Annotated in this window: 54 protein-coding genes and 2 tRNA genes (1 of these 56 running past the window's edge); 34 read left to right on the forward strand and 22 right to left on the reverse strand. The window is 75.2% G+C overall.

Features of this window, described 5'->3' with window-relative positions; all coding sequences use genetic code 11:
* Positions 1–409 precede the first annotated feature (409 nt).
* On the reverse strand, positions 410–2554 hold the full coding sequence (locus PH191_RS20475) for a bifunctional copper resistance protein CopD/cytochrome c oxidase assembly protein (protein WP_274196486.1): 2145 nt from the start codon (positions 2552–2554) through the stop codon (positions 410–412).
* Between the two features lie 62 nt (positions 2555–2616).
* Between PH191_RS20475 and PH191_RS20480 the strand changes: the two genes are divergently transcribed.
* Positions 2617–2689, forward strand: a tRNA-Arg gene (locus tag PH191_RS20480).
* Between the two features lie 3 nt (positions 2690–2692).
* Here PH191_RS20480 and PH191_RS20485 read toward each other — a convergent pair.
* Entirely contained in the window at positions 2693–3520 is an 828-nt protein-coding gene (locus PH191_RS20485) for an alpha/beta fold hydrolase (protein ID WP_274196487.1), read from the reverse strand.
* Between the two features lie 24 nt (positions 3521–3544).
* Here PH191_RS20485 and PH191_RS20490 point away from each other — a divergent pair, with 24 nt between their 5' ends.
* Positions 3545–4090, forward strand: a complete 546-nt coding sequence (locus PH191_RS20490) for a TetR/AcrR family transcriptional regulator (RefSeq protein WP_274196488.1) — start codon at positions 3545–3547, stop codon at positions 4088–4090.
* Positions 4091–4093: 3 nt separating this feature from the next.
* Here PH191_RS20490 and PH191_RS20495 read toward each other — a convergent pair whose 3' ends face one another.
* A complete protein-coding gene (locus tag PH191_RS20495) occupies positions 4094–5014 on the reverse strand; it encodes an SDR family oxidoreductase (protein ID WP_274196489.1) in 921 nt (306 codons plus the stop codon).
* 86 nt (positions 5015–5100) lie between these two features.
* Here PH191_RS20495 and PH191_RS20500 point away from each other — a divergent pair, with 86 nt between their 5' ends.
* The 4 genes from PH191_RS20500 to PH191_RS20515 all read left to right on the forward strand — a co-directional run bounded on the left by PH191_RS20500 (position 5101) and on the right by PH191_RS20515 (position 8188).
* Entirely contained in the window at positions 5101–5652 is a 552-nt protein-coding gene (locus PH191_RS20500) for a putative glycolipid-binding domain-containing protein (RefSeq protein WP_274196490.1), read from the forward strand.
* A 43-nt stretch (positions 5653–5695) separates the two neighbouring features.
* Complete coding sequence (locus PH191_RS20505) at positions 5696–6070, forward strand: ArsR/SmtB family transcription factor (RefSeq protein ID WP_274196491.1); 375 nt, start codon at positions 5696–5698, stop codon at positions 6068–6070.
* Positions 6070–6681 carry an SRPBCC family protein gene (locus tag PH191_RS20510; protein WP_274196492.1) on the forward strand — a complete coding sequence of 204 codons (612 nt, stop codon included), beginning with the start codon at positions 6070–6072 and terminating at the stop codon, positions 6679–6681. The genes PH191_RS20505 and PH191_RS20510 overlap by 1 nt, the downstream gene beginning before the upstream one ends.
* A gap of 82 nt (positions 6682–6763) precedes the next feature.
* The gene (locus tag PH191_RS20515) at positions 6764–8188 is read left to right on the forward strand and encodes a WS/DGAT/MGAT family O-acyltransferase (protein ID WP_274196493.1); all 1425 of its coding nucleotides are present in this window, start codon (positions 6764–6766) and stop codon (positions 8186–8188) included.
* Here PH191_RS20515 and PH191_RS20520 read toward each other — a convergent pair.
* Positions 8185–9678: a gluconokinase gene (locus tag PH191_RS20520; RefSeq protein WP_274196494.1), complete on the reverse strand. Its 1494-nt coding sequence runs from the start codon at positions 9676–9678 to the stop codon at positions 8185–8187. The genes PH191_RS20515 and PH191_RS20520 overlap by 4 nt on opposite strands.
* Positions 9679–9871: 193 nt before the next feature.
* On the opposite strand from PH191_RS20520, the gene PH191_RS20525 reads away from it, so the two are divergent.
* The 9 genes from PH191_RS20525 (at position 9872) to PH191_RS20565 (ending at position 21204) form a co-directional block, all read left to right on the forward strand.
* A tRNA-Sec gene (locus PH191_RS20525) sits at positions 9872–9967 on the forward strand.
* 79 nt (positions 9968–10046) lie between these two features.
* Positions 10047–13328 carry a formate dehydrogenase gene (fdh, locus tag PH191_RS20530; RefSeq protein WP_274196495.1) on the forward strand — a complete coding sequence of 1094 codons (3282 nt, stop codon included), beginning with the start codon at positions 10047–10049 and terminating at the stop codon, positions 13326–13328.
* Positions 13329–13396: 68 nt separating this feature from the next.
* Entirely contained in the window at positions 13397–14458 is a 1062-nt protein-coding gene (locus tag PH191_RS20535; protein ID WP_274196745.1) for a 4Fe-4S dicluster domain-containing protein, read from the forward strand.
* On the forward strand, positions 14455–15498 hold the full coding sequence (gene nrfD / locus PH191_RS20540) for an NrfD/PsrC family molybdoenzyme membrane anchor subunit (protein WP_274196496.1): 1044 nt from the start codon (positions 14455–14457) through the stop codon (positions 15496–15498). The genes PH191_RS20535 and nrfD overlap by 4 nt, the downstream gene beginning before the upstream one ends.
* 97 nt (positions 15499–15595) lie before the next feature.
* Positions 15596–16243: a permease gene (locus PH191_RS20545; protein ID WP_274196497.1), complete on the forward strand. Its 648-nt coding sequence runs from the start codon at positions 15596–15598 to the stop codon at positions 16241–16243.
* Positions 16244–16303: 60 nt separating this feature from the next.
* On the forward strand, positions 16304–16666 hold the full coding sequence (locus tag PH191_RS20550; RefSeq protein ID WP_274196498.1) for a hypothetical protein: 363 nt from the start codon (positions 16304–16306) through the stop codon (positions 16664–16666).
* Positions 16667–16715: 49 nt separating this feature from the next.
* Complete coding sequence (gene selA, locus PH191_RS20555) at positions 16716–18017, forward strand: L-seryl-tRNA(Sec) selenium transferase (protein ID WP_274196746.1); 1302 nt, start codon at positions 16716–16718, stop codon at positions 18015–18017.
* Complete coding sequence (gene selB / locus PH191_RS20560; RefSeq protein ID WP_274196499.1) at positions 18014–19819, forward strand: selenocysteine-specific translation elongation factor; 1806 nt, start codon at positions 18014–18016, stop codon at positions 19817–19819. The genes selA and selB overlap by 4 nt, the downstream gene beginning before the upstream one ends.
* A gap of 128 nt (positions 19820–19947) precedes the next feature.
* Positions 19948–21204: a cytochrome P450 gene (locus PH191_RS20565; RefSeq protein ID WP_274196500.1), complete on the forward strand. Its 1257-nt coding sequence runs from the start codon at positions 19948–19950 to the stop codon at positions 21202–21204.
* Positions 21205–21266: 62 nt separating this feature from the next.
* Here the strand turns inward: PH191_RS20565 and PH191_RS20570 are convergent, their stop codons facing one another.
* The 3 genes from PH191_RS20570 to PH191_RS20580 form a co-directional block, all read right to left on the reverse strand.
* The gene (locus PH191_RS20570) at positions 21267–22004 is read right to left on the reverse strand and encodes an RNA polymerase sigma factor SigF (RefSeq protein ID WP_274192502.1); all 738 of its coding nucleotides are present in this window, start codon (positions 22002–22004) and stop codon (positions 21267–21269) included.
* Between the two features lie 89 nt (positions 22005–22093).
* Positions 22094–22555 carry an ATP-binding protein gene (locus tag PH191_RS20575; protein WP_274196501.1) on the reverse strand — a complete coding sequence of 154 codons (462 nt, stop codon included), beginning with the start codon at positions 22553–22555 and terminating at the stop codon, positions 22094–22096.
* Positions 22556–22657: 102 nt separating this feature from the next.
* On the reverse strand, positions 22658–23023 hold the full coding sequence (locus tag PH191_RS20580; RefSeq protein ID WP_274192486.1) for an anti-sigma factor antagonist: 366 nt from the start codon (positions 23021–23023) through the stop codon (positions 22658–22660).
* A gap of 298 nt (positions 23024–23321) precedes the next feature.
* Between PH191_RS20580 and PH191_RS20585 the strand changes: the two genes are divergently transcribed.
* Positions 23322–23651 carry a WhiB family transcriptional regulator gene (locus tag PH191_RS20585; RefSeq protein ID WP_274196502.1) on the forward strand — a complete coding sequence of 110 codons (330 nt, stop codon included), beginning with the start codon at positions 23322–23324 and terminating at the stop codon, positions 23649–23651.
* A gap of 19 nt (positions 23652–23670) precedes the next feature.
* On the opposite strand, the gene PH191_RS20590 is transcribed toward PH191_RS20585, so the two are convergent.
* On the reverse strand, positions 23671–24147 hold the full coding sequence (locus PH191_RS20590) for a proteasome activator (protein WP_274196503.1): 477 nt from the start codon (positions 24145–24147) through the stop codon (positions 23671–23673).
* A 118-nt stretch (positions 24148–24265) separates the two neighbouring features.
* Between PH191_RS20590 and PH191_RS20595 the strand changes: the two genes are divergently transcribed.
* Positions 24266–25075: an ATP-binding protein gene (locus PH191_RS20595; RefSeq protein WP_274196504.1), complete on the forward strand. Its 810-nt coding sequence runs from the start codon at positions 24266–24268 to the stop codon at positions 25073–25075.
* A 5-nt stretch (positions 25076–25080) separates the two neighbouring features.
* On the opposite strand, the gene PH191_RS20600 is transcribed toward PH191_RS20595, so the two are convergent.
* The gene (locus PH191_RS20600; RefSeq protein WP_274196505.1) at positions 25081–26163 is read right to left on the reverse strand and encodes a DNA topoisomerase IB; all 1083 of its coding nucleotides are present in this window, start codon (positions 26161–26163) and stop codon (positions 25081–25083) included.
* Positions 26164–26236: 73 nt separating this feature from the next.
* Here PH191_RS20600 and PH191_RS20605 point away from each other — a divergent pair, with 73 nt between their 5' ends.
* The 3 genes from PH191_RS20605 to PH191_RS20615 all read left to right on the forward strand — a co-directional run bounded on the left by PH191_RS20605 (position 26237) and on the right by PH191_RS20615 (position 30302).
* Entirely contained in the window at positions 26237–27931 is a 1695-nt protein-coding gene (locus PH191_RS20605; RefSeq protein ID WP_274196506.1) for a RecQ family ATP-dependent DNA helicase, read from the forward strand.
* 69 nt (positions 27932–28000) lie between these two features.
* Positions 28001–28306 (forward strand): hypothetical protein, encoded by a 306-nt coding sequence (locus PH191_RS20610; protein WP_274196507.1) that lies wholly within the window; start codon positions 28001–28003, stop codon positions 28304–28306.
* A gap of 43 nt (positions 28307–28349) precedes the next feature.
* Positions 28350–30302 (forward strand): 4-alpha-glucanotransferase, encoded by a 1953-nt coding sequence (locus tag PH191_RS20615; RefSeq protein WP_274196508.1) that lies wholly within the window; start codon positions 28350–28352, stop codon positions 30300–30302.
* A 13-nt stretch (positions 30303–30315) separates the two neighbouring features.
* Here PH191_RS20615 and PH191_RS20620 read toward each other — a convergent pair whose 3' ends face one another.
* From PH191_RS20620 to rfaE2, 3 genes are all read right to left on the reverse strand, one after another.
* The gene (locus tag PH191_RS20620) at positions 30316–31212 is read right to left on the reverse strand and encodes a hypothetical protein (protein ID WP_274196509.1); all 897 of its coding nucleotides are present in this window, start codon (positions 31210–31212) and stop codon (positions 30316–30318) included.
* Positions 31213–31350: 138 nt separating this feature from the next.
* On the reverse strand, positions 31351–32175 hold the full coding sequence (locus PH191_RS20625; RefSeq protein WP_274196510.1) for a glycosyltransferase family 2 protein: 825 nt from the start codon (positions 32173–32175) through the stop codon (positions 31351–31353).
* Entirely contained in the window at positions 32172–33728 is a 1557-nt protein-coding gene (gene rfaE2, locus PH191_RS20630) for a D-glycero-beta-D-manno-heptose 1-phosphate adenylyltransferase (protein WP_274196511.1), read from the reverse strand. Before rfaE2 ends, PH191_RS20625 begins: the two co-directional genes overlap by 4 nt.
* A gap of 143 nt (positions 33729–33871) precedes the next feature.
* Here rfaE2 and PH191_RS20635 point away from each other — a divergent pair, with 143 nt between their 5' ends.
* On the forward strand, positions 33872–34270 hold the full coding sequence (locus PH191_RS20635) for an STAS domain-containing protein (RefSeq protein ID WP_274196512.1): 399 nt from the start codon (positions 33872–33874) through the stop codon (positions 34268–34270).
* 47 nt (positions 34271–34317) lie between these two features.
* On the opposite strand, the gene PH191_RS20640 is transcribed toward PH191_RS20635, so the two are convergent.
* The 7 genes from PH191_RS20640 to PH191_RS20670 form a co-directional block, all read right to left on the reverse strand.
* Entirely contained in the window at positions 34318–35004 is a 687-nt protein-coding gene (locus PH191_RS20640; RefSeq protein WP_274196513.1) for an SDR family oxidoreductase, read from the reverse strand.
* Positions 35001–36407: a PfkB family carbohydrate kinase gene (locus tag PH191_RS20645; RefSeq protein WP_274196514.1), complete on the reverse strand. Its 1407-nt coding sequence runs from the start codon at positions 36405–36407 to the stop codon at positions 35001–35003. The genes PH191_RS20640 and PH191_RS20645 overlap by 4 nt, the downstream gene beginning before the upstream one ends.
* Positions 36404–37015, reverse strand: coding sequence for a D-sedoheptulose-7-phosphate isomerase (locus PH191_RS20650; RefSeq protein WP_274196515.1), 612 nt, complete (start codon positions 37013–37015; stop codon positions 36404–36406). The genes PH191_RS20645 and PH191_RS20650 overlap by 4 nt, the downstream gene beginning before the upstream one ends.
* On the reverse strand, positions 37012–38265 hold the full coding sequence (locus PH191_RS20655) for a glycosyltransferase (protein WP_274196516.1): 1254 nt from the start codon (positions 38263–38265) through the stop codon (positions 37012–37014). The genes PH191_RS20650 and PH191_RS20655 overlap by 4 nt, the downstream gene beginning before the upstream one ends.
* A 112-nt stretch (positions 38266–38377) precedes the next feature.
* Positions 38378–39436, reverse strand: coding sequence for a glycosyltransferase (locus tag PH191_RS20660; protein ID WP_274196747.1), 1059 nt, complete (start codon positions 39434–39436; stop codon positions 38378–38380).
* Positions 39437–39497: 61 nt separating this feature from the next.
* A complete protein-coding gene (locus tag PH191_RS20665; RefSeq protein WP_274196517.1) occupies positions 39498–40562 on the reverse strand; it encodes a glycosyltransferase family 9 protein in 1065 nt (354 codons plus the stop codon).
* Positions 40559–41092, reverse strand: coding sequence for a D-glycero-alpha-D-manno-heptose-1,7-bisphosphate 7-phosphatase (locus PH191_RS20670; RefSeq protein WP_274196518.1), 534 nt, complete (start codon positions 41090–41092; stop codon positions 40559–40561). Before PH191_RS20670 ends, PH191_RS20665 begins: the two co-directional genes overlap by 4 nt.
* A gap of 232 nt (positions 41093–41324) precedes the next feature.
* On the opposite strand from PH191_RS20670, the gene PH191_RS20675 reads away from it, so the two are divergent.
* From PH191_RS20675 to PH191_RS20695, 5 genes are all read left to right on the forward strand, one after another.
* Positions 41325–41795, forward strand: coding sequence for an ATP-binding protein (locus tag PH191_RS20675; protein ID WP_274196519.1), 471 nt, complete (start codon positions 41325–41327; stop codon positions 41793–41795).
* A 248-nt stretch (positions 41796–42043) separates the two neighbouring features.
* On the forward strand, positions 42044–42781 hold the full coding sequence (locus PH191_RS20680; RefSeq protein WP_274191699.1) for a SigB/SigF/SigG family RNA polymerase sigma factor: 738 nt from the start codon (positions 42044–42046) through the stop codon (positions 42779–42781).
* Positions 42778–43758, forward strand: a complete 981-nt coding sequence (locus tag PH191_RS20685; RefSeq protein ID WP_274196520.1) for a glycosyltransferase family 9 protein — start codon at positions 42778–42780, stop codon at positions 43756–43758. The genes PH191_RS20680 and PH191_RS20685 overlap by 4 nt, the downstream gene beginning before the upstream one ends.
* 107 nt (positions 43759–43865) lie before the next feature.
* Entirely contained in the window at positions 43866–44675 is an 810-nt protein-coding gene (locus PH191_RS20690) for a DUF2127 domain-containing protein (protein WP_274196521.1), read from the forward strand.
* 52 nt (positions 44676–44727) lie between these two features.
* Positions 44728–45585 carry a DUF1206 domain-containing protein gene (locus PH191_RS20695; RefSeq protein ID WP_274196522.1) on the forward strand — a complete coding sequence of 286 codons (858 nt, stop codon included), beginning with the start codon at positions 44728–44730 and terminating at the stop codon, positions 45583–45585.
* On the opposite strand, the gene PH191_RS20700 is transcribed toward PH191_RS20695, so the two are convergent.
* Entirely contained in the window at positions 45567–46964 is a 1398-nt protein-coding gene (locus PH191_RS20700; protein WP_274196523.1) for an MFS transporter, read from the reverse strand. The two genes, PH191_RS20695 and PH191_RS20700, sit on opposite strands and share 19 nt — an antisense overlap.
* 164 nt (positions 46965–47128) lie before the next feature.
* On the opposite strand from PH191_RS20700, the gene PH191_RS20705 reads away from it, so the two are divergent.
* Genes PH191_RS20705 through PH191_RS20720 form a run of 4 tightly spaced genes read left to right on the forward strand, consistent with a single transcriptional unit; the run spans position 47129 to position 51478 of the window.
* Positions 47129–48016, forward strand: a complete 888-nt coding sequence (locus PH191_RS20705; protein WP_274196524.1) for a YhjD/YihY/BrkB family envelope integrity protein — start codon at positions 47129–47131, stop codon at positions 48014–48016.
* A complete protein-coding gene (locus PH191_RS20710) occupies positions 48013–48831 on the forward strand; it encodes a carotenoid biosynthesis protein (RefSeq protein WP_274196525.1) in 819 nt (272 codons plus the stop codon). Before PH191_RS20705 ends, PH191_RS20710 begins: the two co-directional genes overlap by 4 nt.
* Positions 48828–49982 carry a glycosyltransferase family 2 protein gene (locus PH191_RS20715; RefSeq protein WP_274196526.1) on the forward strand — a complete coding sequence of 385 codons (1155 nt, stop codon included), beginning with the start codon at positions 48828–48830 and terminating at the stop codon, positions 49980–49982. Before PH191_RS20710 ends, PH191_RS20715 begins: the two co-directional genes overlap by 4 nt.
* Complete coding sequence (locus PH191_RS20720) at positions 49979–51478, forward strand: phytoene desaturase family protein (RefSeq protein ID WP_274196527.1); 1500 nt, start codon at positions 49979–49981, stop codon at positions 51476–51478. Before PH191_RS20715 ends, PH191_RS20720 begins: the two co-directional genes overlap by 4 nt.
* A gap of 23 nt (positions 51479–51501) precedes the next feature.
* Here the strand turns inward: PH191_RS20720 and PH191_RS20725 are convergent, their stop codons facing one another.
* Both PH191_RS20725 and ligD read right to left on the reverse strand, forming a co-directional pair.
* Positions 51502–52137 (reverse strand): CDP-alcohol phosphatidyltransferase family protein, encoded by a 636-nt coding sequence (locus tag PH191_RS20725; RefSeq protein WP_274196528.1) that lies wholly within the window; start codon positions 52135–52137, stop codon positions 51502–51504.
* Positions 52134–53147 (reverse strand): non-homologous end-joining DNA ligase, encoded by a 1014-nt coding sequence (gene ligD, locus PH191_RS20730; RefSeq protein ID WP_274196529.1) that lies wholly within the window; start codon positions 53145–53147, stop codon positions 52134–52136. The genes PH191_RS20725 and ligD overlap by 4 nt, the downstream gene beginning before the upstream one ends.
* Before the next feature lie 29 nt (positions 53148–53176).
* Here ligD and PH191_RS20735 point away from each other — a divergent pair, with 29 nt between their 5' ends.
* The 4 genes from PH191_RS20735 to PH191_RS20750 all read left to right on the forward strand — a co-directional run.
* Positions 53177–53365, forward strand: coding sequence for a hypothetical protein (locus PH191_RS20735; RefSeq protein WP_274196530.1), 189 nt, complete (start codon positions 53177–53179; stop codon positions 53363–53365).
* Positions 53366–53435: 70 nt separating this feature from the next.
* Positions 53436–55472: an SDR family oxidoreductase gene (locus tag PH191_RS20740; protein WP_274196531.1), complete on the forward strand. Its 2037-nt coding sequence runs from the start codon at positions 53436–53438 to the stop codon at positions 55470–55472.
* The gene (locus PH191_RS20745) at positions 55469–57094 is read left to right on the forward strand and encodes an AMP-binding protein (protein ID WP_274196532.1); all 1626 of its coding nucleotides are present in this window, start codon (positions 55469–55471) and stop codon (positions 57092–57094) included. The genes PH191_RS20740 and PH191_RS20745 overlap by 4 nt, the downstream gene beginning before the upstream one ends.
* Positions 57095–57238: 144 nt before the next feature.
* Positions 57239–57671, forward strand: partial view of a PH domain-containing protein gene (locus PH191_RS20750; protein ID WP_274196533.1) — the 5' portion only. 74 nt of this gene lie beyond the right edge of the window; the window shows 433 of its 507 coding nt (coding positions 1–433); it begins with the start codon at positions 57239–57241; the stop codon falls past the right edge of the window.

The following is a 57671-nucleotide window of genomic DNA, read 5'->3' on the forward strand; positions in this document are numbered from 1 at the left end:
ACTGGCAAACAAGACCAGGTGCACTCAAAGAAACCCAAACCGACACCCGACAACAAACCCCGGATGCCGACGGGAAAAACCCACCAAACATTCAGCACACTGTTGAGTTCTCAAAGGACAACCACACGCGCTTCTGCGGAGCCGTTTCCGGCCCGGTTCTTCGCGGTGATTCCCACTCTACCCGACCCGATCGAGCGGCTGTTCCGGGGGGTCCCGGTCGGTCCGGCTCGGACTCAGGCGGTGCGATCTCGATCGGCTCTCACGTGGAACGCCGGTCCGGATCGCTGTCTTCGACTGTACCCGAGGCCCGAGGACCTCGGTCGGCTACCGGCCGTCCGCGAGATCGCGTCCGTTCCCCGGTGCGGCATCTACTGTACGCGATCCCGTGGGAGGGGTCTGCGGCCCGGGGTCAGTGTGGGCGTCGTCCCAGGTCGGCGGGCGCGTCCTCGTCCCCCGCGCCCCCGGGGCTCTCCGCCCTCTCCGGAGCCGTCGCCGAGGCCGACTCCGGCGCCGGCTCCGGGGCCGTCCCCGCCGGCGCCGGCCGTCCGGTGGTGGCGAGCGACTTCAGCATCGCGTTGTAGGCGTTGAGGTCGCGGTCGCCGTCGCGGTCGGCACGACGGTCGTCCCGGCGGGCGGTCCGCTCGTCGGCGCGCGACCACTGCACGAGCAGGGCGATCAGCACGATGAGCATCGGGAGCTCGCCCGTGGCCCACGCGAGTCCGCCGCCGGTGGTCTGGTCGGCGAGGCGGTCGACCCACGGCATCTCGAGCTGCTGGTAGAAGCCCGCACCGATGACCGTGGCGGAGCTCATCACCGCGATGCCGAAGAAGGCGTGCAGCGGTATGGCGACGAAGAGCAGGCCGAGGCGCCCGATGGGGGGCAGCTGCCGGGGGCTGGGGTCGATGCCGACGATGGGCCAGAAGAAGATCAGTCCGACGAGCAGGAAGTGGATGTTCATCGCGATGTGGGCCCAGTGGGACTCCAGCGCGACGTCGAACAGCCCCGAGAAGTACAGGGCGTAGAAGCTGCCGACGAAGAGCGCCAGGGCGACCAGCGGCTGGGTGAGCACCCGCGCGACCGGCGAGTGGACCGCGGAGAGCACCCACTCGCGGGGGCCCGGAGGTGCCCCGGCGCCCGCCGGGGGCAGGGCCCGCAGCAGCAACGTCACCGGGCCGCCGAGCACCAGCAGGATCGGGACCAGCATGTTCAGGATCATGTGCTGGCCCATGTGCACGCTGAACGTCACCGGCGCGTAGCGACCGATGCCCGAGGACGTGGCGACCAGCAGGGCGAGGCAGCCGACGAGCCAGGACAGGGTGCGGCCCACCGGCCACGCGTCGCCCCGGGCGCGCAGCCGCCGCACCCCGGTGACGTACAGACCGGCGAGGACGAGCGCGAGCGTGCCGAACAGCAGGTCGAACCGGGACTGGGTGAGCAGGCCCGCGACGGTCAGGGGCTCGTCCACCGCGTAGCCGACGAGCGCCTCGATGCGCGTGGGCTCGGGGGCGGGCGCCGCGGGCGGCGGGGTGCGTCCGAGGGCGACGGCGACGCCCATCGTCGCCGCCATGAGGAGGACCTCGAGCCCGCCGAAGCGGATCATCGCGGCGGTGCTGCCCGCCTCGATGCCGGGGAGCGCGTGGCGCCGGTGCCAGGCACCGAAGGCGCCGAGGGCGACGAGAGCGAGGGCCTTGACCAGGACGAGGACGCCGTACGTGCTCGTCAGGAGGTCGGCGGGCGAGATCCGGACCAGGACGTTCAGCACGCCCGAGAGCGCGAGCACCACCCAGCAGACGAGCGCCACCGCCGAGAACCGGCGGGCCGCGAGGCCCGGGTGCCGGCCCCCCGCCACGAGATGGGTCACGACGGCGGCGAGCCCGCCCACCCACACGGCGGCGGCGAGCACGTGGAGCAAGAGGCTGTTGGTGGCGACGTCGTGGTCGCTGCCGCCGGCCGAGTGCCCGGTGAGGGCGAGCGGGAGGAGCCCGGCGAGCGCGACGCCGAGACCGACCACGGCAGCGCCCCACCCGAGCACGAAGCGGGTGACCCCGAGGGCGACGAGGGCGATCAGCGCGGTCAGCGCCCACGATGTCGTGCCCTCGATGCCGGTGACCGCGACCGAGAGCACCCGGGCGTCGAGCATCTGGGACACCGGGCGGCCGTAGGCGTCGGCCGCACTCAACGGGATCATCAGCAGCGCGGCCGCGGACCAGGCCGCCGCGCTCCACGACGCGACGCGGATCGCGCGGTAGCCGTCGGCCGAGAGCCAGCCCGAGGACGCGGGCGGCGTGAAGAAGGCCGCCAGCATGAGGAAGCCCACGGTGGAGGCGGCCGCCATCTGGCTCACCGCCCGCACGACCGGCAGGGCGTAGACCGTGACGGGGCCGGGGTCGGGGAGCCCGAGGCGGGCGAACGTGGCCGCACCCGAGAGCGTGCTCAGCGCCAGCGCGACCACCGCGGCGACGGCGAGCAGGGGCGCGACCTGCGCGACGAACAACGCCCCGGGGGTGGAGGGGCGTGCCGGCGCGTCGGCGGGCGGCGGGGTCGTCGTGGCCACGTCTCCAGGGTAGGTCGCCGCCGTCGGAGCGCCGTGCGGTCCGGTTAGGCTTCCCCGCGCCGGCCCCCGTAGCTCAACGGACAGAGCATCGGCCTTCTAATCCGACGGTTGCAGGTTCGAGTCCTGCCGGGGGCGCCGTCAGCAGCCCGCCAGGAAGTCGAGCACCTCGCGCGTCACCCGCTCCGGCTCGTCCTCCATGACGAAGTGGCCGGCGTCCGGCACGACGACCAGTCCGGCACCGGGGATGTCAGCGGCGAGGCGCTCGGCGTAGCCGACGGGCTGCCACCGGTCCCGCGCGCCCCACACGATGCGGACGGGCATCGCGATGTCCCCGAGCCGGTCGGTGAGCTCCTCGGTGTACCGGGAGTCGTAGTGCCGCACCTGGTGCTCGAAGAACGAGGTCCGCCCCAGCGGCGTCCGGTGCGGGGCGAGGTAGGCGCGCAGGTCGTCGTCGCCCATCGTCCCCGCGACCGTCATGCGCAGCTGCCGCGTCAGCATCTCCTCGAAGTCCGCCGCCGACATGGCGGCGTAGCTCTCGAGCCGGGTCCTGATGATCTCCCGCCAGGTCTCCGACGGCCACGAGTCGTAGCTGACCGTGTCGATGAGCATGAGCCGGCGGGCCCGCTGCGGGTGCAGGACCGCGATCCGCTGGCCGATCGCGCCGCCGATGTCGTGGGTGATGAGGCTCGGGCGCTCGAGGCCCAGCTCGTCGAGCAGGCCGAGCAGCAGGTCGGTCTGGGCGGCGACGGAGGTGTCGCGGTCGAGGGGCCGCTCGGAGTCGCCGTACCCGAGCAGATCGTAGGTGACGACGCGGTGGCCGGCCGCCTCGACGGCCGGGACGACGTGGCGCCATTCGTGGGACCAGGACGGCGTGCCGTGGACGAAGACGACGGGCTCGCCCTCGCCGCGATCGCGGTAGGCGAGCCGGACGCCGTCGACGAGCAGGTTCCGGTCGAGGAAGGTCATGCTAGGTAGACTAGTCTACCTAGCATGAGCGACAGAATCCCGGCCCGAGCCCGGATCCTCGACGCCGCCTCGGAGCGCTTCTACGCCCGCGGCGTGGCGGCGACCGGGATCGACGTGATCATCGCGGACGCGGGCGTCGCGAAGATGAGCCTCTACAACAACTTCGCCTCGAAGGCCGACCTGGTGTCGGCCTACCTGGAGCGGCGGCACCAGGAGTTCCTCGAGCGGCACCGGCGCCGGGTCGAGGCCCTGCCCGCAGGGGCGGGGCCCGGCGCCCGGGCCGTGACGGTGTTCGACGCCTACCTCGACGGGGTCGACGACCCGTTCCGGGGATGCGGACTGCTCAACGCCGCGGGTGAGCTGCCGACCGGCGACCCCGGCCGGGAGGCGGTGGCGCGTCAGAAGGCCGAGGTCGAGGACCTGCTGCGCGACGCCCTGGGGGACGAAGCGCTCGCCGAGCACCTGTCCCTCCTCCTCGAGGGCGCGATGGTGCGGGCCGGCCTGGAGGGCGATGCGGACCGCCTCCGCCGCGCCCGTCGGACGGCGGCGGAGCTGCTGGACGAGGCCTGAACCTCAGCGGTACCCCGTGGTGTCGGCCGGGCGCCCGGGGTCCTGGACCTCGTCCACGTAGCGCCAGCAGTCGGGCCGGGAGCCGTCGAGGTCGGTGAACCCGTAGAACGCGGCGAGCTCGCCCGACGACGTGGACATCGCGTTCCAGCGGGCGCGACCCGGGTCGGCGGCCAGCGCGGCCACACCCCGACCCACGAACCGGGGCGTCTCCGAGATCGCGAAGTGCGGCTCGCGGGCGAGGGCGTCGCGCCAGGTCTCCTCCGACACCCCGAAGTGCTCGAGCATGATCTCCGACCGCATCGAGCCCGGCGTGACCGCCACCGCCGTGCCCCCGTGGGCCGCGAGCTCGTGCGCCCACGACCGGGCGAGGCGGATCGGCGCGATCTTGGCGAGGTCGTAGTAGACGTTGAGCCTGTAGTGGCGGTCGTTGTGGTCGGCGGTGCCGTCGGTGACCTCGACGACGAGTCCCCCGGGCCGTCGCGCGAGCAGCCCCATGGCGCGGTGGGCCGTCACGAGGTGGGTGTCGATCGCCAGGCGCAGCGTCCGCAGCCCGTTGGCGAGATCGTGCTCCCAGACCGGCACGTCCCACTCGACCATGAGCTCTCCACCCCAGATGTCGTTGACCAGCACGTCCAGCCGGCCCTGCTCGCGCTCGATCCGGGCGACGAGAGCGGCGACGGCCCCGGGATCGAGGTGGTCGGTGGGCACCGCGACACCGCGCCCACCCGCGGCGGCGACCAGGTCGGCGGTGTCCTCGATCGTCTCGGGGCGGTCGTACTCCGAGCGCTGCGCCCGGGTGCTGCGCCCGGTGACGTAGACGGTGGCGCCCGCGGCACCGAGCTCGACGGCGATACCCCGGCCGGCCCCGCGGGTGGCCCCGGCGACCAGGGCGACGGTGCCGTCGAGAGCGAGCTGTGCGGTCACGCCGGTGACCGTCGCACGAACCCCCGACAACCCTCGAGAACCCGCGAGGGTTGCCGCCACCACCGGGGACACGCTTGGCTCGCCGGGTGCTGACCGACCTCCCCGCGTCCGCCGCCTGGCGGTTCGTGGACGCCGTGGACGGCTTCGAGGTCGTCTACATCGCGCCCGGCCGGCTGCGGGGACACACCTCCGCCGTGGAGGACGGGCAGCCGTACGCGGTGCGCTACGAGATCACGCTCGACGACGGGTGGCGCACGCGCTCGGCCCGCGTGTGGTCCGACACGCTCGCCGGGCCGCGCGAGGTGACCGTCGCGTCCGACGGCGAGGGCCGGTGGACGGTCGACGGCGCGCCCGCGCCCCACCTCGACGGCCTCGTCGACGTCGACCTCGAGGCGTCGGCCTGCACGAACACGCTCCCGGTCCACCGCCTGGCGCTGACGACGGAGGACGTCACCCCGTCGCCCGCCGTGTACGTGCGCGCGCTGGACCTCTCGGTCGTCCGTCTCGACCAGACCTACCGCCGCCTCGACGGGCACCGGTTCGCCTACACCTCGGACGGCGACTTCTCCGCCGTCCTCACCTACGACGACGCCGGCCTCGTCGTCGACTACCCGGGAATCGCGCGCCGAGCGTTCTGAGCAGCCTCGACTTATATAAGCTCTCGCTGCTACGTTCGCCGCCGTGCACGCCATGGACGTCCTCGGCGATCCGGTCCGCCGCCGGATCCTCGAGCTCCTCGCCGACGGGGAGCTGGCGTCCGGGGCCGTCGTCGAGCACATCCACGAGGAGTTCGGCATCTCGCAGCCCGGCGTCTCGCAGCACCTGCGGGTGCTGAGGGAGAACGGGCTGGCCTCGGTGCGGGCCGAGGGCACGCGCCGGCTCTACTCGGTCGACGCCGAGGGGCTCCGCGAGGTCGACGCGTGGATCGGGCGCTTCCGGCAGTTCTGGGAGCAGCGCCTCGACGCCCTCGGTACCGAGATCGCCCGCGGCAAGCGCGAGCGCAGGCGTTCCCCCACCCCCGACCCCACCCCCGACCCCACCCCCGAGGACAGCTGATGGACCTCTTCTCCGAGCTCGACGCCATCCACCGCCAGGTCGACCTCGACGCGGTCGACGGCGACACCGTCCGCGTGCTGCTGCGCCGGCGCTACCCGACCGAGCCGGCCGACCTGTGGAGCGCGCTGACCGAGCCCGACCGCATCGTGCGCTGGTTCCTGCCCCTGAACGGCGACCTGCGCGAGGGCGGTTCGTTCCAGTTGGAGGGCAACGCGGGCGGGGACATCCTCACGTGCACCCCGCCGCGGCTGCTGCGGGTGACGTTCGGGCACGAGACCAGCGTCGTCGAAGTGCGCCTGGAGGCCGACGACGAGGACACCGTGCTCGAGCTGGAGCACACCGTGCCGCTGGCGATGGCCGGCAGCGCCGCGGGCGCGCTGTTCGTCGGCCCCGGCTGGGACGGCGCGCTCATGGGGCTCGGCCTGTTCGTCCGCGGCGAGGCCGTCGGCGACCCCGTCGCGGCGGCGGAGTCGCCGGAGGTCGTCGAGTTCAACCGGCACTCGATCGACCGCTGGGTGGCGGCCGCGGAGGCGAGCGGCGCGGCGACCGCCGAGGAGATCGAGGGCGGGAAGCAGGCCGCGCTGGCCCAGTTCGTCCCCGACCCCCGGTGACCACGACACGAACCGGCCGGTAGGTCAGACTGTCGGCGGCGCGCTCGGCCGGGTGGCCGAGCCGTGGTCGAGAGGGGTGTCGATGGCGACGATGTCGTTCCGGGACGCGATGTTCCTGCTGGCGGAGTCGCGCGAGCGGCCCACCCACGTGGGCTCGCTGATGCTCTTCGACCGCCCCGAGGGCGCGGGACCCGACTACCTCGCGAACCTGCACCGGACGCTCGTGTCCGGCGACGTCGACATCGCGCCCCTGTTCCGCCGGCGGGCGACCCGCGGCGTCTCGACGCTGGGCCAGTGGGCCTGGGTGAACGACGACGACATCGACATCGAGTACCACGTGCGCCTCTCGGCCCTGCCGGGTCCGGGCCGCATCCGCGAGCTGCTCGAGCTCGTCTCCCGCCTGCACGGCAGCCTGCTCGACCGGCACCGGCCGCTGTGGGAGTTCCACCTCATCGAGGGCGTGGAGGGGGACCGCTTCGCGGTCTACAGCAAGATCCACCACGCGATGATGGACGGCGTCCGCGCCATGAAGCACCTCGAGAAGTCCCTGAGCACCGACCCGGAGAAGCGGGACATGGCGCCGTTCTGGGCCGTCGATCCCCGACCGGGCCGCGCCAGCCGCCCGGTCGGCGAGCCGGCGCCCGGGCCGTCGGGGTGGCTCGGGTCGGCGCGCGAGTACGTCGGCGGCGCGCTGCGCACGGCCGGCACGCTCGCCGAGGGCGTCGGGCAGTCGCTCAACGTCGGGCCGGCGCTCGTGTCGTCGGCCTACCGCGGGCTCGTCGAGCACGACCTGGCGCTGCCCTTCGAGGCGCCCCCGACGATGCTCAACGTCCCGATCACCGGGGCGCGGCGGTTCGCCGCGCAGTCCTGGCCGCTCAAGCGCATCCAGCGGGTGCGCGAGCGCACGGGCACGACGGTGAACGACGTCATGCTCGCGATGAGCGCCGGGGCGCTGCGGCGCTACCTCGAGGCCCACGACGGGCTGCCCGAGAAGCCGCTCGTCGCCGCGCTGCCCGTCGCGCTCGCGGACTCCGGCTCCGGCAACGCGCTCGGCGCGATCCTGGTGAACCTGGCGACGGACGAGCCCGATCCGTCCGAGCGCCTGCGGAAGATCCGCCAGTCGGGCCTCGCGGCCAAGGAGAACCTGCAGGGCCGCGACCCGATGACGATCGCCGCGCTCTCCGCCGTCGTCGCGGCGCCCATCGGGCTCGGCCTGGTGCCGGGCTCGTCGGCGATCAACCAGGGCTTCAACCTGATCATCTCCAACGTGCCCGGGCCCAAGGACCCGCTGTACTGGGAGGGCGCGCGGCTCGACGGGATCTACCCGATCTCGGTGCCGCTCGACGGGCAGGCCCTCAACATCACCGTGATGTCCTACGCGGACAGCATGGAGATCGGCGTGACCGGCGACCGGCGCGCGGTGCCGCACCTGCAGCACCTGCTGGGCTACCTCGAGGACGCGCTGGTCGAGCTGGAGGCCGTCGCCGACGAGGCCGACCCGACCTAGGTCCCCAGCTCGGCCGTGACGTCGCCGAGCACGTCGTGCACCTGCTCGAAGAAGGGCAGGCGCGCGGCGTACACGGCGGCGTCGGGGCCCGGCCGGAGCGTCTCGCCGAGCGGGATCTGCTCGGCGGCGCCGACGAGCCCGTCGGGACCCGGCGGGAGCAGCCCGACGCCCTGCATCCCGAGCAGCGCGGCCCCGAACGCTGCCCCGAACGCAGGGCCCTGGTCGACGGTCGGGAAGCCGACGGGCAGGTCGAGCGCGTCGGTGAGCAGGCGGCGCCAGAGCGTGCTGCGCGCGAAGCCGCCGGTCGCGCGGACCTCGTCGACGGCGAGGCCCGCTTCGCGCAGCGAGTCGAGCACCAGGCGCAGCTGCAGGCAGACGCCCTCGAGCAGGGCGCGTGCGACGTGGCCTGCGGTGTGTCGGCGGTGCAGGCCGACCAGCGCGCCCGCGCCGCCGATGTCCCAGTGCGGGGCGCGCTCGGGCAGCAGGTGGGGCAGGGCGAGCAGCCCGTCGGCACCCGCGGGTACGGCGTCGGCCGCGGCGAGGAGGTCGTCGACGTCGCGGTGGAGCGTCTCGCGCGCCCAGTCGAGCACGAGGCCGCCGTTCGTGATCGCCCCGCCGACCACCCAGCGCCGGTCGGCCAGGCCGTAGCAGAACACCCGTCCGCGCGGGTCGACGGCGGGCCGTTCGACGGCGACCCGCAGCGCGCCGCTGGTGCCGATCGAGCAGGCCGCGACGCCCGGCCGGACGGCGCCGACGCCCAGGTTGGCCAGGGGCCCGTCTCCTCCCCCGGCGACGACGGGGACGCCGGCCGGGAGGCCCCAGTCGCGGACCCGGAGCTCCCCGACGACGGCTGTCGTCGCGACCGGCTCCCCCAGCGCGTCGGCGGTGATGCCGGCGATCGCCAGGGCCTCGGGGTCCCAGGCGCCGGTCGCGACGTCGAGCAGGCCGGTGCCCGAGGCGCACGAGGTGTCGGCGACCCGGGCGCCGGTGGCCCGCGCGAGGACGAACTCCTTGATGCCGCCCCAGGTGTGCGCCGCGGCGTGCAGGCTCGGGCGCGCGCGGCGCAGCCAGGCGAGCTTGACCAGCGGGCTCATGGGGTGGATCGGGGTGCCGGTGCGCCGGTGCAGGGCCAGGGCGCCCTCGCGGGCCCGGAGCTCGCGGGCGACGTCGGCGGCGCGGCTGTCGGCCCAGGTCAGCAGCGGTCCGACGGGGTCGCCGCGGGCGTCGAGGGCGAGCAGGCCGTGCATGGCGGAGCTGAACGACAGCGCCGCGACCCGCCCGGGGTCGACCTGCGCCACGGCGTCGCGCACCGCGTCGCCGACGGCCTCCCAGATCGCCTCGGGGTCCTGGACGGCGGCGCCGGGCTCGGGCTCGTCGAGGTGGTGCGGGGCCTCGCCGTGCCCGTGGTCGGTGCCGTCGGACGCGAAGGCGACGGCCTTGGTGGCGGTGGTGCCGATGTCGACGCCGAGGACCAGGTCGGGCTCCGGCATCAGACGACGAGGCTCGACAGCAGCACGAGCACGAGACCGACCACCGACACGATCGCGACGGCGGCGGCCGTCACCACCATTCGGGTGTCGCTCGCGGTCCACACGACGGGCTTGTTTCCCCGCCGGCGCGTCCGCCTGAACCTCGGCGTGCCCCGAACTGCGCGGCCCGGGGGGCCCACCTAGGCTGCGGTGCGGAGGCGTCAGGGTGCCTGGTGGCCCCCGCGGTCTTCAACACCGTAGTGGTCGAGCATCTCGGCCAGGCGGGTTCGATTCCCGTCCGCCTCCGCCAGAACCCGGGTCCAGACGACGTGCCCAGGCCGCAACATCCACCACACCGCAACGTCCACCACATCTCAGGGGGTTCCTGCATGGGTGCACGCACCTGGCTGGGCGAGTGGCCGATGTTCCGGCAGGCCACGGGTTCGGATCCCCTCGGTCGCGGGTCCGCCGTGCAGTCCCCGCGGACGCAGGCCCTCGGGCCGCGGACCTCGGACGCCGACGAGGTCGTCAAGTCGGTCTGCCCGTACTGCGCGGTGGGCTGCGGACAGAACGTCTACGTCCGCGACGGGCGCGTCACCCAGATCGAGGGCGACCCCGACTCCCCCGTCTCGCGCGGGCGCCTGTGCCCGAAGGGCTCGGCGTCGACGTCGCTGGTGACCTCGCCGTCGCGGGTGACGACGGTGCGCTACCGGCGTCCGTACGGCACCGAGTGGGAGGACCTCGACCTCGACACGGCGCTCGACATGATCGCCGACCGCGTCATCGACGCCCGCCGCAAGGGCTGGCAGGACACCGATGAGGAAGGCCGCGTCCTGCGGCGCACGCTGGGCTTCTCGAGCCTGGGCGGCGCGACGCTGGACAACGAGGAGAACTACCTCATCAAGAAGCTGTTCATGGCGCTCGGCGCGATCCAGGTGGAGAACCAGGCGCGTATTTGACACAGCGCCACCGTCCCCGGTCTGGGGACCAGCTTCGGTCGTGGCGGTGCCTCGAACTTCCAGCAGGACCTGCAGCACTCGGACTGCATCGTCATCGAGGGCTCGAACATGGCGGAGGCCCACCCCGTGGGCTTCCAGTGGGTCATGGAGGCGAAGGCGCGCGGCGCCAAGATCATCCATGTCGACCCGCGGTTCACGCGCACCAGCGCCGTGGCCGACCTGCACGTGCCGTTCCGTGCGGGCGCGGACATCGCCTTCCTCGGCGGACTGATCAACTACGTGCTCACCGAGGGCGAGGACTTCCGCGAGTACGTCACGACGTTCACGAACGCCGCGGACCTCGTCGGTGAGGACTTCGTCGACACCGAGGACATGGCCGGGATCTTCTCCGGCTACAACGCCGACACCGGGCGCTACGACCCGATCAGCTGGCAGCTCGAGGGTGTCGAGTACGAGGCCCCGGCCGCCGGGATGCGCGACCACTGGGAGGCCGACCTCCGCGAGCAGGCCGACGGGTCGGGCCAGAGCGACGAGGGCCGGCAGCGCGAGCACCACGCCGCGATGGCGTCGGACACCGGGGGCGGAGCCGGCGACGCCGCCCACGCCACCAGCACCCCGCAGCGCGACGAGACCCTGCAGCACCCGCGCTGCGTCTACCAGGTGCTCAAGCGGCACTACTCCCGCTACACGCCCGAGGCCGTCTCCCGCGTGTGCGGCATGGGCGTCGAGGAGTTCCTGCAGGTCGCTCGGGCGATCACGGAGAACTCGGGCCGCGAGCGCACCACGGCGTGGGTCTATTCGGTGGGCTGGACGCACCACAGCGTCGGGGCGCAGTACATCCGCGGAGCCGCGATCCTGCAGACGCTGCTGGGCAACATGGGGCGTCCGGGCGGCGGCATCCTCGCGCTGCGCGGGCACGCCAGCATCCAGGGCTCGACGGACATCCCCACGCTCTACGACCTGCTGCCCGGCTACATCCCGATGCCGAACGCGCACCTGCACGACGACCTGCGGAGCTTCCTCGACGCCGACGCCGCGAAGACAGGCTTCTGGGGCAACATGGACACCTACATGGTGAGCCTGCTCAAGGCCTGGTGGGGCGACGCGGCGACCCCCGAGAACGACTTCGCGTTCGACTACCTGCCCCGTCTCACCGGCGACCACGGCACCTACGGGATCGTGCGCGACCAGATCGACCGGAAGACCTACGGGTACTTCGTCGTCGGCGAGAACCCGGCGGTCGGGCACGCCAACGGGAAGATGCAGCGCCTCGGCCTGGCCAACCTCGAGTGGCTCGTGGTCCGCGACATGCAGATGATCGAGACGGCCACGTTCTGGAAGGACGGGCCCGAGATCGAGACCGAGGAGCTGCGGACCGAGGACATCGGGACCGAGGTCTTCTTCCTGCCGTGCGCGAACCACACCGAGAAGGCCGGCACCTTCACCAACACCCAGCGGCTGCTGCAGTGGCGCCGCGAGGCCGCGCACCCGCCGGGTGATGCGCGCTCGGAGCTGCACTTCTACTTCCACCTCGGCAAGAAGATCCGGGAGAAGCTCGCCGGGTCGACCGACGAGCGCGACCGGCCCCTGCTCGACCTCACCTGGGACTACCCGACGTTCGGTGTCCACGAGGAGCCCGATCCCGAGTCGGTGCTCGGCGAGATCAACGGCTACGACGCCGACGGGAACCCGCTCTCGAGCTACACCCAGCTGAAGGCGGACGGCTCCACGACGGCGGGCTGCTGGATCTACACCGGCGTCTACAAGGACGGCGTCAACCAGGCCGACCGTCGCAAGCCCGGCTCCGAGCAGGACTGGGTGGCCGCCGAGTGGGGCTGGGCGTGGCCGGCGAACCGGCGCACGCTCTACAACCGTGCGTCGGCCGACGCCGAGGGCCGCCCGTGGAGCGAGCGCAAGGCCCTCGTCTGGTGGGACGCCGAGAACGACACGTGGACGGGCCACGACATCCCGGACTTCGAGGCGACCAAGCCGCCGTCGTACGTCCCCGCCGAGGGCGCCACGCGCCAGGACGCCCTGGCCGGCACCGACGCGTTCATCATGCAGACCGACGGGAAGGCGTGGCTCTACGCGCCCGCCGGGCTCGCGGACGGGCCGATGCCGACGCACTACGAGCCGGTGGAGTCGCCGGTGGCAAACCTGCTGCACGAGCAGCAGGACAACCCCGCCCTCGAGCGCATCGACCGGGCCTGGAACCGGATCAACCCCTCGCAGAGCGAGGTGTATCCGTACGCGTTCCTGACCTACCGGCTCACCGAGCACCACACCGCGGGCGGGATGAGCCGGTTCCTCGGCTACCTCTCCGAGCTCCAACCGGAGTTCTTCTGCGAGGTCTCCCCCGCGCTGGCCGCGGAGCGGAACCTCGAGCACCTGGGCTGGGCGACGCTGATCTCGGCCCGCACGGCGATCGAGGCCCGGGTCCTCGTGACCGAGCGCATGAAACCGCTGCGGATCGGGGACCAGACGGTCCACCAGATCGGGTTGCCGTACCACTGGGGGTCGAACGGGCTCTCGACCGGCGACCCGGCCAACGATCTGCTCGGCGTCGTGATGGACCCGAACGTCCACATCCAGGAGTCCAAGGTGGCCACCTGCGACATCCAGCCGGGACGCCGTCCCCGCGGGCCGGCGCTGCTCGACTTCGTCGAGTCCTACCGGCGCAAGGCCGGGGTGGAGCCGGGAGGCAACACGTGACGAACCTCTTCGGGGCGAGCGGAGCGACGGGAAAGCTCTTCGACGCCTTCTCCGGCGCGGCGACGTCGCTGTCCGGGCCGCTGCCCGACCCCAGCACCGACGCGGGGTGGTCGACCGAACACCCGAAGCGGGTCGGCTTCTTCACCGACACCTCGGTGTGCATCGGCTGCAAGGCCTGCGAGGTGGCGTGCAAGGAGTGGAACCTGGTGCCCGACGACGGCACCGACGCCTCCGACCTCTACCGGCTCACCGGGATGTCCTACGACAACACCGGTGACCTCGGCGCCTCGACGTGGCGGCACGTCGCGTTCATCGAGGACGTCCGGCCGCACGGCAGCGCGACCGCGGCGCACGGCGGGCCGCCCAGCGGCGTGCCCGTCGACGCGGCCACCGGGTTCCTGCCGACCGGGCTGCCCGCGGTGACCGACGGCGCGCCGTCGTCCCCGACGCTGCGCGCCCCCCGCGACGCCGCCACCGCCCCCGCCCCGGGCGAGACCGTCGACCTGCTCGCACTGCTGCCCGACTCCGGCGCGCACGGCCAGCAGACCCCCGACGACGAGCGGGACGTGCGCTGGCTGATGTCGTCGGACGTCTGCAAGCACTGCACGCACGCCGGCTGCCTCGACGTGTGCCCGACGGGAGCGCTGTTCCGCACCGAGTTCGGCACGGTCGTCGTGCAGGACGACATCTGCAACGGCTGCGGCTACTGCGTGCCGTCCTGCCCGTACGGCGTGATCGACGTCCGCGAGGACGACGGCGGCGCCCACAAGTGCACGCTGTGCTACGACCGCCTCGGCGCGGGCATGGAGCCGGCCTGCGCGAAGGCGTGCCCGACGAACTCGATCCAGTTCGGCGACCTCGACGAGCTCCAGGCCGCCGCCGATGCCCGGCTGGCGGAGCTGCACGGGCGCGGCGTGACCGAGGCACGGCTCTACGGTCGCGACCCCGACGACGGTGTCGGCGGCGACGGCGCGTTCTTCCTGCTCCTCGACGAGCCCGAGGTCTACGGCATGCCGCCGGACCCGATCGTCACCACCCGCGACCTGCCGGAGATGTGGCGCAACGCGGCGCTCACCGCGGTCGGCCTGGGGGCGGCGGTCGTGGCGGCGTTCTGGGGAGGTCGCAAGTGACGGACGCGAACCCGGCCGAGATGCCCCAGCGGTCGCGGGTCGACCACGACGCGGTGACGCCGCGCCGCGGGAGCCGGCGCCGCGGCCGCGGCGAGGAGCTGCAGGTCCCCGAGGCCGAGTTCCGCTCGTACTACGGGCGCCCGATCATCAAGGCGCCGGTGTGGAAGAACCCCGACGTCCCGCTGTACCTCTTCCTCGGCGGGCTGGCCGCGACGTCGTCGGGTCTCGGGGCCCTCGGCGGCGCCACCGATCGTCCGACGCTGCGACGCACCGGGCGCCTCGCCGCGGCCGCCGGTGCGGCCGGCGGGACCGTCTTCCTCATCCACGACCTGCACCGGCCGGCTCGCTTCCTGCACATGCTGCGGGTGTTCAAGCCGACGTCGCCGCTGTCGGTGGGCACCTGGATCCTCTCGCCGTTCGCGACGCTCGCCGCCGCGACCGCCGCGTCCGAGGTGACGGGCCTGTTCCGGCGGGCGGGCGACGCGTCCGGGGCGGTCGCCGCGGTGATCGGGCCGGCGCTCGGCACGTACACGGCGGTGCTGTTCTCGAACACCGCCGTGCCGACCTGGCACGAGGCGCACCGCGAGCTGCCGATCGTGTTCGCCGGCAGCGCCGCGGCCGCCGGCGGCGGGATGGGGCTGGTCGGGGCGTCCGTGCGCGACAACGTGCCGGCGGCGCGGCTGGCCGTGGCGGGCGCGGTCGTCGAGCTGGCGGCCGGCGAGTTCATGGAGCGCAAGCTCGGCCTGCTCGGCGACGTGTACCAGAAGGGCCGCGCGCACACGCTGATGCGCGCCTCGAAGGCGTGCCTGGCGGCCGGCGCGGTCGGCGCGGTGCTGGGCCGGCGTCGTCGCTGGTCGGCGGCGCTGTCCGGCCTGGCGCTGATGGCCGGGTCGGCGCTCACGCGCTTCGGGGTGTTCGACGCCGGCATCGCGTCGGCCAACGACCCCGCGCACATCGTCGTCCCCCAGCGTGAGCGCATCCGCCAGCGACAGGCGACGACCGGCACCGAGGTCGCGCCGCCGGACCGTACGTTCGCCTGACGGCTGCTTCGGCGTTCTCGTAGAGCGCTCCCACCTCCCGAGGTGCCGACGTCCCCCGCCCGTGTGACGATCCCCGATCGTGCCGGAGGAGGTGGACGTGTCGGACGCGTCGGGCGTGTCGGTGGGTCCCCGCCGCACCGGGCCGCCGCCGTGGGCCGTGGCGCTCGGGTTCGGCGTGCTCGTGGTGGCCGGGCTGCTGTGGGCGAAGTGGGCGCCGTACTGGGTGAAGGTGCCGTCGGTCGCCGGGTCGCACTCGCTCGGCCCGTCGATCCTCACCGGCGGGGAACCGACGCCGCCCGGCATGTCGCTGACCGCGGGGCTGCGGTTCGCCGGCACGTACTTCCTCGCGATCTGGCCCGCGCTCGTCGTCGGGCTCGTGCTGGCGGCGGCGGTGCAGGTCGCGCTGCCGTCCGCGTGGCTCGCCCGGCTGTTCGGGAGCGGGGTCCGCGGCGGCGTGCGCGGGAGCGCGCTCGCCCTCCCCTCGATGATGTGCAGCTGCTGCGCGGCGCCGCTGGCCGTCGGGCTGCGCCGCCGCACCGCGGACCTCACCGCGACGCTCGCGTACTGGCTCGGCAACCCGGCGCTCAACCCCGTCGTCCTCGCCTTCTGCGCCTTCGTGCTGCCCTGGCCGTGGACGCTGCTGCGCGCCGGCGCCGGTCTCGCCGTCGTCGTGGGGGCCGTGGCCCTCGCGCGGTGGTGGAGCGGGCCGGCGACGGTCGACGCGACGCCGGTCGTGCCCTCGTAGACCGAGCCCGACGACCGCCCTCTGCTCGTCCGCTTCCTGTCTGCGCTCGGGCGGCTCTCGGTGCGGCTGCTGCCCGAGTACCTGCTGCTCGTGGTCGCCCTCGGGGCACTGCGCGGCGTGCTGTTCCCGGTGGGCTCGACGCTGCTGACCGGGACGGGGATCGTCGTCGGCGTCGTCCTGCTGGCGGTCGCCGGGACACTCCTGCCGATCCCGACCGGCGCCGAGATCGCGGTCGTCGCGGCGCTGCTGGCCGTCGGGGTGTCGGCGCCGCTCGCCGCGGCGCTGCTGATCACCCTGCCGGCGCTGAGCCTGCCGTCGCTGCTCATGGTCCGCGGGGTCTTCCCGCGGGGGCTGCTCGTCGCCGTGACCGGGCTCGTCGTCGGGGTCGGGGTCCTGACGTCGGTCGTCGCCCTCGGCGTGTGAGTGGTCGTCCGTGGCGGGGCACGGGGAGGAGATGGGGGTGCAGCGCAGAATGGGCGAGGTGAGCGACGATCCCCGCCGGCGGGTGCCGCGCACCGACGCCGTGCTCGCCGACGCACGCCTCGGGCCGGCGCTGGCGACGCTGGGGCGGGCGCGGGTCAAGGAGGTCGTCGTCGCCGCGCAGGGCCGGGCGCGGGCCGGGGAGATCGCGCCGGAGGCCGTCGCGGACGAGGTGGTCGCGACACTGCCCCTGACCTCGGCGACCCTGCGCCCGATCCTCAACGCCACGGGCGTCCTGCTGCACACCAACATCGGGCGCGCCCCGCTCTCGTCGGCCGCCCGGGACGCGCTCGACCTCGCGGCCGGGACCACGGACGTCGAGCTGGACCTGGTCTCCGGTGGGCGCGGTCGGCGGGGCGCGGGGGCGTTGGGCGCGCTGGCCGCGGCCGTCCCCGACGCCGGCGGCGTGCACGTCGCGAACAACGGGGCGGCGGCGCTGATCCTGGCCGCGACGGCCCTCGCGTCCGGTCGGGAGATCGTCATCGCCCGCGGCGAGATGGTCGAGATCGGCGACGGGTTCCGCCTGCCCGACCTGCTGGAGTCCACCGGCGCCCGGCTGCGCGAGGTCGGCACCACCAACCGCGTGCACCGCGCCGACTACGCCGACGCCGTCGGGCCGGACACCGGCATGGTCCTCAAGGTCCACCCGTCGAACTTCGTCGTCACCGGGTTCACGTCGTCGGTGCCGGTCGCCGACCTGGTCGGGCTGGGCGTGCCCGTGGTGTCCGACATCGGGTCGGGGCTGCTCGCGCCGCACCCGCTCCTGCCCGCGGAGCCGGACGCGACCAGCGAGTTGCGGGCCGGGGCGGATCTCGTCACCGCGTCGGGTGACAAGCTGCTCGGCGGCCCCCAGGCCGGCCTGGTGTTCGGCGACGCCGACCTCGTGCACCGCCTGCGTCGCCACCCCCTGGCCCGGGCGCTGCGCGTCGACAAGCTGACGCTCGCGGCGCTCGAGGCGACGCTGCGGGGCCCGCTGCCGCCCGTCCGGGCGATGCTCGAGGCCGACGTCGACGACCTGCGGGTCCGGGCCGCGGCGCTCGCCGAGAAGGTCGGCGGGGTGGCGGTGGACTGCGCCGCGCAGGTCGGCGGGGGTGGCGCGCCGGGGGTGGAGCTGGCGAGCGCCGGGGTGGCCCTGCCCGTCGAGGCCGCCGATCGGCTGCGCCTCGGCGCCGACCCCGTCCTCGCCCGCGTCGAGCAGGGGCGGTGCGTGGTCGACCTGCGCTCGGTGCCACCCGAGGCCGATACCCGCCTCGCGGACGCGATCGCCCTGGCGCTGGTCCGAGCTCCGGGATGAGGGTCGTGGCCACCGCGGGCCACGTCGACCACGGCAAGTCGACGCTGGTCCGCGCGCTCACCGGGATGGAGCCCGACCGCTGGGCCGAGGAGCGCCGGCGGGGCATGACGATCGACCTCGGTTTCGCGTGGACGACGCTGCCCGGCACCGAGGAGCCCGTCGCGTTCGTCGACGTCCCGGGGCACGAGCGGTTCGTGACGCAGATGCTCGCCGGGGTCGGGCCGGTGCCGGCGACGATGTTCGTCGTCGCCGCCGACTCGGGGTGGATGCCGCAGTCGACCGAGCACCTCGACGCGCTCGACGCCCTCGGGGTGCGCGACGGTCTGCTCGTCGTCACCCGCAGCGACCTCGCCGATCCGGAGCTCGCGCGGGACGAGGCGCTCGAGCACCTCGGGGAGTCGTCGCTGGGGCGGCTGCCGGCGGTGTGCGTGTCAGGGGCGACGGGGGCGGGCCTTCCGGAGCTGCGGGCGGCGTTGTCGCAGCTCGTCACCGGGTTGCCCGCCCCGGACGTCGACGCCGACGTGCGCCTGTGGGTGGACCGCGCGTTCACGGTGCGGGGGGCGGGCACGGTGGTCACCGGGACGCTCGGGGCGGGCACGATCCGGGTGGGCGACGAGCTGGCCCTGGGCTCGCGCACGGTCACCGTGCGCAGGATGCAGGCGCTCGGCGAGAGCGTCGACCCCGTCCGCGCCGTCGCCCGGGTGGCGCTGAACCTGCGGGGCGTGGGCCTCGACGAGGTCGGGCGCGGCGACGCGCTGACGACCCCCGGGCGCTGGCTGCGCGGCGACGTCGTCGACGTGCGCGTCGGACCGCCACGGGGCGCCTCGGCCGCGGTGGAGCTGCCGAAGCAGGTGATGCTGCACGTCGGGTCGGCGGCGGTGGCGGCGCGCGTGCGGCCGCTGTCGCGGTCCGGGGCGCCCGACTCGGACGACGCCACCCGCACGGTGCGCCTCACCCTGCGGGAGCCGCTGCCGCTGCGCCCCGGTGACCACGCGCTGCTGCGCGATCCCGGCGCGCACCGGGTGCTCGGCGGGGTGACGGTGCTCGACGTGCGCCCGCCCGCGCTGCGTCGTCGGGGGGCGGCGGTGGCGCGGGCCGGGGAGCTGGCGGGCACCGAGGGCGTCCCCGACGCCGCCGGCGAGCTCGCGCGGCGGCGGCTGATGCGTCGCGACGACCTCGTCGCGCTGGGCGCCGAGGTGCCGGCCGACATGCCCGCGGCGGGCGGGTGGCTCGTCGACCCGGGGCACCTCCCGGTGCTGGCGCGGCGGCTGGTCGAGGCGGTCGTCGCCCACGCCGAGGCCCAGCCCCTGGAGGCGGGCCTGCCCGCGAAGGCGGCGGCGCGCGTCCTCGAGCTTCCCGATCCCCGCCTGCTGGACCTCGTCCTCGCGGAGCCGGGGGCGTCGTCGCTCACGGCCGCGGGTGGGCGGATCCGGCGCCGCGACGCGGGCGGGCTGCCCGACGCGGTGCGCGCGGCGGTGGCGGCGGTGCGCGCCGACCTCGCCGACGCCCCGTTCGCGGCCCCCGAGGCCCACCGGCTCACGGAACTGGGGCTGCGCACCCGCGAGCTGGGCGCGGCGGTGACGGCGGGGGCACTGCTCAAGGTCGGCGACGGGATCTACCTGGCGCCCGACGCCCTGGACGTCGCCGTGGCCCGGCTCGCGGACCTGCCCTCGCCGTTCACGCTCTCCGAGGCCCGCCAGGCCCTCGGCACCACCCGCCGCGTGGCGGTGCCGCTGCTCGAGCACCTGGCCCGCCAGGGCCGCACGCGCCGCGACGACGAGGGCCGGCACTCGGTGCGGTGAGGGGTGGGCGGGCACTCGCCGAGTGCAAGCCCTGCGTCCTCGCTTGCACTCAACGCCAGGAAAGCCGCTTCGATCACCGGGCGTCCGGGCGCTTTCCCGGCACGTCGGGCCGCGCCAGGATCACGGGCATGGACCTGCGTCGCGACGTCGCCCTCGGTGCGCGGCTGGCGGTGGTGCGCACCGGTGGCCTGGCGCTGGCCCTCGCCGGCGATCCCGTCCTACGCCTGCTGTACCGGCCCTGGATCGACGACCCGGCGCCCCTCCAGCGCCAGCTGCGCGAGGCCTCCCAGCCCTACGCGAGCCGCAGCGGCGTGCTCGTCGTCGCCACCGCCGCGATGTGCCGCGAGGTCGTCCGCGACCGCCGCTTCCTGGTGCGACCGCGGACCGGCGGCTCGCTCGGCGGGGCCGTCGAGGGCCGCCGCGACCCGCTGCTCGAGCCCGTCGAGCTGTCCTTCCTCGGCATGGACCCGCCGGAGCACACGCGGCTCCGGCGCCTGGTCGGCGGCTGGTTCACCCCCGCCCGCGTCAGCTCCTACGAGCCCCTGGTGGTCGGGCTCGCCGAACGGCTGGCTGACGAGGCCGCCGCACGCGGTCGGTTCGACCTGGTCGCCGACGTCGCGACCCCGTTGCCGGCGGCGGTGATCGCCGAGATCCTGGGCGTGCCCGAGTCCGACGCGGGCGCGTTCGCGCGGTGGGGCCAGGCCGTCGGCGCCGGGCTCGGCGGCGTGCGGTCGCTGCGTGCCCTGCACCGCCTCGACCGCGCCGTCGCCGAACTGCGCGGGCTGCTCGGCGGCCTGCTCGAACGCCGGCGTCGCGACCCCGCCGACGACCTCCTCAGCCACCTCGCGCGCGAGGACGTCGACACCGACGAGGCCGTCAGCCTCGCGGCGTTCCTGCTGCTCGCGGGGTTCGAGACGACGAGCACACTGCTCGGCAACGCCGTCGCCGCCATGACCGACGCCCGCGAGCCCTGGGCGAGGCTCGCCGCCGACCCCGGCCGGGCGGGCGACGCCGTCGAGGAGAGCCTGCGCTTCGACGCGCCGATCCAGTTCACCGCGCGGACGCCGCACGAGACCGTGCACCTCGGTGACCGCGACATCGAGCCGGACACCGTCGTGATGGCGATGCTCGGGGCCGCCGGTCGCGACCCGGCGGTGCACACCGACCCCGACGTGTTCGACCTCGACCGGCCGACGAAGGGCGAGCACCTGGCGTTCTCCGGGGGCATCCACTTCTGCCTCGGCGCGCCGCTGGCCCGGCTCGAGGCGCGGGTCGCGCTGGCGGCCCTGGCGGAGCGGATGCCGACGCTGCACCGGGAGCCGGGCGCGGCACGGCGCCGCTCGCTGCTGCTGAGGAGCTACACGACGCTGCCCGTCGGCGCGTGATCGAAGCGGCTTTCCTGGCGCTGAGTGCAAGCGAGGACGCAGGGCTTGCACTCAGGATGTGCTCAGATCGCCGGCGGATCCTGGAGGTCGGCGCGCAGGGTCGCGAGGGTGCGCGTGAGCAGGCGGGAGACGTGCATCTGGGACACGCCGACGCGCTCGGCGATCTGGGTCTGGGTCATGCCGCCGAAGAAGCGGAGCATGACGATCGTCCGCTCGCGCTCGGGGAGCTTGCGCAGGGCGGGCTGCACGGTCTCGCGGTGCTCGACCTGCTCGAGCTCGGCGTCCGCGGATCCCAGGACGTCGGCGAGGCGGCCGGAGGACGGGTCGTCGACGAGCATGTCGTCGAGGCTCGAGGAGCGGTAGGCGTTCGCCGCCTCGAGCGCCTCGAGGACCTCCTCGCGGCTGCGCTGCAGGTGCTCGGCGAGCTCGCCGGCGGTGGGGGCGCGGTTGAGCTCCTGGGACAGCTGCGGCATCGCCGACCCGATGGCCAGGCGCAGGTCCTTGAGCCGCCGGGGCACGCGCGTCGACCATGCCTTGTCCCGGAAGTAGCGGCGCACCTCGCCGGTGATCGTCGGGACCGCGTAGGACAGGAAGTCCGAACCGCGCTCCGGCGAGAACCGGTCGACGGCGTGGATGAGGCCGACCGTCGCGACCTGCTCGAGGTCCTCCTGCGGCTCGCCGCGCTGGGCGAAGCGGCGCGCGATGTGCCGCGCCAGCGGGAGGTAGCCCTCGACGAGGCGGTCACGCAACGCCTCGCGACGCCGGTCGCCCTCGGGCAGCCCGGCGTGCTCGAGGAGCATCGGGACGAGGTGCTCGTAGGAGTCCTCGTTCCGGGAGCTGCGCTGAGGTGCCCCGCCCGCGCTGCCCGTCAGCGGGCGCGCCGGCTCGCTCACGGGTTGAGCCGTTGCTTGCGCAGGTGGATGCCGAGCCACTCCGGGTCGGCGTCGAGCACTTCGGCGTCGTCGGTGAGCGTGGTCAGCACGCGCCACCCGAAGGTGTCCTGGCGCAGCGTCGCCTCGTGGCGCACCGGCACCCGGCAGATCACGTCGATGCGGCCCTCGGACATGACGAACCCGCAGCGCAGCTGTCCGCCCTCCCGCGCCAGGGGCACGAGCGCCGAACAGGCCTCGTCGACGGCCATCCGCAGGTCCGAGACGGCGTCGAGGTCGAAGTCCGCCCGCGCGGCCAGGTCGGCCGCGACGGCGCGCACCGACGGGATCAGTGCCGGGTCGGCGTGCACGCGGACCTCGACGGGCGACGGGGTCTCCGCCAGGCCTGCCGACCCGGCGGCACCGGGATCGGAGGTGGCGGTGGACGTGCGATCACGCTGCTGCGGTTCCGGCGTCTGCACGGCTGCTGATCTCCGTTTCGCGGCAGGTGAGGAGGTCGATGGCGCGGTCACCGTATCGGCGGAGCCTGCGCGGGCGGCAGGGGCCCACGCCGGTCGTCCGGCTCATCCGGCGAGCGCGGCCTCGACCGACGGGTAGAGCGCGAACAGGTCGGTGAGGCCGGTGGCCTGCAGCGGACGACTCACCGGCCGCGAGTTCGCGACGAGGCGCAGCGCCACGTCCCGGTTCCGCGACTCGTCGAGCGCCTCCACCAGCAGGGCCAGGCCGCTCGATCCGAGGAACTCGACCGAGAGCATGTCCAGCACGAGCACCGTGGGCTTGCCCTGGAGCTCCTCGTTCACCTTCGCGCGCAGCGCAGGCGTCGTCAGCATGTCGATCTCGCCGGCAAGCCGGATCACCGACGCGCCGTTCGACCGCTGCACGTCCACGCCCAGCGGGTCCTCCGCAGTGAGGTCGTCATCGGTGGCCACGACGTCTGGTCCCCCTCCGGTCAGTCGGGTGTGGTCCGAACTCGGCGTCGGTCCAGGGAAAACGTACTTGCCGTGCTCGTGACCCTACTCGTCACCCCCCGTGGGCACGTGTTCACGACACCGATGACGGCCTCCGCGTGCCGAAGAGCACCTGGCCGGGTCGTGCGCCGCACACGATCGTGCCGGTCGTTGGGCCGATCAGGGGTGTTTGCCGTCGCGGGGCGGGGGGGATACCGCCGATGTTGCTGGCGCGCCGGAGACCACCCCCCGTGCGGGCGCCCCGACTGGGAGGATCGCCATGGCCGACATCCGACTCCTGCCCGGGCCCATCATCGATGAATGGGACTGGCAGCTCCACGGTGCGTGCCGTGGGATGGACTCGAGTTTCTTCTTCCACCCCGACGGCGAACGGGGTCCCCGACGCGAGCACCGCGCCGCCGAGGCCAAGCGGGTCTGCGCGTCCTGCCCGGTCATCGAGCCGTGCCGTCGCCACGCCCTCGCGACCCGTGAGCCCTACGGCGTCTGGGGCGGCCTGACCGAGGACGAGCGACGCCTGGCCCTGCGCGGCGGTCGTCGCACGGACGACGAGGCCGGCGCCGTCGTCTACGAGGCGCCGTCCCCCGTCTAGAGGCCCTGGAGTCAGGGGCCTAGAGGTACTGGCCGCCGTCGTCCCCGCCCTGCGCGGGACGGCTGCGACCCTGGCGCATCTGCTCGAGCTGGCCCCGTGCGGCCATCTGCTGCGCGAGCACGGCGCTCTGGATGCCGTGGAAGAGACCCTCGAGCCACCCGAGGAGCTGGGCCTGCGCGATGCGCAGCTCGGCCTGCGAGGGCGCCGCGTCGGACGAGAACGGCAGCGTGATGCGGCGCAGCTCCTCGCGCAGCTCCGGCGCGAGCCCCTGCTCGAGCTCGCGGATCGACCGCTCGTGGATGTCGGCGAGACGCGCGCGCCCCGCCTCGTCGAGCGGCGCCGCGCGGACCTCCTCGACGAGCTTGCCGACCATCCCGGCCACCCGCATCACCGCGCCCGGGGAGGCCACCAGCTCCCCCGTGCCGGCACCCTCCCCCGCGCCCGACGCCGCGGCCGCCGCCAGCGCCGACGACGGGCGTTCGTCCTGATCACTCATGGCCCCATCATGGCGGGCCGCGCCCCCGTCGGCGCGCTGGTCCCCGTCGCGGCGACACGGTCGCGGGCCACGCGCTTCGCCGTCACGGGAGCGGGGTATGAAGGGCGCGAGGTGAGTCGTGGACACAAGGATCAGGCTGGCCCTCGACACCACGGGGGACGGCGGGACGAAGGTGCGTGGCGAGGCCGCGCCCGATGACGGTCGCGCGGTCGACGAGGACGCGGTGCCGCACGTCGTCGTCGTGGCCCTCACCGGTCCGCTGTCCGAGCTCACCGCCCGGCCCCTGGCGGTCCGGATCGTCGAGCTCCTGCGCCGCCACGGCGGGGTCGTCGTGGACGTGTCGGGCATGCGTCTCACCCACTCCGGCGCGGTGCACGCCTTCGCCGAGGCGGCCGCCCTCGCCGGGGAGTGGCCCGACGTGCGGCTGGCCCTCGCCGCGCCGGACGCCACGACGGCCGCCCTGCTGGTGAGCTCGCGGGTCGCCCAGCGGGTGCCCGTGCACCCCGACACCGCGACGGCCGTCGCCCACCTCGACGAGCGTCCGGAGCTCGTGCGCGGCTGGTGGCGGTTCACCGTCGACCCGCAGGCCCCGGGAGCCGCGCGCGGGCACGTCCGGCGCGTCTGTCACCGCTGGGCGGTCGACGAGGAGGCGCGTGAGGCGGCCGAGATCGTCGTGACGGAGCTGGTCACCAACGCCGTCGAGCACGCGGAGAGCGCGTCGGTCGTCGAGGTGGAGCGCCGCGAGCACTCGTTGCGGCTCACCGTCCGCGACTTCGACCTCGCCCCGCTGCCCGAGGCCCACCTCCCGGAGCCGACCTCGCCGCGCGGGCGCGGGCTCGCCATGGTCGCCGCCGTGTCGAGCGCCTGGGGCGTCGAGCCCCACCGCGACGGCAAGACCGTGTGGTCGGAGATGACCACCTCGGCCTAGGCCGCTCAGGCGGCCGCCGCCTCCGGGGGCTCGCGGTGCGCGAGCAGTTCGAGCACGGCGCGCTCCACGTGGGCGCGCATCGCCCGGTCGTCGAGCCCCGAGCCCTCGCGGACCGCGTCCGCGATCGTGCGGCCGTTCTCGAAGTGGCTGACGAGCACCGGGTCGACGTAGGAGCGCCGGCAGACCGCCGGGGTGTTGCCGAGCTGCTCGGCGACCGACTTCATCGTCCGCGTCACGGCGCTCTTGAGCGTGCGCTCGGCGCGCGGCGGCCCGCCGGTGTCGTCGCACTCCCCCGCGAGGGCCACCGCGGCCTGCACGCCGGCGTTCCAGGTGCGCAGGTCCTTGGCGGTGAACTCCTCGCCGATCAGCTCGCGCACGGCGTCGTTGACGTCCTGCGCGGTGACGTCGTGCCACGGCCCGCGGTCGCCGCCGCGTCCGCCGCGCCGGAAGGCCAGGAGGTCCTCGCCCCCGCCGCGGCGCCGCTTCAGCGAGCTGACCAGCCCGTGGATGTGCTCGTCGTACAGCGTGATCCGCCGCGGCACGCCGGACTTCGCGACGTAGCGGAACTCGACGCCGCCGTCGCGGCGGGCCACGGCGTGCTCGCGGCGCAGCGTGGCGAGCCCGAACGACGCGTCGCCGGGCGAGTCCTCGTTGGCGTACTCCTCGTGCCCGACACGGAAGACGCCGAGGTCGAGCATCCACACCGCGCCGGCGAGCACGCGGTCGCGTCCGAGGCCCTTGCCGCGGGCGAGGCGGGCGTCGATCTCGGCCCGGGCGTCGCCGATGACCTGGCCGAGGCGCGCGACGCGGACGAACTTCTCCTCGCCGCGCTGCCGGGTCCACTCGTCGTGGTACCGGTACTGGCGGCGCCCCGCGGCGTCGGTGCCGACGGCCTGGATGTGCCCGCGGGGGTCGGGGCAGATCCAGACGTCCTGCCACGCGGGCGGGATGACGATCGCGTTGATCCGCTCCAGGTGCGCGGCGTCGGTGATCGCCTCGCCCGTCTCGCGGTCGAAGTAGCTGAACCCCTTGCCGCGCTTGCGTCGGCCGATCCCGGGCCCGTGGGGGTCGATGTGCACCAGATCCACCGGCCGGGCGTACCCCTCTTCCACCGGTTGCGAACGCCGTTTCTGCCGGGGCGCCGTCGGCAACCAGTGTCCGGTGACCGGTGTTCCCGAGGACCTCCTCGGCCCCTGCGGCCCCGTCGACCGCTCCACCCTCGACGCCGTCGACGCGGCCGTCGCGCGCGTGCTCGGGGAGGGCGTCGCGCTCGGCGACGGCCAGCGCGAGGCGGTGCTCGGCGCGCTCGTCGACGACTGTCTCGCGGTCCTGCCACCGGCCGCCGGCAAGACCGCGGTCTACGCCGTCACCGGGCTCGTGCTCGGCGGCCCGACGATCGTGGTGTCGCCGACGCTCTCGCTGCACCGCGACCAGGTCGCCCACCTCGGCGACGCCGGTGTCCGCGCCGCGGTGCTCAACTCGGGTCTGTCGGCGCGGGACCGGTCGGCGGCGCTCGACGGGTTCGGCGCGGGCGAGGTCGACGTGCTCGTGACCTCCCCCGAGCAGCTCGCGCGCACCGACGTCCTCGAGGCCCTGGCCGTGGGGGCGCCGACGCTGCTGGCCGTCGACGAGGTGCACTGCGTGTGCGACTGGGGCCCGGACTTCCGCCCCGACTACCTCACCCTCGCCGTCGCCCGGCGCCGGCTGGGACACCCGCGCCTGTTGGGCCTGACCGCGACCGCGTCGGTGCCCGCGCGCCAGGAGATCCTCGAGCTGCTCGGGGTGCCGGACGCGTGCGTGGTCGTCCGCGACCCCGATCGCCCGCACATCCACCTCACCGCGCACCTCGTGCACGACGAGCAGGCGAAGTGGGACCGGCTGGTCCGCGAGGTCGCCGCGCTCGAGGGCACCGGGATCGTCTACGTCACGACCCGCGCGCACACGACGCTCGTCCGGGACCGGCTGCGGGGGTCCGGCGTCGCCGCGGAGGCGTACCACGGCGGGATGAAGGGTCCCGAGCGCGCGCGCGTCCAGGACGCGTTCATGGCCGGCGACGTCCCGGTGGTCGTCGCCACCAGCGCGTTCGGGATGGGCATCGACAAGCCCGACGTCCGGTGGGTCGTCCACGGCGACACGCCCACGTCGATCGACGCCTACCACCAGGAGATCGGGCGGGCCGGCCGCGACGGCCGCACGGCGACGGCCGTGCTGTTCCACCGGCCGCAGGATCTCGTCCGACCCCGGCTCTTCGCCTCCGGCCGGGACGCCGGGGAGAAGGCGCTGGAGACGGTGCTCGCGGCGGTCCGCCGGAATCCCGAGGGCGTCGAGGAGGGCGAGCTCGCGGCACCGGCGGGGCTGTCGAAGGCCGCGCTCTCCCGGGCGGTGCCGGCGCTCGTCGCGCTGGGCGCGGTCCGCAGGCTCTCGGGGCGCCGGATCGCTCCGGGGGATGCGCTCGGTGCGGATGACGGCCTCGCCGGGACCGCAGCCGGGCTCGTGCGACGGCGTCGGGAGCGCGAGCAGAGCAAGGTCGAGCTGGTGCGCCGGTACGCGGAGGCCACCGGGTGCCGGCGGCGGACCCTGCTCGAGGCGCTCGGCGAGACGCGGGACGAGCCGTGCGGCCACTGCGACCAGTGCGACGCCGGGCGGCCGGGGGATCCCGGGGACCGGACGGGGCTGCACGACGCCCCGGCCGACGGTGACCCCGTGCCGGGCGAGGCCGTCCGTCACCAGGAGTGGGGCCGGGGCACCGTCACGACGGTCGCCGAGGACTCCGTCGTCGTGCTCTTCGACGGGGGCGGCTACCGCACGCTCTCCCTGCCGGTGGTCCGCGAGAAACACCTGCTCGAACCCGCGTGAGCGTCACGTTTCCGGCACTGCTCGGCGGCCGATCCCCGGCGTGACACCGCCCACGTCAGGAAGGCGCCCGTGCTGCACGAACCGATCGAATCGACGCTGGCCCCGCCGGCCTCCGAGCCGCCCCTGGCTCCCCGTACCCCCGCCGACCTGCTCCCGCTGGCGCGCCGTGCCCGTCGCGACGCCGGCTCGGCCCGCGAGTTCGCGGTCGCCCTGCTCGCCCGCGGCTGGGCCGCGACCAGCGCCGCCGCGGTCTCCGGCCTCGCCGTGAGCGCCGTGACCGCGCTGTCGCGGGTCCGGCGCCCGGGCACGGCCGCCGCATCGGTGGCCGACGACGTCGCCGCCCGCGCCCGTCGTCGCGCGGCCCACCGCACCTGACATCCTGCGCTCCCCCACCCCACCTGACCCAGGGAGTCCACCGGTGCCCGTCGAGCCCGATCTCGCCGAGCTCGCCACTGCCCACGGCATCGCGGTCCGCTACCGCGACAGCTCGGAGCGCGAGGTCGAGCTCGACCGCGACGTGGTGATCGACGTCCTCCACGCCCTCGAGGTGGACGCGTCGACGCCGTCCGCGCTCGCGTCGGCGCTCGACGCCGTGCGCGGCGCGGACCCCGACGCGCTGCCGGCGACGGTGGTGGTCGACGAGGGGCACGAGCGTGCGCTGCCCGCGGCGGGTGTCGTGACCCTCGAGGACGGCTCGGTGCGCGAAGTGGGCACGACGCTGCCGACCGACCTGCCCGTCGGCTACCACCGGCTGGCCTGCCGCGGGCAGGACGTCACGCTGATCGTGGCGCCGCCCCCTCTGCCGCCGCCGCCCGCGACGTGGGGATGGATGGCGCAGCTGTACGCGCTGCGCTCGGCGGGCTCGTGGGGCTGCGGCGACTACGCCGACCTCGCCTCGCTGCTCGCGCGCACGGCCGGGGAGCAGGACGCCGGCGCGCTGCTGGTGAACCCGCTGCACGCGCTCGCGCTGGACCCGCGGGTCGAGGCGTCGCCGTACTCGCCGTCGAGCCGGCGGTTCCTGCACCCGCTCTACATCCGCGTCGCCGACACCGCGGCCTACGCGGCGGCGCCGGCGTCGGTGCGGGCCGAGGTGGACGCGCTGCGTCCCGCCGGCGGCGACCTGGTCGACCACGACGCGGTGTGGGCGGCCAAGAGCGCGGCGCTGGAGCTGCTGCGCCCGTACGACCCGGCGGCGCCGTCGGACGTCGAGGCCCTCGAGGAGGGTGAGCGGGACGTCGCCACCTGGTACGCGCTGGCCGAGCGCCACGGCAGCGACCTGCGGTCGTGGCCGGCGGGCCTGGCTCACGTCGGGGACTCGGGGGTGCCCGACGCCCGCGCCGAGCTCGCCGACCGCGTGCTCTTCCACGCCTGGTGCCTGGACCTCGCCGACGCCCAGCTCGGCGCCGCGCACCGTGCGGCCGAGGGCATGGCGGTCGGGCTGATCGCGGACCTCGCCGTCGGCTGCTCGTCCGGCGGCGCCGACGCCTGGACGCTGGCCGACGCGCTCGCGCCCGGGGTGACCGTCGGCGCGCCGCCCGACGACTTCAACCAGCAGGGCCAGGACTGGGCGCTCCCGCCGTGGCGGCCGGACGCCCTGGCGGCGTCGGGGTACGCGCCGCTGCGGTCGATGATCCGCGCGGTGCTGCGTCACGCCGACGGGATCCGCGTGGACCACGTCGCGGGGCTGTGGCGGCTGTGGTGGATCCCGCCGGGCCGCGGGGCGCGCGAGGGCGCCTACGTGCACTACGACGCGCGGGCGATGCTCGCCGTCGTCGCGATCGAGGCGTCCCGGGCCGGCGCGGTGGTGGTCGGCGAGGACCTGGGCACCGTGGAGCCGGAGGTCACCGAGGGGCTCGCCGAGCACGGGATGCTGGGCTGCGCGGTGCTGTGGTTCCAGCGCGACTCCTCGGGTGACCTGCTGCCGCCGCGGTGCTGGCACCCCGAGACCCTCGCGAGCATCTCGACCCACGACCTGCCGACCGCCGCCGGGTTCCTGCGCGACGAGCACGTGCGGGTGCGCGCCGAGGCCGGGGTGCTCGACGACGTCGAGGAGGCGCGCGCGGCAGCGGCGCGGGACCGGGCCGAGCTGCTCGACCTGCTCGCGTCCGAGGGGTTCGGGGTGTCGGAGTCCGCCACCCCGGACGAGATCGTGCTCGCGATGCACCGGCTCCTGGCGACGGCGCGCTCGCGGATCGTGCTCGCGGCGTTCACCGACGTCCTCGGCGACGTGCGCCAGCCCAACCTGCCCGGGACCGTCGACACCTACCCCAACTGGCGCATCCCGCTGTCCCACTCCCTCGACACGCTCCTCGCCGACCCCCGCGTGGTGTCTGTCGCCTCGGCCCTCCGTGAGCGGACTTCCCGGCTATAGCCGGGAAGTTCGCTCACGGGCAGCGAGGGCGCAGCGCGAAGGGCTCGTCCCACTCGAGCGGGCGGAGGAGCGCCTCGACCTCCCGCGCCGTGCGGCACGGGAGCGTCGTGACCTCGAACCACCCGAACGGGACCGACGGCACACCCACGAGCACGGCTGCCACCGAGCGGCGTCGGTCGACGAGAGCAGTGCGCGGGTCCCGGTGCCCGCCGAACCCGTCGAGGCGGACGATCGCCCGCCCGCCGGGGAGGTCGTAGGCGATGTCCTCGTAGCGACGGACCCCGTCGACGAGGACGGGCGTCTGCCGGCGGCCGATCGGGAGCCCGTGCGCCTGCTCGACGTCGACGAGGTAGCGGTGCTCCAACGGCGACAGGACACCGTCGCGGAGGAGCGCCACGGCGTCCGCGATGACACGGCCGTGTCGGGGCGGCCTGCGCAGCTCCACCGCGCGTTCGAGAGCGAGCGGGTGGACGCCCGCGTCGAGGGCGTACCGGTGGGCGCGTCGGGACGCCTCCTGGGCGTCCGGTGCGGCAACGGCGAGGTCGAGCACGGTGTGCACCCGGTTCGTCCGCGGCGGAGCGCCCTCGCACCCGATGTGGGCGAACGCCCGCGAGCGGTGCACCTTCACCCCGTCCAGCCGGGCCGCGGAACAGCCGTAGCGGACGGTCACGTGGATCGGCCGCTGGTCGTCGGCGGTCACGAATCCGTGCAGCTCGCCCGCGGTCTCGTGACTGAGGATGGCCCCGCCCCGGCACGCGAGGAGAGCGCCGATACGCCGTGCCTGCACGGTGGGTGGCCCGGAGTAGGTCACGTAGACCCCTTCGTGGAGCCGCTGCCACCGGCCCGCGTCGAGGTGGGCCTGGATGCCGTGATCGGTGAAGCCGCGGGCGAGCAGCTGCGTGCGGGTCATCACTCCGTGCTGGTCGCGGCGGAGGCGCTGCCAGGAATCGAGGTCATCGTCCATGACCGGTTGGACGCAGGCGCACGTCCGGCGGCTCCCTCACGTCCACCCGTGAGCGAACTTCCCGGCTATAGCCGGGAAGTTCGCTCACATGGGGAGCGCGTCGACGGCGGAGACGCCGCGGTCGGGGAGGGCCGTGGGGGACTCCTGGTGGTACGCGCCCGAGGGCAAGATGCCCGCGGCGCCGCGGCGCGCCATGACCTGCTGCTGCGAGTGCACGTCCTCGCCGTGGGCGTCGGGCGGGAGGTCGCGCCAGAACTCGAAGCCGCCCGCCTCGACCAGCGCGGTGCGGTCGAACAGGACGCAGCCCGCCGTCCACGCGACCTTGTAGGCCACGTAGGACTCCGGCGGCGGCGTCGGGCGCCCCGGGCCGTCGAGGTCCAGCGACTCGGCGAGGTGCAGCCCGTTCGCGGCGTTGTGCAGCCGCCAGCGGTCCCAGCCCGGCCCGTCCTTGACCAGCGTCTCCGGCGACACCGCCCCGTCCCACGCCGCGAACGACGTCACCTCGTGGGGTCGCCGGTCCTCGGCGTGCCCGAGCGCCTGCATCGCCGCGCCCACCACCCCGCAGCCCAGCTCGCCGAGCGCGCGGTGCAGGCGCGCCAGCACGCCCGGCTCGAGCCACACGTCGTCGTCGAGGTAGAGCACCGCCGGCGCCGAGGCGCACGACAGCAGGAACGCGCGCTGCTCGGCCATCCCGCGCGGCGGCAGGTGGCGGTGGAGGTCCACCGGGACCCCGCGCCGGCGCAACCAGCGGATCAGCGTCCACGCCGACGGCGTCTCCCAGGAGGGGTCGCCGTCGGACTGGTCGGAGATCGTCAGCCGGAACGCCACGCCGGTCTGCGCCGCGAGGCCCGCGAGCGTGGTCGCCAGCTCGACCGGCCGGCCCCGCGTCGGGATCAGGACGTCGATCACGACCCGCTCCGGATGCGGTCCACCAGCGACGTCGTCGACCGGTCGGGCAGGTACTCGAGGATGACGACGCGCCCGCCGTAGGCGGTGACCGTCGCGGTCTCGCGCAGCATCTCGGGGGTGTAGTCGCCGCCCTTGGCGTAGACGTCCGGGCGCAGCAGGTCGAGCAGCTCGGCGGGGGTGTCGGCGTCGAACGCGGTGACGTGGTCGACGCAGCTCAGCGCGCCGATCACCGCCGCCCGGTCCGCCAGCGGGTTCAGCGGACGCTCCGGGCCCTTGAGGCGCGCCACCGACTCGTCGGAGTTCAGCGCCACCACCAGCACGTCGCCGAGGCGCTTGGCCTGGTTGAGCGACGCGACGTGGCCGCGGTGCACGACGTCGAAGCAGCCGTTGGTGAACACCACGCGCCGCCCGGCCACGCGCTGGTCGTGCACGATCGTCGCGAGCGACGCCGCGTCCAGCAGGGGGCCCTCGGCGGCGGCGACGCGCTCGGCGAGCTCGCCGGTGCCGCACACCGAGGTCGCCGGGCGGCCCACGACGACGTCGGCGGCGGCCTGGGCGAGCTCGACGGCGGTGGCCGCCGGGGTGCCCGCGGCGAGCGCGAGCGCCAGCGCGGCGGTGAACGTGTCCCCCGCCCCGCAGGTGTTCGCCTCCGGCGCGGGGCGCGCGAAGGTGCGGTGCGTCGGGGAGCCGTCGTCGGGCAGCAGCAGCGCCCCGTCGCGGTCGAGGGTGACCACCACCGACGCGGCCCCGGAGCGTTCCCGCAGCTCGGGACCGGCGGCCTCCGCGGCCGCGACCCGGTCGGGCCCGCCGAGCTCGCGGCCCAGCAGGAGCTTCGCCTCCCCGGCGTTGGGGGTGACGACGTCCGGGCGCGCCGGGGCCCAGCGCGCCGGGTCGTGGGCGTCGACGACCAGCCGGCAGCCGCGCTCCCCCGGGGCGCCGAGCAGCGACCCGACCAGCGCCACCGTCTCGTCGTCGAGGATCCCGCCGCCGTAGTCGCAGACGACCACGGCGTCGGCGCCCTCGACCGCCGCGCGCAGGGCGTCGTGCACGGCCGCGCGCCGGTCGGCGTCCAGCGGTTCCCGCGACGACGTGTCGAACCGCGCGACCAGCGCCTCGTCGGCGAGCACCCGCCGCTTGGCCGCGGTGGGACGCGAGGGGTCGGTGACGACGCCCGTAGTACCGACGCCGAACCCGGTGAGCACCTCGCGCACCGTCGCCCCGTCGGGGTCGTCGCCGAGCACCGAGACGAACTCGGTGCGGGCGCCGAGCGCCGCGAGGTTGGCGGCCGTGTTCGCCGCGGCGCCGGGCGAGCCGTGGGTGTGGTCGACCTCGACGACCGGGACCGGCGCCTCGCGCGACAGCCGGTGCGACGGCCCGGTGAGCCACTGGTCGAGCACCGCGTCGCCCAGGACGACCACGCGTGGGGCGACCGCGGCGAGACGCGCGGGCAGGTCGGCGGCCAGCGGGGCGGCGGCCAGGTCGGGAGACTCGGGGCGCAGCAAGGACCCGGACCGCGACACGGACCCGGGGCGCGACATCTCGGGCGCAGCCATCAGCGGACCGTCCGTCCGGGGGAACACGGCCGGGTGCGGATGGCGGTAGGCGTTCCTGCCGACCGGCGCCGTGCGGGTGGTCTCGGTACTGTCGCTCTCCGCTCCGTCTCCGACGGGGTGACCCAGCCGTCACGGGAGTGCCGATGGCCAACGACGCCCCCCAGCCCTCGACGGGCCCCCACACCGCGGGCCCCGACGACCAGACGACGATCGACGCCCGCCTCCTCACACCGAGGGTGGCCGTCGTGGCGCCGGCCGGCGACGTCGACACCGCCACGGCCGGCCCGCTGCGCGAGGCGATCGGCGTGCAGGTCGGCGCCGGGGCGGTGCACGTGGTGCTCGACCTCTCCGGCGTGGAGTTCATGGGGTCGGCCGGTCTGGCGCTGCTCATCGCCGAGCGCGAGGCGGCGATCGCCCGCGAGGGCGAGCTGCGGCTCGCGGGCGTCCCGCGCACCGCGGGGCGTGCCCTGAGCCTCACCGGCCTCACCGAGCTCTTCGACACCTACCCCGACGCCGAGGCCGCGGCGGCCGACCTGCGCTGAGGCGAGGTCCGCCGAGGCGACGTGCGCCGAGGCGACGTGCTCTGGCCTCACGGGTACGAGCCCTCCTCCGACGACGTGACGACGAGCTCGCGCACCTCGCTGCCGGCCGGTCGCGTCAGCGCGTAGAGCACGGCGTCGGCGGTCTGCGCGGGGTCGTTGAGCTTGGCGTCGGCACCCGGCTTGTACTGGTCGGGGCGGTCGTCGAAGAAGTGCGTCCACATGCCGCCCGGGACCAGCAGCGTCACCCCGACCGTGCCGGCGGTCTCCGCGGCGAGCGCGCGGGTGAAGCCGACGACGCCGAACTTCGAGGCGCAGTAGGCGGTCGCGTCCGACACCGCCTTGACGCCGAGGGTCGACGAGACGGTGACGACCTTGCCCCGGCGCTGCTCGAGCTCCGGGAGGGCGGCGCGCACGACCGCGGCGGTGCCCAGCAGGTTGACCATGACGACGCGATCCCACTCCGCGGCGTCGACGTCGACGAGGCGCCCGCAGCGGTCGATGCCGGCGGCGGTGACGACGGCGTCGAGGCCGCCCACCTGGTCGCTCGCCCGCGCCACGGCGTCCTCGGCGGCGCGGGGGTCGGCGAGGTCGACCTCGACGAAGGCGTGCCCGGCGTCGGGGGCCTTGAGGTCGAGGACGACGGGGGTGCCGCCTGCGGCGACGACGGACTCGGCGACGGCGGCGCCGAGGCCGGACGAGCCGCCGGTGATCAGGACGGTGCCAGGGCTGGTCACGGTGTTCCTCCAGTGGGGACGGGTTCGGGTTCGAGGCGCGCGAGCAGCCGCGTGGACGAGCGGCCCGCGTGGTACGGCACGGCGACGACCTCGCCGCCCCAGCCCCGCACCAGCGGGGTCTCGGGCAGCTCGTCGGTCGCGTAGTCGCCGCCCTTGACCCAGACGTCGGGGCGCAGGCGCTCGAGCACCGTGCGCGGGTCGTCCTCGTCGAACACCTCGACGGCGTCGACGGCGGCGAGCGCGCGGAGCATCTCGACGCGGTCGGCCTCGGCGACGACGGGACGGTCGGGGCCCTTGAGCCGGCGCACGGAGGCGTCGGAGTTCAGGCAGACCACCAGCACGCCGTGCTCGCCGGCCAGACGCCGCGCCGCCGCGAGGGTGCGGGCGTGCCCGGCGTGCAGGAGGTCGAAGCAGCCGCCGGTGGCGACCACGGTCGCGCCGCGCTCACGGGCGGCGGCGACGACGTCGGTGGGGGTCTCCGGTGCGGCCCCGGGCTCGGGGTCGCCGGCGTCGAGCGCTCCCGCCCCGCCCGCGGCCACGAAGTCGGCGGCCGCGGCGACGGCGGCGCGCACCGCGTCGTCGAGGGCGGCGCCGTCGGCCAGGGCGACCGCGGCGGTCGCGGCGAACCGGTCGCCGGCGCCGCACGGGTCGCCGCCGCGGGCCGGGTCGGCGGGCGTCACCGAGGTGCCGGTGGCCCCGCGCAGCACGGCGCCGCGGCTGCCCGCGGTGACGGCGACGGCGTCGACGCCCCAGTGCTCGCGCAGCGCCTCGCCCAGCGCGGCGGGCTCGTGCGGGAACCCCCGTGAGCGAAGTTCCCGGCTATAGCCGGGAACTTCGCTCACGTAGGCACGGGCCTCGCTCAAGTTCGGGGTGACGAGCGTGGCGCCGGGGACGGGCGGGGCGCCGTTCGGGTGCGGGTCCCAGACCAGCGGCACCCGGGCCGCGGCGGCGGTGAGGGCCTCGCGGACGGCGGGGTCGGCGGTGAGCCCGCGCCCGTAGTCGGAGACCAGCACCGCGCCGGCCCCGGCGATGGCGTCGAGCACCTCGGAGGAGACCTCGGCGTCCCCGAGCCCGCCCGCGTCCACCCGCAGCAGCACGCGGTCGCCGGCGAGCATCCGGGTCTTGGTCGGCGTGGTCCCGCCGGCGGTCGCGGCGACGACGTCGACGCCCTCCAGCAGGGCGCGCAGCGACTCGGCGTCCTCACCGAGCGCGGTCACGAGCCGCACCGGCCGCGACGAGGAGCGCGACGCGAGCAGGGCCGTCAGGCCGGCGCCGCCCGGTCGCTCGCGCCGGCTCTCGGCCGCGAGCACCGGCGCCGGCGCGTCCGGGCACAGCCGGTCGACGGCGCCGTGGACGTCGACGTCGCGCAGGCAGTCGCCGACGATCACCAGGGGCGCGCTCACGGGACGAGCTCCTGGGTCGCGCGGGCGGGCGCCGAGGCCCGCGACGACAGCGACCGGTCGACCATCTCGCACAGCAGGTGCACGGTCACCAGGTGCGCCTCCTGCACCGACGGGGTCTCCCCCGGCAGGCACAGCGCCTCGCTCGCGGCCTCGGCGAGCGGGTTCGGGCCCGGTCCGGTCAGCGCCCAGACGGAGAGCCCGAGCGAGCGGCCCGCCTCGGCCGCGGCGACGAGGTTGGGGCTGCGCCCGCTCGTCGAGAGCAGCAACAGCACGTCGCCGGGGCGGCCGTGGGCGCGCACCTGGCGCGCGAAGACCTCGTCGTAGCCGTAGTCGTTGCCGAGCGCGGTCATCGAGGACGTGTCCGCGTGCAGCGCGATCGCCGACAGGGGCTCGCGCTCGCCGCGGTAGCGCCCTACGAGCTCGGCGGTCAGGTGCTGGGCCTCCGCCGCGCTGCCGCCGTTGCCGGCCGCGAGCAGGCGCGAGCCGCGGCTCAGGCGGGTGGCGAGGTCGACACCCCAGCGCTCGATGCGTCCGGACTCCCCGGCCAGGCCGTCGAGCGTGGCCCGCAGCCCGCCGAGGTGCCGGTGCACGATCCTGTCGGCGCTCATGCGGGGCTCCCCGTGGTCAGGACGCCGGAGGACACCGTGGTCGACGCGACGACGCCCGCGTACGCCTGCTCGTGGGCGGCGGCGACGCGGTCCCAGCCGTACTCGGCGACCGCACGACGTCGCCCGGCCCGCCCGAACGTCCGGGCGCGGCGGGGATGGGCCCGCAGCGCGTCGAGCGCCGCGGCCACCGCCGCCGGGTCGCCCGCCGGGACGTGGTGGCCGGTGACGCCGTCGACGACGGTGTCGGCGAGCCCTCCCACGGCGGCCGCGACGACGGGGCGCCCGCAGGCCATCGCCTCGAGCGGGACGAGGCCGAACGGCTCGTAGACCGGGACGCAGGCCACGGCGTCGGCGCCGCGGTAGAGCCCGGGGAGCGCGTCGTGGGCAACGGCCCCGAGGAACGTGACGCGGTCGGCGACCCCCGTCCGCGCGGCGAGCGCCCGCAGGCGGCGGACCTCGGGGTCGTCGTCGAGACGGTCCGCGCTCGGCCCGCCCGCGACGGTCAGCTCCACGTCGCCGGGCAGGCGCCCGAGCGCGGCGATCACGGTGTCGACGCCCTTGCGCGGCACCAGCCGGCTCACCGAGAGCACGCGGAACCCGTCGCGGCCGGAGGTCGATCCCCGCGGCGCCGCATCGCCCGCCGGCGTGAAGTGCTCCACGTCGACCCCGCAGGGCACGACCGTGACCTGCTCGGCCGGCACGCCCAGCGCGGCGAGCTCGTCGGCCTCGTCGCGGCACGTCGCCAGCACCTGGTCGACCTTCGCGCCGAGATCGCTCTCGGCCGCGACCCGGCGGGCCGGGCTCGTGTCGTCGGGGCCCTGGTGGCGGCGCTTGACCGACCCCAGCGCGTGGAACGTCTGCACGATCGGCACGCCGAGGGTCCGGGCCGCGGGCAGGGCCGCCAGCCCCGACATCCAGAAGTGGGCGTGGACGACGTCGGGCCGATCGGCGCGCCAGCAGGCAGCCAGGTCGACCGAGAACGCGTCCATGAGGTCGACGAGCTCGTCCTTGGGCAGCTCGGCCGGCGGGCCGGCGTCGACGTGGTCGACCACGACACCGGCCGCCATCGGCACCCGCCGCGGCGTGCGCGGGTCGGTGCGGCGGGTGTGGACGACCACCTCGTGCCCCGCGTCGGCCAGCGCCAGCGCGAGCGCGCGCACCGCGACGTTCTGGCCACCGGCGTCGACCCCGCCGAGGCCGTTCGACGCCACCAGTGGGCTGGCGTGCTCGGAGACCATCGCGATCCGCATGCGCGCACTCCTCCCACGACCCCCGCGCGGGGTGGTCGCGTCGTCGCTCAGGTGGCGCCACGGGCGCCGGAGAGGTCACGACCGGCGGGTGCCGGTCACAGGGGGGGAAGGGTCAGCCCGCTGGCTGGAGCCGACCCGGTCCACGGGCGAGGGCGGCGTCCGCGTCGACGCCGCCGGGTCCGCCCTCGACGATCTCGGTGAGCAGCCGCTCCCAGTCGTGCAGGAAGCGGTCCACCCCGTGGCGGGCCAGGGCGGAGGCCCGTCCCGCGGCGCCCGCGGCGCGGGCGAGGTCGGGGTCGTCGCGGTAGGTCCGCAGGCCCTCGTTCAGGACCCGCAGGTCGGTGGCGACGACGCCGGCGTCGGCCGGCACGTCGACGGCCACCTCGGTGGTGGCGAGGGCCACCACCGGCATCCCGAGCATCATCGCCTCGATCAGCGACAGGCCCAGGGACGTCCAGCGCACCGGGTGCAGGTAGACGCGTCGGCGCGCCATCTCGGTGTGCAGCCGGCCCTGCGGCAGGTCGCCGCCGATCGCGACGTCCGGGTGGGTCACGGCCTCACCCAGGCGCTCGCTGCCGATCCCGAAGACGTCGAGACCGACGGTGTCGGCGAACCCGGCCAGCAGGTCGGTGCCGGTGACACGTCCGCGGCGCACCGGCTCGTTGACGACGACCGCCGCCCGGCCGATCTCACCGGTGTAGCGGTCACCGGGGTCGAGCACGCCGTGCTCGATGACCCGGGTCGGCGCCCGGCCGGTGTCCCACGCCAGGGCGTTGAAGTGGGTGACGTGGACGACGGGGATGTCGTCGCGGTCGGCGAGCGGGTGCCGCGTCGTCGGCACGTCACCCTTGGGGGTGTTGTGCTCGACGAACACCGCAGGCAGGTCGACGCCGGGGCGCCGACCGGTCCAGCGTTCGGTCAGCTCGATCTCCTCGGGCCGCTGGAGCACCACCGCGTCGATCTCGTCGGCGCGCTCGCGCAGCTGCTCGGGGGTGGCCTCCTGGACGCGTTCCGGCCAGTCCCACGCCGCCGGTCGCCCGCCGCCCCAGGGGCCGCCCTCGGGCAGCACCGGGAGCAGACACGTGTGCCGGCCCTGCACGAAGGCCGTGCTCCAGGAGCCGTGCACGTGCCAGTGCAGGACGGTCCGCGGAACGGACGTCGCGGCGGGCAGGAAGGTCACCGGCGAGGTATTGGTTCCGGCCGGGGACCCATAAACTTCTCCCCCGGAACTACTACTCTCCGTGCACGAGAGCACCCACCGCGGCGACGACATCCTCCGCGCGGACACTGTCGAGACACGGGTGACCAGGCACGGGACAGTCCCTGGCGCGTGTGCCCCGGCACGGCGCCGCTAGATCACCGAGCAGAAGTCGTCGCACTCCGTAAGGAGCCCACCGCTCCGGGGGCACCACGGGGGCGAACAACGAGACGACCGGCACACCCACCGCGGCCGCCAGGTGGGCGGGTCCTGTGTTGCCCACCACCACGGTCTGCGCACCGGCCAGCACGGCCGCGAGCGCACCGAAGGACGTCCGCCCGCCGAGGTCCACGCCGTCGCGTCCGGCCACCCGCGCGGTGAGCGCGGCCTCGCCCGGTGCGCCCGTCACCACCACCCGGTGGCCGGCGGCCGCGAGGGCCGCGACGCCCTCGGTCGCGCGGTGCGGCGACCACGCCCGCGCGGGCACCGACGCCCCGGGGTGCAGCACCACGTAGGGGCCGTCGACGCCGTGCGCGGCGAGTGCCTCGGCGGCCTCGCGGCGGGCGTCGTCGTCGACCGTGACGGCGAGCCGCCCGTCGTCGCCCTCGGGGAGCGCGTGGCCGGCGCGGGCGGCGATCGCGAGCGCGCGCTCGGCCTCGGGGAGGTCGTCGGGCAGGTCGACGGTCGGGTCGAGCGCCGGGTCGCCGGGACGCAGGCGGACGTCGAGCAGGCTGCCGGGGTAGTCGACCGAGGCCGCGGTGATCCGACCGACGTCGGCCATGCGCAGCACGAGGGCGGTCGGCAGCGGCGACTGGTGGAACGAGGTGAGCACCACCGCCTCGTCCGCACCCACGGCGGCGAGCGTGTCGACGACCTCCTCGGTGCCTTCGCGCGTCACCGGCGGGGGCTCGCCGTCGACCCAGGGACAGCGCCACACCTCGACGGCGTCCACCCCGGGCAGCAGGCCGGCCGCCTGGCGGCCGCGCGGCCCGACGAGCATGACGACCTCGTCGGCGCCCGCGGCCACGGCGCGCACCGCCGGCCCGGCCAGCAGGACGTCGCCGTCGCTGTCGAGGCGAACGACCAACACCCTGCTCATGGCCGGAACCCCAACAGCGTGACCGCCCCGGCCAGGTCGTCGGCGAGGATGCCGCGCGTCGCCGCGTCCTCGATCTCCTCGCGGCGGGTCGCGGCGGTCGGCACGAGCACCGCCCGGGCCCCGGCGGCATCGGCGGCCCCGACGTCCGCGGCGATGTCGCCGACCACCGCCACGTCGCCGGGCGCGACACCCAGCGCGGCGGCCGCGTCGAGCACCATGCCGGGCGCGGGCTTGCGGCAGGCGCACCCGTCGTCGCTGCCGTGGCGGCACCACCGCCACACCGCGAACGGGCCGAGGAGCTCGGCGACCCGGGCGTTGACGGCCTCGACCTGCCCGACGTCGAGCAGGCCCCGGGCGATGCCGGACTGGTTGCTGACGACGCCGACCGGGACGCCCGCCGCGCGGACACGCTCCAGCGCCGCCGCCGCGCCGGGCATGGCGCGCACGGCGTCGGGGTCCCCGTTGTAGGGGACGTCGACGACGAGGGTGCCGTCGCGGTCGAACAGCACCGCACGGGGCCGGGTGCTCACGGCCCGGGAGCACACCACGGACCGCGGGGCCCCGCACACCCGTCCCCCCGCGGTGTGGGGAGCGTGTGGCGCGCGAGCCGCATCGGTTTGTGGGTGGGGGGCCGGGGTACACGCCCGGAGACCGGGACCGCGCCGGTCCTGTCCGCTCGAACCGGACGTGACCGCCCTGGAGGGAACCGCGTTGATCCGTACCCAGCCCCCTGAGGACCGGGGTCCGGGTGCGCCGCGTGACGTGGAAGTGCGTGTCCTGGCTCAGCCGGAGGCGCTCGTCACCGTGCGCACCGTCGCGGGCGATCTCGCGGCCCGCGCCGAGTTCCCCCTCGACGCCGTCGACGATCTCCGGCTCGCCGTGGACGAGGCGTGCACCTGCATGGCCGGGCTCGCCCGCCCGGGCACGAAGCTGACCGTCACCTTCACGGTGGACGACGACCGGATCACCGTCACCTCGTCCGTCTCGACGACGGGGCCGACCGGGCTGCCCACCACGACGTTCGCGTGGCGGGTGCTGACCGTCCTGGCCGACGACGTGCGGGTGCTCTCCGAGGCGCCGACCGCTCCCGGCGAGGCGCACCGCCTGGCCCTGCGGATGACGCTCGTGCGTCCCGCGCTCGGGGATCCGCTCGGGGTTGCCGACGACCACGTGCTGCCCCGGGACGCGGCCGTGTCCTTCATGCCCGAGCGTCCCGGGAGCCCGGGGCCGTGACGCCGTCCTCCGACCCGGCGCCCCCTCCCCCTCCAGAGACGACGGATGTGACCTCCATCGACGCCATGGCTGCGACCACCACGACGAGCGAGACGGCCGACGCCGTCGACACCGCGGAGTCCGATCACACCACCGACTCCACCGACACCGCCCCGCGCCCGGCCCCGGACACCGCGACGACGGACAACGGGTCCGGCGGACGGTCGAACGGGCGGCGCAGCTCCTCGCGGGGCGAGTACGACCACCTCATGCCGAAGCTCGCCGAGCACGCCAAGCTCGAGATGGGCTCGCCGGAGCGGCTGCGGCTGCGCGACGAGCTGGTGCGCGGACACCTGCCGGTCGCCCAGCACATCGCGCGGCGCTTCTCGCGTCGCGGCGAGCCGGAGGAGGACCTCGAGCAGGTCGCGACCCTCGGGCTGATCAACGCCGTCGACCGGTACGACCCGGACCGCGGCACCGACTTCCTGTCCTACGCGGTGCCGACGATCACCGGCGAGGTCCGTCGCCACTTCCGTGACCAGGCCTGGTCGATGCGCGTGCCGCGCCGGCTCAAGGACCTCAACGTCACCCTGTCGGCGGCGATGTCGCAGATGTCGCAGACCCTGGGCCGCGCCCCCAACGCTCCCGAGCTGGCCGAGCACCTGGGCATCTCCAAGGAGGAGGTCCTCGAGGCGCTCGAGGCCTCGAACGCCTACCGCAGCGGCTCGCTCGACGAGATGCTCGTCGACGACCCCGACTCCGGGAAGGTGTCCGACCTGCTCGGCGAGGCCGACGCCGCCCTCGAGCAGGTCGAGTACCAGCAGACGCTGGCCCCGCTGCTCGAGAAGCTGCCGCAGCGCGAGCGGACGATCATCAAGCTGCGCTTCTTCGGCAACCTGACGCAGTCGCAGATCGCCGAGCACGTCGGCATCTCCCAGATGCACGTCTCACGCCTGCTCGCGAAGACGCTGGTCCAGCTGCGCGGGGACGTCGGCGACGCGCGGTGAGCCCCCGCCCGACGGCCGTCGTCCTGCGCGACCTCGGCCTGGGCGATCTGCTCGTCGCCGTCCCCGCCCTGCGCCTGCTGCGCCGGGCCCTGCCCGACCACGAGATCGCCCTCGTGGCCCCGGACGCCCTCGCGCCCCTCGTGGCGCGGATCGAGGCGGTGGACACCCACGTGAGCGATTTTCCCGGCTATAGCCGTGAACATCGCTCACGGGTGGATGTGGCCGTGAACCTCCACGGGCGCGGGCCCGAGAGCCACGCGCGCCTCGACGCGCTGTCCCCGCACCGGCGGATCGGGCACGCGGCGCCGGGTTGGGACGGGCCGGCGTGGGTCGACGACCCCGCGCGCCCCGAACGGCGGCGCTGGTGCGACCTGCTCGCCGCGACCGGCCTGGTCGACGACGCGACGGCGCGGGACGGCGCCGACGACCTCACGCTGCCCGGGCGCCGGGCCGTCGCCTCGGGGCCCGTCGTCGTGCACCCCGGCGCCGCCTACGGCGCCAAGCGCTGGCCGGCCGAGCGGTTCGCCGTGTGCGCCGCCGCCCTGCAGGCGCGGGGCCACCCGGTGGTCGTGACCGGCTCGAGCAGCGAGCACCGGCTGACCGCCGAGGTCGTGGCCCGGGCGGGCCTGCCCGTCGACGCCGACCTCGGCGGGCGCACCGACCTCGCCGGCCTGCTCGACCTCGTCGCCGCCTCGGCGCTCGTCCTCGCGGGCGACACCGGCATCAGCCACGTCGCGACGGCGTTCGGCACGCCCTCGGTGACCCTGTTCGGGCCCGTGCCCCCGACGCAGTGGGGCCCGCCGCCCGGCGGCCCCCACGTCGTGCTCGGCGACGACACGGTCCGGCGCGGCGAGCCCTTCGCCGACGACCCCGACCCCGCGCTGCTCGCCGTCACCCCCGCCGACGTCCTGGCCGCGCTCCCCTCCCCCGCCGTCCGGAGCATCGTGGAAACCCCTGTCGGTCGCCCGCGCTCGTGACGGTGCGACGCGGCGGGCCGGCGTCCACCTCGTTCACCACGCTTCGATTTTCGAAGCTTCTTCCGAACCCGTGTCGGAGCAGCCGTGCCCGCCTAGCATCACGATCCGTGAGACTGCGCTACGAGCTCCTGGGCTGTGCGCTGCACGGGCACGCGCTCGTCGGCACCGACGCGGCCACGGTCCGTAGGCAGGACGCGCAGCTCCTGCGGGAGGACGCCGAGGGCCTGCGCTGGCACCGCTGCCTGCGCTGCGACGCCTGGGAGCCCCGGGCGGCGCCCACGACCCCCACCCGGGACACCGCCCCCGGGCCCGACGACATTGAGGTCCCGCTGCGCGGCCGCCCGCTGCGCGACCGCTACGTGCTGCGCCTCATCGCCCTCGACCGCGCCCTGCACGTCGTCGGCCTCGGGCTGCTCGGCACCCTCGTCCTGCTGTTCGCCGCCTACCGGGAGAGCTGGGGCCCGACCGTGGGCCAGATCGTCGGCATCCTCCAGGCGAGCCTCGGCGGTCCGGTCGGGCACGGCGGTCCGACGCTGCTCACCGAGGTCGAGCGCGCCTTCGACGTCCCGTCCTCCACGCTCTACTGGCTCGCGCTCGTGCTGCTCGCCTACGCGGCGCTCGAGGCCGTCGAGGCGGTCGGGCTCTGGTACGCGCGGCGCTGGGCGGAGTACCTGACGTTCGTCGCCACCACCGTCCTGCTCGCGCCCGAGCTCTGGGAGCTGAGCCACGGGCCGACGCCGACGAAGATCCTCGCCCTGGTGGTCAACATCGCCGTGATCGTCTATCTCCTCCTCGCCAAGCGCCTGTTCGGGGTGCGCGGCGGGGGCCGCGCCGAGGAGGCCGAGCGCGCCCACGACACCGGGTGGCCCGCGGTGGAGCGGACCGGCCCCGGCATCGATCGGCTGACGTCGCGCTGAAGACTCGTCACACGAGGGTGGCGTTCGGCCGTCCGAGGTATAGGACGGTTCCGTGACGATCTCCTCGGGGCCGGTCCCGGCCGCACCCCGCGGGCTGCCGCACACCCCCGACCCCGACTGGCACGACGCCCCCGGCCACTGGTCGGAGCTCCTGGGCCGCGCCGGCCTCGTCGCCTACGGGATCGTGCACCTCCTGCTGGCCTGGCTCGCCGCGTCCCTCGCCGCGCTCGGCGCGATGTCGCCGGTCGACCAGGGCGGCGCCGTCGCGATCGTCGCCCGCAGCGGGGTCCTCGGCCGCGTCCTGCTCGTGGTCGCGACGGTGTGCCTCGTGACCTTCGCGGTCTGGCAGGTCCGCGCGGGCACCGTCGGGTTCCGGTGGGTCGAGGGGCGCGGCCTGCGGTGGCGTAAGCGCATCGGCGCGTTCGCCAAGGCCCTCGGCGTCGGCGGCGTCGCCTACCTGGCCGTGCGCGTCCTGGTGAGCGGCCCCGGCGACGGGTCCGACCTGCGGGTCGTCACCACCGAGCTCTTCGCCCTGCCCGGCGGCCGGCTCCTCGTCCTCGTCGCCGCGGTCGTCGTGCTCATCACGGCGATCTCCACCGCGTTCACCGGCGTCCGCGCGACCTTCCTCGGCGACCTCGTCCCCGAGAAGCTCACCCCGCGCCTGCGCCACCTCGCCCGCTGGCTCGGCGCGGTGGGCAACCTGACCCGCGCCGTCGTCTTCGCCGGGGTCGGCGTCCTCGCCCTCGGCGCCGTCCTCGACGACGCCCCGGACGAGGTCGCGGGGCTCGACATCGCGCTGCGCACCGTCGCCGAGCACACGCTGGGCACGACGGCCCTGGCGATCGCGAGCCTCGGCTTCGCCGCCTACGGCCTGTACTGCCTCGTGGACGCCTACGCCCGGCATCCCTGAGCCCCCACCGACACCCGGGGCCGTCGCGGCACCCACAGCCCCGCCACGGCGCCCGCGGCCGTGAGCGCGGCGCACACGGCCATGGTGGGGACGAACCCGGCGAGGAAGTCGGCGGCGTCGGCGTAGCCCCCGAGCGGCGCGAACACCGCCACGAGCAGCGCCAGGCCCAGCACCCCGCCGAGCTCGCGCAGCGTGCTGTTCACCCCGGCCGCCTTGCCGACGTCGGCCGGCCCGAGCCCGCCCAGCACCGCGTTCGCCGCGGCGGGCATGGCCAGCGAGCCGCCGACGCTCGAGACGAGGAAGCCGGGCACGAGGTCGACGTAGGAGAGGTCCGGGGACGCCGCGGCCATCGCGACCCACGCCGTCCCCAGCGCCGTGAGCACCAGCCCGATCACGAGCGGCGGACGGTTGCCGATCCGGTCGGCCAGCATGCCGCCGACCGGCCCGAGCACGAACAGCGCCGACGTCCACGCCATGAGCCCGAGCCCGGCCTGCAGCGGCGAGAACCCGAGGCCGACGGCGAGGAGCTGCGAGTAGAAGAAGACGCCGCCGAAGACCGAGACGAACAGGCCGACGGTCGCGAGGTTGCCCGCGACGAACCCGGGCGCGCGCAACAGGCGGCCGGGCAGCAGCGGCTCGGACGCCCGGCGCTGCCGGAGCACGAAGGTCACCGCCAGCGCTGCGGCGGCGACGAGGGACCCGAGCACCTCGAGCGACCCCCAGCCCGCCACGTTGCCCCGCGTCAGGGCCCACACCAGCGCGAGCGCGCCGGCCGCGAGCAGCACCACCCCGGGGGTGTCCAGGCGCGTGTCGCCGCCGCGGGACTCCGGCACCACCAGGAGCACGAGGGGCACGACGACCAGCCCGATCGGCACGTTGAGCCAGAAGATGGCCTCCCAGCCGACGACGTCGGTGACGACGCCGCCGAGCCCGGGCCCGGCGAGCACGGCGAGTCCGGTGACGCCCTCGAGGACGCCGAGGGCGCGTCCGCGCTGCTCGGGCGGGTACGCGGCGCCGACGAGGGTCAGCGCGAGCGCGGTCACGGCGGCGGCGCCGACGCCCTGGACCGCGCGCGCGACCACCAGCGTCGGCACGTCCGGGGCCAGCGCGCACGCGGCCGAGGCGAGGGTGAACACCACCAGGCCACCGGTGAAGATCCGCCGTCGCCCGAAGCGGTCGCCCAGCGCCGCCGCCGGGACGAGCAGCACGGCGAGCGTGAGGTTGTAGGCGTTCACGGTCCACTCGAGTGCCTCGACGCCGCCGCCGAGGTCCCGGCGGATCGTCGTCAGGGCCGTCGAGACGACCAGCGTGTCCAGCGCGCACATCAGCGAGGTCACCGATGCGAGCAGCAGCACCCCGGTGCGCTGTCGCGGAGACATGAGCCGTCCTCCTCCGACTGGCGGCGGGGGTTGTCCCCGCACTCGTGGACTGGGACTCGGTTCGTCCGCAGGACTCATCGGTACGTCGGCGATATCGGCTGAGAAGGAGCTGTGACCCGTGCCGCGACCGGTTGTGCCGCCACCACCTCGGGTACGCCCGGCCGGTGCCCCGTCGACCCGCACCGATCGCTGCGTGCCTGGCGCTCGCCCGGGACGTCGGATCGACGTTGCGTGGGCGTGACCTCGCCGCCGTCGCGGCCGGACTGACCTACTTCGCCGCGCTCGGCGTCGTGCCGTGGCTGCTGCTCGCGGTGTGGGGCGCGGCGCTGCTCACGTCGCCGGAGACGGTCGGCGCGTACCTCGCCGACCTTCGCCTTCTCGTGCCGCCGGAGATGGGGGCGCGGCCGGTCTACGACGCCCTCGTGCGCGCCGGGCTCGACCTCGGGGCGTGGGGTGCACTCGTCACCGTCTTCCCGGCCACCTTCTACGGCGAGGGCCTGCGGCGCGCGTGCCTGCGTCTCGCGCCGCGCCACGACCGCTTCACGGGATGGCGCGCGCGCCTCGCGCTCCTGCCGCTGGTCCTCGCGGTCCCTGTGCTCGCCCTCGGGGTGTTCGCCGCCGCACCCCTGATGGCCGACCTCGCCCGCGCCGGCGGGTTCGGGGGGACCCTGGGCCAGATCGTCGTCGCGTTCCACGTCTCCTTCGTCGCGCTCGGGGTCGTGATCGCCTGGGGGTTCCGCATCGTCGCGCCCGGCGGGCCGGGATGGCGGGCCACCCTGATCGGGGCGCTCGGGACCGCCGCGGTGCTCGCCGGGTTCCTCCAGGGCTTCCTGCTGTTCCTCGCCCTGCCGATCGACCTGGGCATCCCGTTCGGCGGGCTCGACGTCGTCGGCGCGGCGGTCGCGATCGCCCTCTGGATGTTCGTGCTCCATGTGCTGCTGCTGACGGGCTGGGCGACCACCGACGCGCTCGACCGGCGTCTGCGATCAGTTCGGGTGGCGGAGCCGCCCGTCCGCGAGCCCGTGCCCGTCGCGGTGGGGGCCGGTCGATGAGCCACGCGACCCGCGTCCGGCCCGACGTCACCGGCCACCCGGGTGTCCGCCCGACCCTGCACACCGTGCCCTGGGCGCTCGGCGCCGGCGTGGTCGGCGTGCAGATCGCCTTCCCGCTCACCGGCGGCGGGACGCCGACGCTCACCGTGCTCGCGGTGGTCCTCTTCGCCTGCGCGTCGGTGGGTCACGCCCTGCTCACCCGGGGCCCGGGTGCCGCCGTCGGCCTCGTCGTCGTCGCGGGCGGGGGCGGTCTGGCCGCCGAGGCGATCGGCCTCGCGACCGGGCTGCCGTTCGGGCAGTACGCGTACACCGGCTCGCTCGGGACCGCCCTGCTCGGCGTGCCGCTGGTCGTCCCGGCCGCCTGGATCATGATGGCGTACCCGTCGCTGATCGTCGGGCGACGTCTGGCCGCGGCGCTCGGCCGGGGGCGGGGCGTCACCACCGTGCTCGGGGCCTGGGCGCTGGCCACCTGGGACGTCTTCCTCGACCCGCAGATGGTCGAGGCCGGCCACTGGTACTGGCTCGAGCCGTGGCCGACGCTGCCCGGGGTCCCGGGCATCCCGGTGTCGAACTTCGCGGGCTGGTTGCTCGTCGCCCTGCTGATGATCGCCGCGCTGGACCGCGTGCTGCCCGACCGCCACGACGGCGACGACCGGCTGCCGCTGGCGCTGTGGTGCTGGACGTTCCTGTCGTCGACGATGGCCGCCGCGGTGTTCTTCGGCCGGCCCTCGGTCGCGCTCGCCGGCGGGCTGCTCATGGGTCTCGTCGGGGTGCCGCTGCTGGTGGTGCTCTCCCGCCGCGGGAGCGACGCGTGAAGCTCGTCGGGATCGGCACGACGCTCGCCCTCGCCTCGCTCGGCCTCACCGTCGACAACCTGCGGCGCCTGCCCGTCCCCGACCCGGCCGCGCGGCCCCCGGGCGAGCGCGTCGCGGTCCTCGTGCCGGCGCGCGACGAGGCTGCCGGCATCCAGGACGCGGTGCGGGCCCTGCTCGCGGCCGTCGAGGGCTGGTCGGACCCGGTGGAGATCGTGGTGCTCGACGACGGGTCCACCGACGGCACGGGCGCGCGGGTGCGGGAGCTCGGTGACCCGCGGGTACGCGTGCTCGACGGCGTGCCGCCCCCGCCCGGCTGGCTGGCGAAGCCCTGGGCCTGCCACCAACTCGTGGGCGCGGCGCACCCGCGCACCGGGGTGTTCGTCTTCGTCGACGCCGACGTCCGCGTCGCGCCGCACGGCCTCGCCGCCACGGTCGACCTCCTGCGTCGCCGCGGGCTCGACCTCGTCTCGCCGCACCCGCGCCAGCTCGCCGAGGGCGGCGCCGAGCGCCTGGTCCAGCCGCTGCTGGCGTGGTCGTGGCTCGCGATGCTGCCGCTGCGGGCCGCCGAGCTCTCCTCCCGCCCGACGCTGACCGCGGCCAACGGGCAGCTGCTCGCCGTCGACGCGCAGGCCTACCGGGCCGCCGGCGGCCACGCCCGCGGCGAGGTCCTCGACGACCTCGCCCTGCTCCGGGCGCTCAAGCGGGCCGGGGGCCACGGGATCGTCGCCGACGGGACGCACGTCGCGACGTGCCGCATGTACCGGGGCGCCGGCGAGCTGCGCGAGGGCTACGCGAAGTCGTTGTGGGCCGCGTTCGGGTCGCCGGCGGGCGCCGCCGGGGTGCTCGCGCTCCTCGGCCTGACCTACGTCCTGCCCGCGGTGGCGGCACTGGGCGGCTCGCGGGTCGGCCTGGTGGGCTACCTCGCGGGGGTCGCGAGCCGGGCGCTCGCCGCCCGGCGGACGGGCGCCCGCGTCCGCGATGCGGTCGCCCACCCGGTGTCGGTGCTCGCGGTCGGCGCGCTGACCGTCGACTCCCTGCGGCGCCGGCGCGCGGGCACCCTGCGCTGGCGGGGGCGGCCGGTCGAGGCCGCGCCGGGGTCGCCATCCGAACAGCGGTCCGGGCAGCGGTCCGAGCAGCGGTCCGTGGCGTGACCGACCCGCGCGTCGTGGTCGTCGGCGGCGGGCTCGGCGGGCTGGCGACGGCGGCGCGGCTCGCCGCCACCGGCTCCCCGGTGACGCTGCTCGAACAGGCCGACCGGGTCGGCGGGAAGCTCGGCACCGTCGAGCTCGGCGGCTTCCGCTTCGACACCGGTCCGTCGCTGGTGACCATGCCCGCGGTGTTCGAGCGGCTCTTCGCCGACACCGGGGCGCCCCTGAACGACGTCCTCGACCTCCGGCGCCTCGACGTCGCCGCCCGCTACCGGTTCGGCGACGGCGTGGAGCTCGACCTGCCCGGCGAGCGCCCGGCGATCGCGCCGGCGATGGACGCGGCGCTCGGCGACGGAGCCGGCGCGCAGTGGGAGGCGTTCCTGCGCCACGCCGAGCGCGTGTGGGACGCGACCCACGAGCACTTCCTGGAGTCGCCGGTCTCCCCCGGCGGGCTCGCGCGCCTGTCGCTGCGGGTCCGCGACCTCCTCGCCGTCGCCCCCTGGCGCAGCCTGCGCGGAGTGGGCGCGCGCCACCTCCGCGACCCGCGCCTGGGCCTGCTGCTCGACCGCTACGCCACCTACTCCGGCTCCGACCCGCGCCGCGCCCCCGCCGCGCTGGCCGTCGTGCCGTACGTGGAGCAGCAGTTCGGGTCCTGGTACGTGCCCGGCGGGCTGCGCCGGCTCGCGGACGTGGTCGCGGACCGGTGCCGGGCGCTCGGGGTGACGCTGCGCACCGGGGAGCGGGCGACGTCGATCGACACCGCCGGCGGGCGGGTGCGCGGGGTGCGGCTCGGGTCCGGGGAGGGCGTGCCGGCCGACGTGGTCGTCGCGAACGCCGACGCGGCGACGGTGTACGGGCCCGGCGGGCTCCTCCCCCACGCGCCGTCGGCCCGGCGGCTGGCCCGCACGACGCCGTCGTCGTCGGGGTTCGTGCTGCTGCTCGGGCTCGACGGACGGGACCCGGCGACCCCGCACCACCGGGTGCTCTTCCCGCCGTCGCGCGCGGCCTACGACGCGGAGTTCGACGCGTACCGCGGTGCCGAGCCGCCGGCCGCCCCGGCGGTGTACGTGCACGCTCCCGACGACCCCGCCCTGCGCCCCGACCGCCACTCCGAGGCGTGGTTCGTGCTGGTCACCGCCCCGCGCCACGATCCCGGCGGCGGCGTCGACTGGGACGCGCCGGGGCTCGGGGAGCGGTACGCCGAGCGCATCCTGGCGCTCATGGCCGAGCGGGGCGTGGACGTTCGGCACCGCATCCGCCACTGCGCGGTGCGCACGCCGGCCGACCTCGAGCGCGAGACCCTCTCGCCCGGCGGCTCGATCTACGGCACCTCGTCCGACGGCGCCCTCGCGGCGTTCCTGCGCCCGGCCAACCGCTCGCCGGTCGACGGGCTGTACCTCGTCGGCGGCTCCGCCCACCCCGGCGGCGGCCTCCCCCTCGTCACCCTGTCCGCCGAGATCACCGCGCGCCTCGTACGTGAGCGGAATTCCCGGCTATAGCCGTGAATTCCGCTCACGGGCGCTCACGGGCGGAGGCGGCGGCGGACCGTCACGACCACCTGGGTGAAGCCGACGACGGCGAGGACGGCCGCGATCACGATGGCGATCGTCGCCCCCGGCAGGCCCGGGCTCACGAGCGCCCCGACCAGCCCGAGCGCCGTCACGATCACCCGCGACGGGCGCTCCCACACGCTGACGACGCCGACGTCGGGCAGCCGCGCCGAGGCCCGCACCGACTCCTGGAGCAGCGTCAGCACGCCCACCCCGGCCGCGAGCCACCCCGGCGCGCCCGCCAGCACCAGCGCCACGAGGAACGCGACGTCGCCGATCCGGTCGACCAGCGGATCGAGCACGCGCCCCCACGCCGTCGCGGTGTCGGTCATCACCGCGACCGCGCCGTCCAGCCCGTCGAGCAGCGCGCACACCACCGCCAGCACCGCCCCGGCCAGCAGACCCCACCGCCCGGCCAGGACCGCGAGGGGCACCGCCACCCCGCACAGCGCCGACGCCCCGGTCAGCACCCACGGCGGCACACGCCGGCGCGCCAGCGGCCGCACGACGACGAACACGACCCGCAGCCACCCGAGGACCGGCCCGCGCGGCTCGATCCCCCCGTGCGCCGCCGACCAGCGAGCGAGGAAGTCGGGAAGGGACGTCACTGCTCCCGCACGACCTCCGCCGGGTCCTTGTCGATGCGCAGGCCCTGGTAGCGCGGGTGGCGCAGCCGGCCGTCGGTCGTCCACTCGCCGAACCCGACCGCGCACACCAGCTCCGGCCGCACCCAGTGCTGGCCCTTCTCGCGCACGGCGTCGGCGAAGGGGCACTCGTCGGTCGCCAGCGGGTCGAGGCGGTCGCGCAGCATCGTCAGCGTCGCGGCGTCGTAGCCGGTGCCGACCTTGCCCGCGTACCGCAACCCGTCCACCCCGGCGGCGTGGTACCCCACCAGCAGCGCCCCCAGCCCGCGCCGCGATCCCGAGGGATCGGTCCAGCCGCCGATGACGAACTCCTGGTCGCGGACGCACTTGAGCTTGAGCCAGTCGCGGCTGCGCCCCCCGACCACGTACGGCGCCTCGCTGCGCTTGGCGATCAGTCCCTCCCAGCCCCCGGCGCACGCCTCGGTGAGCAGGTCGGACGGGTCGCCCTCGAGGGCCGGCGAGCGGAACAGCGGCGCCTGCACGTCGACGACCGCGTCCAGGATCCGGTGCCGCGTCGACTGCGGGAGGCGCGTGACGTCGATGTCGTCGAGCACCAGCAGGTCGAACAGGTGCGCCTCGACCTCCACCCCGGTGCGCCGTGCCCGGTTGGGGTCCTGGAGGTGCATGCGCGCCTGCAGGCTCGAGAACGTTCCGTCCGCAGCGGTGATCTCCCCGTCGAGCACGAAGCTCGCCGGCCCGTGCTCGTCGAGGGCCTCGACGATCTCGGGGTAGCTCGCGTCCATCGGCTTCTGGTTGCGCGACCACAGCCGCGTCGACAGCCCGCGCTCCCGGGTCGCGATCATCCGGACGCCGTCGAGCTTGCGCTCGAACACCCAGCCCGCTGTGTCCACGCCCGCCCGCCCAGGGTGCTCCTTCGACAACGTCGCGAGCATCGGCGCCCGGTACCCCGTGTCGTCGGCCCGGCGCAGCGCGCGCTGCTGCTCGGGCGGGAGGTCCCACACGTCGTCCGGCACCCCGCCTTCCTACCGCCTACGGTCGCGCCATGAGCGAGCAGCGCAACGACGCCGCGAACATCGAGCAGCGCTACGTCGCGGAGTACAACGACGAGGAGGCGCTGGTCGAGGGCCTCGACCCCGCCAAGCCCCGCGAGCAGAAGACCTCCGACGCGGTCGCCGCATCGGGTGACGACGTCGAGGAGCACGTCGACGAGATGACCGACCCCGAGCGGTGACGCCGCCGCGGTGACCCGTCGGTAACCGGGGCGTGGCGGAGCGTCGTGCCCTGTGCCACGATCCTCCGCCATGCGGTATCTGGTGACCGGCGGTACCGGGTTCCTGGGCCGAGCGGTCCTCACCCGTCTGCTCCGACGCGACGACTGCGAAGCGGTGTACGCGCTCGTCCGTGAGGGCTCCCGCGACCGCCTGCTGCGCCGGCTCGCCGACACCCCCGGGCACGAGAAGGTCGTCCCGGTCGTCGGCGACCTGACGCGCCCGCGCCTCGGCCTGCACGACGCCGAGATCGACGGGCTGGCCGGGCGGGTCGACCACGTCCTGCACCTCGGCGCGATCTACGACATCACCGCCGACGACGACACCAACCGCGCGGCCAACGTCGACGGCACGCGCGGGGTGGTCGAGCTGGCCTCCCGCCTCGGCGTCTCCTGCCTGCACCACGTGTCCTCGGTGGCCGTGGCCGGCGAGTACGAGGGCACCTTCACCGAGGACGACCTCGACGTCGGCCAGGAGTTCGGCAACCCGTACCACGAGACGAAGTACCGGGCCGAGCGCATCGTGCGCGAGGAATCGACGGTGCCGTGGCGCGTCTACCGGCCCGCCGTGGTCGTGGGCGACTCGCAGACCGGCGAGATGGACAAGATCGACGGGCCGTACTACCTGCTCACGGCGATCTCGCTGCTGGGCCGGTTTGCCCCGGGGCAGTGGCTCAGCGCCCTGCGCTTCGCGGTCCCTGAGCTGGGCGCCACCAACATCGTCCCGGTCGACTTCGTCGCCGACGCGATGGTGCACCTGGTCCACCAGCCGGGCATGGACCACCGCGCGTTCCACCTCGTCCACCCGCGCCCGCAGCCGCTCTCCGAGGTCTACAACGCCCTCGCCGACGCGCTCGGTGCCCCGAAGCTGCAGGCCACGATGCCGACGGCCGTCGGCTCCCTCGTGAAGCGCGGCGCCGAGCAGGCGGCCCGGGTCCCCGCGCTCGCCGCCGCCCGCGACATCGCCCTCGCCGAGCTCGACATCCCGCCCGAGGTGCTCCCCCACCTGACGTTCGGCGCCACCTTCAGCAGCGCCGAGACCCGTCGCGCCCTCTCCGGCACCGGCATCGCGAGCCCGGAGATCGCCGACTACGCCCGCGTGCTCGTCGACTGGTGGCGCGAGCACCTCGACCCCAACCGCCACCGCCGCCCCCGCCCCGGCGGCCCGCTGCAGGGCCGGCGCGTGGTCATCACCGGCGCCTCCTCGGGCATCGGGCGCGAGACGGCGTTCAAGGTCGCGCGCGCCGGCGGCGTGCCGCTGCTCGTGGCGCGCCGCACCGAGGAGCTCGAGGAGGTCCGCGCCGAGATCGAGCGCGACGGTGGCCAGGCCTGGGTGTACTCGTGCGACATCACCGACGGCGAGTCGGTCGACGCCCTGGTCAAGGCGATGATCAACGACCACGGCGGGCCCGACACGGGCATCGACATGCTGGTCAACAACGCCGGCCGGTCGATCCGCCGCGGCGTGCGCCTCGAGGTCGACCGCTTCCACGACTTCGAGCGCACGATGGCGATCAACTACTTCGGCGCGGTCCGGCTGACGCTCGCGCTGCTGCCGCACATGCTCGAGCGGCGGTTCGGGCACGTCGTCGACATCTCGTCGATCGGGGTGCAGACGGGCCCGCCGCGGTTCTCCGCCTACGTCGCGAGCAAGGCCGCGATGGACGCCTGGGCCGACATCGTGGCCACCGAGGTGCTCGGCGAGGGCGTCACGTTCACGACCGTGCACATGCCGCTGGTGCGGACGCCGATGATCGCCCCGACCCGCATCTACGACGCCTTCCCCACCGACTCCCCCGAGGAGGCGGCGGACAAGGTGCTGCACGCGCTCATCGACCGCCCCAAGCACGTCGGCACGCTGCTGGGGACGCTCGGCGCGGTGTCCGGCGCGCTGACACCGCGGTTGAAGGACGCCGTCATGCACGTCGCATATCGGGTGTTCCCCGAATCCGCCGCGGCCCGTGAGGGTAGTGAGCAGGAACGACGTGACGACGACCGGACGCTCGACACGGGCCCGCTCTCCCGCGGCGCCCAGGCCATGGCCCGACTTCTCCCTGGAGTGCACTGGTGAAGACCCCGTTCGGCACCCCCACCGAACTCGCGACCGGGCTGCGGCTGCTGACGGACGCGGGCGTCATCGCCCCGGTGGCACCGCACCGGGCCGCGTTGTTCCCGACCGCGCTGTACCGCTACGGCTTCACGCCCACCACCGCGTTCGTCGTCGGCCGCTGGCGCCACCCCGACCGCGTCGCGATCGTCGACGACCGCGGCACGGTGACGTTCAAGGAGATCCACGAGCGCACCGACCGGCTCGCCCGCGCCCTCGCGGACCGCCGCGTCGGCCCCGGCAGCCGCGTCGCCGTGCTGTGCCGCAACCACCGCGGCCCCATCGAGACGATCCTCGCCGTCTCCAAGCTCGGCGCCGACGTCGTCCTGCTCAACACCGGACTCTCGCCGTCGCAGATGAAGGCCGTCGCCGAGGAGCAGGAGATCGGCACGATCGTCGTCGACTCCGACCTCACCGACCGCCTCGACGAGGTGCCCGACAGCGTCAAGCGCGTCTTCGCCTGGACCGAGGGCGCCGGGTGCTGGGGCGACGACACCCTCGAGGGCCTCATCGGCGCCGACGGCTCCAAGCCGCTGGCCACCAAGCCGCCGGTCGGCAAGACGATCGTGCTGACCTCGGGCACCACCGGCACGCCCAAGGGCGCCGAGCGGCCCTCGCCGAACGGCATCGGCGTCGTCAACGCGATCCTCTCCCGCATCCCGCTCACGGCCCGCGAGCACGCCCTGGTCTCGGCGCCGCTGTTCCACACGTGGGGGTTCGCGGCGTTCCAGATCGGGTCGCTGATGGGCTCGACGCTGGTGCTGCGGCGCAAGTTCGACCCCGAGGACGCGCTCGCCCAGCTCGCCCAGCACCGCTGCACGTCGATGTTCGCGGTGCCGGTGATGCTCCAGCGCATCCTCGAGCTCGACGACGAGGTGAAGGCCCGCTACGACGTGTCGTCGCTGAAGACGGTCACCGCGACCGGCTCGGCGATGCCCCCGGCGAAGGTCACCGAGTTCCTCGAGACGTTCGGCGACAAGCTCTACATGCTCTACGGCTCCACCGAGGTGTCGTGGGCGTCGATCGCCAAGCCCGAGGAGCTGCGCTCCGAGCCCGGCACCGCGGGCCGCCCGCCCGTCGGCACCACCGTGAAGATCCTGGGTGACGACGACCAGGAGCTCCCTGCCGGCGAGACCGGCCGCATCTTCGTCGGCAACGACATGCTGTTCACCGGCTACACCGGCGGGCGCGGCGAGACCGAGGTCGTCGACGACATGCTCGGCACCGGCGACCTCGGGCACTTCGACCGCCACGGCCTGCTGTTCATCTCCGGCCGCGCCGACGACATGATCGTCACGGGTGGCGAGAACATCCACGCCGGCGAGGTCGAGGGCCTGCTGGCCGACATGGACGGCGTCAAGGAGGCCGCGGTCGTCGGCGTCGACGACGAGGAGTACGGCCAGCGCCTCGCGGCCTACCTCGTGCTCGAGTCGGGGGCGAAGGTCGACGCGGACGCCGTGCGCGACCACGTCAAGAACAACCTCGCCCGCTTCGCGAGCCCCCGCGACGTCGAGTTCCTCGACGAGCTCCCGCGCAACAACACCGGCAAGGTCCTCAAGTCGGAGCTCGGGTCCTCGGATTTGTGAGGGCCTCGTGAGTGTCAGCGGCGTGGCGCCGCAGACACTCAACGTCCAAGAAAAAGGGGAGCACGCCGATAGGGCCACGCACTCGGAGCCGGCGAGGCCCTCGCGAGCGAGTGGACGGACGCCGGGATTGGGCAGACTGGCCTCGTGACCACGCCGGAGCCGGGCGCCTCGCGGTTGCGCGCGCCCGCGCACCGCGTGAGCCCGCGCGCGCGGTCGTGGTGGGCGCTGCGGTCGGCGATCACCTCGGTCGGCCTGCTGATCCCCCAGGTCGCCGTCGCCGTCGTCCTCCCGACCTACACCTCGCTGATGATCCTCACCGGCGTGGCGACGGTCGTCGTCGGCGTCGCGCACCTGCTCGTCGTCCCCTGCTGGCGCTACGCCCTGCACCGCTGGGAGATCACCGACGACGCCGTCCACACGCTCTCGGGCTGGCTGCGCCTCGAGTGGCGCATCGCCCCGATCTCGCGGGTCCAGACCGTCGACACCGACCGCGGGCCGCTGCAGCGCGCGTTCGGACTGTCCTCGGTGACGGTCACGACGGCCTCCGCGAGCGGTGCGCTGACGATCGACGGGCTCG

Origin of the sequence: Actinomycetospora callitridis (assembly GCF_028737265.1) — a bacterium.
In the GTDB taxonomy this organism is placed as follows: domain Bacteria; phylum Actinomycetota; class Actinomycetes; order Mycobacteriales; family Pseudonocardiaceae; genus Actinomycetospora; species Actinomycetospora callitridis.

Coding starts and splice junctions, on each gene's coding strand:
- PH191_RS20485 (WP_274196487.1), bottom strand. CDS start 3,520: ATGACCTTCCTCGACCGGAACCTGCTCGTCGACGGCGTCCGGCTCGCC.
- PH191_RS20515 (WP_274196493.1), top strand. CDS start 6,764: ATGGCGACGATGTCGTTCCGGGACGCGATGTTCCTGCTGGCGGAGTCG.
- PH191_RS20650 (WP_274196515.1), bottom strand. CDS start 37,015: ATGAGCGCCGACAGGATCGTGCACCGGCACCTCGGCGGGCTGCGGGCC.
- PH191_RS20655 (WP_274196516.1), bottom strand. CDS start 38,265: ATGCGGATCGCGATGGTCTCCGAGCACGCCAGCCCACTGGTGGCGTCG.
- PH191_RS20520 (WP_274196494.1), bottom strand. CDS start 9,678: ATGCCGGAGCCCGACCTGGTCCTCGGCGTCGACATCGGCACCACCGCC.
- selB (WP_274196499.1), top strand. CDS start 18,014: ATGAGGGTCGTGGCCACCGCGGGCCACGTCGACCACGGCAAGTCGACG.
- selA (WP_274196746.1), top strand. CDS start 16,716: ATGGGCGAGGTGAGCGACGATCCCCGCCGGCGGGTGCCGCGCACCGAC.
- PH191_RS20620 (WP_274196509.1), bottom strand. CDS start 31,212: ATGACCCGCACGCAGCTGCTCGCCCGCGGCTTCACCGATCACGGCATC.
- PH191_RS20565 (WP_274196500.1), top strand. CDS start 19,948: ATGGACCTGCGTCGCGACGTCGCCCTCGGTGCGCGGCTGGCGGTGGTG.
- PH191_RS20590 (WP_274196503.1), bottom strand. CDS start 24,147: ATGAGTGATCAGGACGAACGCCCGTCGTCGGCGCTGGCGGCGGCCGCG.
- PH191_RS20585 (WP_274196502.1), top strand. CDS start 23,322: ATGGCCGACATCCGACTCCTGCCCGGGCCCATCATCGATGAATGGGAC.
- PH191_RS20735 (WP_274196530.1), top strand. CDS start 53,177: ATGAGCGAGCAGCGCAACGACGCCGCGAACATCGAGCAGCGCTACGTC.
- PH191_RS20510 (WP_274196492.1), top strand. CDS start 6,070: ATGGACCTCTTCTCCGAGCTCGACGCCATCCACCGCCAGGTCGACCTC.
- PH191_RS20700 (WP_274196523.1), bottom strand. CDS start 46,964: ATGTCTCCGCGACAGCGCACCGGGGTGCTGCTGCTCGCATCGGTGACC.
- PH191_RS20635 (WP_274196512.1), top strand. CDS start 33,872: ATGGCCAACGACGCCCCCCAGCCCTCGACGGGCCCCCACACCGCGGGC.
- rfaE2 (WP_274196511.1), bottom strand. CDS start 33,728: ATGGCTGCGCCCGAGATGTCGCGCCCCGGGTCCGTGTCGCGGTCCGGG.
- PH191_RS20665 (WP_274196517.1), bottom strand. CDS start 40,562: ATGAGCAGGGTGTTGGTCGTTCGCCTCGACAGCGACGGCGACGTCCTG.
- PH191_RS20490 (WP_274196488.1), top strand. CDS start 3,545: ATGAGCGACAGAATCCCGGCCCGAGCCCGGATCCTCGACGCCGCCTCG.
- PH191_RS20710 (WP_274196525.1), top strand. CDS start 48,013: ATGAGCCACGCGACCCGCGTCCGGCCCGACGTCACCGGCCACCCGGGT.
- PH191_RS20680 (WP_274191699.1), top strand. CDS start 42,044: ATGCCGAAGCTCGCCGAGCACGCCAAGCTCGAGATGGGCTCGCCGGAG.
- PH191_RS20740 (WP_274196531.1), top strand. CDS start 53,436: ATGCGGTATCTGGTGACCGGCGGTACCGGGTTCCTGGGCCGAGCGGTC.
- PH191_RS20570 (WP_274192502.1), bottom strand. CDS start 22,004: ATGCTCCTCGAGCACGCCGGGCTGCCCGAGGGCGACCGGCGTCGCGAG.